A 56,957-nucleotide genomic window follows, 5' to 3' on the forward strand; every position below is an offset into this window, starting at 1 on the left:
GGCCTGAGACGGCACCCCGGAACGACCGCGGCATCATGCGGTAGGTCGAGCGTAACCGGCACCGGCCGCGCGCGGGAGGTTTTGCGAGGCGGATTGTCGTCCGTCCGCGCGGAATTCGAGGGGTTTCCGGGAACAATTCCTTGCCCCGCTGTGTTGTGAGTGGTACAAGAAAGGTGTAGCGGCCAGCATAGATCGACCGCTCTCCTCAACCGGCACGAAGAGAGTCTGTGGAGGTGGAAACGATGTTGATGCGCACCGATCCGTTCCGCGAGCTCGACCGCTTCGCGCAGCAGGTTCTCGGCACGGCGGCCCGTCCCGCGGTGATGCCCATGGACGCCTGGCGTGAGGGCGACAAGTTCGTCGTCGAGTTCGATCTGCCCGGCGTCGCCGAGGATTCGCTCGACCTCGACGTCGAACGGAACGTGCTGACGGTGCACGCAGAGCGGCCGGCACGCGACCAGAGTCAGGAGATGGTGGCTGCCGAGCGCCCGCGCGGAGTGTTCAGCCGGCAGCTGTTCCTCGGCGAGAACCTCGACACCGACAACATCGAGGCGACGTACGACGCCGGCGTGCTGAGGCTGACGATCCCGGTCGCGGAGAAGGCCAAGCCGCGCAAGATCGAGATCGCGGTAGGCGACAAGAAGGCGATCGACGGCTGATCCGTCCGAGGCGTGTCCCCGGGAGACGACCATGGACGAACTCGACCTGATTGCCGAACCGCCCGTCGGGCAGCCGCCCACCGTCGACGGCGTGGACCTCGAGCTGCTCCTGCTCGATCTCGAGCTGGAGATGCTCGAGTGGCCCCGGCCGCGACGACCGGTGGCGGACCCGAGGTGCCGGACCGCCGCGGTCCGTCGTCCGCGGGGCGCGGCGCGCACCGCGGGACCGCCGGGTCGAGCCGGGACGCGGGCTCCGGGGGAAGTGGTTGCCACGCAGCGCTCTCCTCCGGTCCGTACCGGATCGGCCCGCCGAAGCCACGTAGTAGCGAAAGGACGGTGATACGACATCGCAGCAGAGTCGCCAGGCGTTGACGTGCGTGCCGCCCGCCCGGACGGCAGCCACGAGGCGCTGGGCGGGGCACCGGCCCGGAGCCGGTGACCGGGCAGCGCACCGCCGGTATTCGGCACACACAGTGCGGGCCACACCCGATCATCGCCGACGCCCGGCCACCCGCCGTTCGTACCCATCCACGAGGCGGGTGGCCGGGCGTTCGCTCCTGTCACGCGCCGTCACGCCGTTCGGCGTCGACAACGGAAGAGAAGGGCGGGGCCGTGTCCGGCAGGGAACCCGATCTCTACGCCGTGCTGGGCGTGCCCGGGTCTGCCGGGCAGGCGGAGATCACCGCGGCCTTCCGCCGCAAGCTCCGCGAGCACCACCCCGACCTCCGCAGCCCGGATGTCCCTTTCGGCCCGGATCCGGACGAGCAGCTGCGCAGGATCGTCGCGGCCTACGCCGTCCTGCGCGATCCGCACCGCCGCGCGGAGTACGACCGCCGCCGTGCCGACACGGTCACCCGGCCCTCCGCGCGGACCGTCCGGGTGACCGTGCGTCGCTCGGACCCGCCCCCCGCGGCGGATCCGCCCATCCGGGCCGGACCCGTCCGTCGCCACCGGTGACGGCGCCGCGCGGGCGCTTCCCCGAGCGAATGTATCGCTCACTCGATCAGTCCGACAGCATGGTTCATTCGCTCGGGTCCGGCGTACGAGGTTCGTACTTGCCTCCGTAGGCGAGGGCCAGCAGGGTGCGCGCCCCGTACACCAGGGCTCGTTCGTCCAGTTCGAAGTCGGGCTTGTGGAGATCGTGTCGCGGACTCGTCCCGTCCCAGACTCCCAATCGCGCCATGGCCCCCGGGACGTGCTCGAGATACCACGCGAAGTCCTCGCCGCCGCTGGACTGCCCCGCCTCGGCCAGATTCTCCAGGCCCACCACGGATTCGATCGCGGCGAGCATCTCGGCGGTTGCCTCGGCGTCGTTGACCACCGGCGGCACGCCCTGCACGTAGTCCAGTTCGTGGTCCACCGCGTAGGGTGCGAGCAGTTCCGCGACGCTGCGCCGCACCAGCGGCTCGACCGTCGCCCACGTCCGATGCGACGCGCTGCGCAGCGTGCCCACCAGTTCACCGGACTCGGGGATGGCGTTGCCGACGTGGCCGGCGTGGATCCGGCCCCATGTCAGCACGGTGGCGGTGCGGGCGTCGAGGCGCCGATCGAGCACCGACGCCAGCCCGGTCACCAGCACGCCCGCCGCGTGGATCAGGTCGCCGGTCAGGTGCGGGCGGGCCGAGTGGCCGCCGGGCGAGGACAACCGCACCGTGAGAACGGCCCCGGACGAGGTGATCGGCCCGGCGCGGGTGGCGAGCTTGCCCGCCTCGAGCTGGGGGGCGCAGTGCAGGGCGAAGATCCGGGACACCCCGGCGAGGCCACCCGCGGCGACGACCTCGAGCGCACCACCGGGGGTGGTCTCCTCGCCGGGCTGGAAGATCAACCGCACCCGCTGCGGGGGCGGATCCGCCGCGAGCACGGTGGCCGCCTCCAGCAGCATCGCGGTGTGGGCGTCGTGCCCGCACGCGTGGCACACGCCCTCCACGGTCGACGCGTACGGCAACCCGGTGGTCTCGGTCAGCGGCAACGCGTCGAGGTCGGCCCGCAACCCGATGCATCCGGTGGTGTCCGGGCCGACGTCGCACCACAGGCCGGTGCCGCCGGGCAGCGTCACCGGGTCCAGCCCGAGCGAGACGAGCTGATCGCGCACCAGCGCGGTGGTGCGGAACTCCGCGAACGACAGCTCCGGGTGGGCATGCAGGTCCCGTCGCCAGGCGACGAGGCGGTCGTGGTCGATCCTCATCCGTCGAGAACTCCGTCGGTTCGGTGACATCTACGGGCCGGCCGTACCGAGCCGGCTCGTCAGCCAGTTCACCATGGCCTCGGCGAGCACGTCCCTGTTCTCGCGTTTGACGATGTCGTGGCCCTCGTCGTCGAACAGGAGGAACTCGGCGATCCCACCCCGGTCGCGTACCGCGGCGACGATCTGCTCCGACTCGCTGACCGGCACGTTGGTGTCGTGCGCCCCGTGCACCACGAGCAGGGGTGCCCGCAGTTCCGCGATCCGATGGATGGGGGAGAGCTCGCGCAGCAGTTCCCGGTCGTGCACCGGATGCCCGTACTTGGGGTAGGCCGCCGCCGCGATCCACGGCTCGGTGTTGGCGTAGAAACTCTCGAGGTCGCTCATCCCGCAGATCGCTATCCCGGCGGCGAACAACTCGGCGTGGAAGGTCAGCGATGCCAGCGTCAGGTAGCCGCCGTACGATCTGCCCGCGCACGCCACCCGGGCGGGATCGGCGATGCCGTGGTCGACGAGGTACTGCACGCAGTCGGCCACGTCGTCGATCCCGGCGAACCGCCCGTAGCGGTCGTCGGCGTGCATGAACGTCCGCCCGAAACCGCCGGACCCGCGCACGTTCGTCCCGAAGACCGTGAATCCCGCCGCCACGATCGCCGGGTAGTAGTCGCTGTATCCGGGCCGTTCCTGGGCTTCCGGTCCGCCGTGGAAGTACAGCAGCACCGGGCCCGGGCCGCTGCCCTGCGCCCGATACAGCCAACCCGAGAGCGGCGTCCCGTCCCGTGCCGGGAACTCGAGCAACGTCGGCAGATCGTCGTCGTCCATCCGGGTCCGCGCGGCCTCCGCGGGGCCCCACTCCCCGGTCCGCGGATCGACGATCTCCACCGAAGGCGGCATTCCGGGACCCTGCACGGTCACCGCCAGCAGCGAGCCGTCCGCGCTGATGCTCAGTTCGGACGCCACCAGTCCGGGCAACCCGAGGGGGTCGTCGAGCGAGCCGTCCGCCAGGTGCAGGATCTGCAACTGGCTCAGACCCTTGTGGTTCCACAGCAGGGCTACCGTGCTGTGGTCGTCGCTCACGGCGAACTCGTCGAGATCGCCGTCCTCCCGCTCGGCCAGCACCCGGTACGACACGCCCTCCGACGACACCGCCACGCCCAGCAGCCGCGCGAACTCCGCGCCGTTGTCGCTGCGCACCAGCGACCGCAGATATCTCTCCGGTTCGCCGTCGCTGGACGCCCACGGCGAACGAAGCTGGTCCACCACGCCGAGCAGCCGATGGTCGTCGAGAATGACCCCGGCGTCCGTGGTGGAACCGACGTCGTTGGGCAGCAGCGCAATCCGCGTGCCGTCCTCGTGCAGCAGCAGCAACTCCCGGTGGCCGCGTGGACCGACCCGCAGCAGCGCCGACCCCGACCACGCGTCGACGAGGTGACCGCCGACGCGGCGATCGAGCACCACGGTGTCCTGGGTGTGCGGGTCCACCAGCCGGGATTCCGCCACCCCCTCCTCGTCGGTGGCGACCGTCGCCACCCGGTTCCCGTCCCACCCGACGAGTTCCGTCGACGAGTCCCCGGCCGACCCGAGGCGGCGGGCGCCGCGGTCGTCGGGGTCGGTGCTCACCACCCATACCTGGGTGCGCGTACCGGCGTCGGGCGCCACCTCGCACGCCAGCCAACGGCCGTCCGCCGAGTGCATGATCCGGGTGACCGGCCCGTCCACCGGCAACTCGACCCACCGCGCCGCGCTCGTGGCGCGGCCGGACAGGAACCGCTGCACCGCACGGGGATAGCCGCCGTCGTCGACGAGATGAGCGATCGCCGTGCCGTCCGGCGCGACCGACGCACCCGACGTGAAGCGGATGTGGCGCGGCTGTGCCGCCGCGGCGGTCGTCGCGGCATCCGGTGTTCGCGCCACCGAGGTCGTCTCCGTCTCGCCGCTCACAGCTGTTCCATTTCCTGGAGCCACATTTCCAGCAGGGCCACCTGCCACAGGGCGTTCGCCCCGAGGGTGGTGCGATGCCGGTTCGGGTCGGCGAGCAGTGCGTCGAGTGCTTCGGGCCGGTACAGCCCGCGGTCGCGGGCGCTCCGGCTGTGCAACGCATCGCGCACCAGGGTCAGTACGTCCCCGTCGAGGTGCCGGATGCCCGGCACCGGGAAGTAGCCCTTGGTCCGGTCGATGATCTCCGCCGGCAGGTGCTTGCGGCTCGCCTCCTTGAGGACGCCCTTGCCGCCGGAGGCCAGCTTCAGTTCGGGCGGGCAGGTCGCGGCCAGTTCGACGAAGTCGTGGTCGAGGAACGGCACCCGCCCCTCGAGGCCCCACGCCATCGTCATCGTGTCGACCCGCTTGACCGGGTCTTCGATCAGCATGACCGTCGTGTCGAGACGCAGCGCCGCATCGACCGCCGTCGCCGCCCCCGCCGCGGCGTGCTGCTCGGCCAGGAACTCGCCACTCGCGTCGTGATCGAGGGAGTACCGAGGGTCGAGCAGCGCGACGATGTCGGCGTGGGTACGGTCGGCGAACACCTTCGCGTACGCCTCGGCGGACCGTTCCCGGGCCACCTCCGTCAGCGGCGGATACCAGTCGTAGCCGGCGAGGATCTCGTCGGCGCCCTGCCCGGACTGCACCACCTTCACCGACTTGCTCACCTCCTCCGACAGCAGGTAGAACGCCACGCAGTCGTGGCTGACCATCGGCTCGCTCATCGCCGCCACGGTCTTCGGCACCGCCGGCAACAGCCGGGACGAGTCGATGTGGATCTTGTGATGGACGGTGCCGAACCTCCGCGCCACGAGATCGGAGTAGACATACTCGTCCCCGGATTCGCCACCGGCCGGATCGAATCCGATGCTGAACGTGGCCAGGTCTCGCTGGCCCTGCTCCGCGAGCAACGCCACGACCAGGCTCGAGTCGATGCCTCCCGAGAGCAGCACCCCCACCGGCACGTCGGCGACCATTCGCCGGCTCACCGCGGTCCGCAGCGAATCCAGCAGTGCCTCCTGCCAATCCACGGCCGTCCACGTCGTCCGCGCGGGGTCCCGCGTGAATGCGGGCTCCCAATAGCGGTGCTCGGTGCTGCCACCGTCGGGCTCGATCACCCGCACGGTCGCCGGCGGCAGCTTCCGGATCCCCCGCAGCATCGTGTGCGGTGCGGGCACCACCGAGTGGAAGCTCAGGTAGTGGTGCAGCGCGACGCGATCGACGGTGGTGTCGACCTCGCCGGCGCGGAGCAACGCCGGCACGGTGGAGGCGAAGCGCAACCGTCCCGGGCCCTCCGCCAGATAGAGCGGCTTGATGCCGAGCCGGTCGCGGGCCATGGTCACCGCGCCGGTGTCGGTGTTGTGCACGGCGAATGCGAACATGCCCTTGAAGTGCTGCACGCATTCCGCGCCCCAACGGTGGAAGCTCTTGAGCACCACCTCGCTGTCCGCCGTCGAGAAGAACCGGTAGCCGGCCCCCTCCAGTTCCGAGCGCAGCTCCCGGTAGTTGTAGATGCACCCGTTGAAGACCAGTGCCAACCCGAGCTCACTGTCGATCATCGGCTGGCTGCCGCGCGCCGACAGGTCGATGATCGTCAGCCGCCGATGCCCGAACGCCACCGATCCGCGCGCGTGGAGGCCGGCCGCATCGGGGCCCCGGGCGCTCATGGCGTCGGTCATCCGCCCGACCGCGGCCACGTCCGGGGGAGCCCCGTCGAAGCGCATCTCCCCACACACACCGCACATCGTGCTCTCCTTCCGGCTCACGCCCTCCGGTTATTCGTCGCTGCCCGCGCCGCGTGGGGGACCGAGCACCCAGGTGTCCTTCCCCCCGCCGCCCCGGGACGAATTGACGACCATGCTCCCGATGGGGGCCACCCGGGTCAGCGCCGCCGGAGCGACGTGGGCACGCACCGACGGCCCCTCGGCCCGAAGATGAACGAATGCGCGCAGGTCGATGTGGTGCGGAAACAGGCCGCTCCCGTCGAACGTCGGATGCGTCGACAACGGCACGACCTCCTGCGCGACGTATCGCTCCGGGTGGGTGAGCAGGTCCCGACGCCGCTCCAGCAGTTCGTGTCGCGACGCTTCCGGGCCGATGGTGATTCCGGCGCCGCCGAACCCGTCGATCGGCTTGACCACCAGCTCCGCCAACCGGTCGAGGACGTAGTCGCGTTGCTCACGCTCGGCGCACACCCACGTGGGTACCTGCTCGAGGATCGGCTTCTCGCCGAGGTAGTACTCGATCATTGCCGGCACATACGAATAGACGGCCTTGTCGTCCCCGACCCCGTTCCCCAGGGCATTGGCGATCGTCACGTTGCCGGCCTGCAGCGCGGCCCGAAGCCCCCTGCGCAGCGGGTGCCCGTCGTGCCCGATCGAGGACAGCAGCATGTCCTCGTCGAGGCGGACGTACAGCACGTCCACTCGCGTGGCCTCGCGGCCCCGGTGTCGGTACACGACGTCGTCGCGTACCGACAGTTCCCCGGTCAGCACGAGGGGCAGTCCGGACTTCTCGGCGAGCAACCGGTGCTCGAACCATGCCGAGTCCTTCCACCCGGCGCTGAGCAGCGCCACGGAGACGTCCGGTCCCGCGGCCGCGGCGGGCGCCGCCGCCTGCAGCGTCTGCCGCGTCATCTCCGGCATCGAGTCCACGGACATCACGTCGGCCGGCATGCCGAGGGCCCCGAGGAACCGGGTCGTCATCGCGCGATGCGCCATCGCATACCCCACGCCCGACGGCACCCGCAGGTTGTCCTCGAGCACCACGAAGTCGCCCGGGCCCGTGCTGACGAGGTCGATCCCGCAGATGTGGGCGCGCACCGGGGGATTTGCTGCGGCGGCCCCGGTGGCCCGATAGCCCGGGGCACGGTCGAGCAACTCGGAGGGAATCACCCCGTCCCGCACCGCGGCCTGCTCGCCGTAGATGTCGCCGAGGAAGGCGTTGAGGGCCAGGGCGCGTTGCTGCAAACCCGGGACCAGGTGCGACCATTCGGTGTGCGGGACGATGCGCGGGACGATGTCCATGGGAAAGACCTGGGCACGATCCTCGCCGCTCACCCGGAACGTCACGCCGTCGACGCTCTGTTCCCGGTCGATGGACTCCTGGATGCGGCGCAGTTCGGCCGCACCGACCCGCGCCACCGCGGCCAGGACCGCCTCGTACTCGCGACGGGGACGCCCGCCGACCTCGACGGCCTCGTCGTACCGGTCGTCCACGTCGCCCGCTCGCAGCGGAACGTAGCCGTGGAGCAGGGTTGCACCGGGATCGGCGATCTCCGGCACCGCGCGCACGCGCCCCGCGGTTTCGTCGAGAAGCAGATCCACCACGTCGGTCAGGCGGCCCCGTCGGCGCAGCACCCGCCGCTGGCGGGCGGCCGAACTGCCGACCTGCAGGGCGGTCTCCGCGAGCTCCGACACCAGGGCCCAGTCGTCGTTCCCCTCGAGCTGGGGCCGGAGCGACCGGATCAGTCCGTCGACGATCTCCCGTGCCGGCCGCGGGGTGGCCGACTGCACGTCGACCAGAGGACCCTCGAGGCCGGAGCGCGAGGCGCGCCACATGGCGGCGCGCACCAGGGTCGGCGAGACGTCGAGCCCCGGGACACCGGCCCGAAGGTCGGTCACCTCCCGATCGACCAGGGCGCGGAACAGCCCGGCTATCAGCGTGATCGTGTCCACCGACGGGCAGCTGTCGCACACGCGCAGCTCGAGGGTCGGATACCGGTCCGACGGGCGGAGATCGAAGTACACCATGCCCGGGTCGGTGATCACGCCGGTCGAGACCAGGTCCGCGATGAGCTTGTCGTACTCGGCGGCCGACGACACCGGCGCGGCCGGCCCGGTACTCGGCCACCGGATCCACACCAGGTTGCGGACGCTGGCATATCCGGTGTCCGTGCCGTCGGCCCAGAACGGCGAGCTCGCGCTCAGGGCGAGGAAGATCGGCAGGAACGGGGCGACCCGATTGGCGACCTGCACCGCCTCGTCCCGGTCGGGAATGTCCACGTGCACCTGGGTGCCGCAGATCAGCTGCTCGCGGGCCAGGAGCTGGTAGTCGGCCAGCATGCGGCGATACCGCGGCGTCTCGGTGACCTGCATCTCCGCGGGCACGGCCAGTGGGACCGCGCCCGCGGCGGCGATGCCGAGGCCGAGCTCGGCGGCGGTGTCGACGAGAACGGACCGGCGGTGCACCAGATCTGCGCGGAGACCCGCGAGATCCGGAAACACGCCGCTGTTGACCTCGACGACGCAGCGCTGCAGTTCCTCGACGTAGACGTCGCCGGGCAGGCGCGCGAGCAGTTCCGGGGCGCGCGGCGTGAGACGGCGGGTCTTCGCGTCGATGAGGTGGAATTCCTCCTCGACACCAAGCTTGCGGGCACCGCCACCGAACATGCGTTTACACGCTACGCGGCCCGGATCGTCCTCGCAGAAGGAAACCGCGGGTCACGGACACCAGCGTGGCCGTCGACCGTGTCCCCGCCCCGCGCGCCGGGGCGGGGGACTCGGAATCACCAGTCGTCGCCGGCCCCGATCACCGGGGCGGTCGCCGGCGGCACCTCGCCGATCACGGCGGTGGTGTTCGCCGCGGTCACCAGGATCGTCGGACGCGCCCGTCGCGGAGCGTCCTCGTCGGCGCGTCCGGTGCCCGGGACGGCGGCGGGGAGCGGATGACGTGCGGCCGCAGCTGCGGCCGTCACCGGAGCGGACGTGGGCGGTCGCGGGCCCGACGGCGTGCCGGCGAGACCCCCGCCCGCGGTCCCCAGCGCCACGGCGCCTCCGGCGCCCGGTGCAACGGCGCTTCCGGCGCCCGGTGCCACGGCGCTTCCGGCGCCCGGTGCCACGGCGCCGGTGCTCACCGGTGCGGTCGCGGCGGTCATCGTGGGGCCGGCGGTGACGGTGCCACCCCCGAACGCCGCGGCGTGCGTCTGCGCGGGAAGGCCGTCGGACACACCGACCGCGCCGGCGACGGTGTCCACGGCTCCCGTGGCCGCCGCTGCGACGTCGGCCGGAGCCGGCAGGCAGGGCGCGGCGACGGGGGCGGGCACGGCGATGGGTGCGGCGAGGGCGTTCATCGCCGTGGTGTAGCCGAGAAGCTCACCGCGGGTACGCGCGACCACCGCCAGTGCCGCGGATACATGCTCGGCGGCGGCGGTGAGCAGCGCGATCTGACCCGGCGGCGTCAGCGCGACGGGCGCGGTCGCGGTGGCGAAGGCCAGGAAGGACTGGGCGATCCCGCCGAGTTCGACGTTGCCCCGCTCGACACTCGCGGTGGCGGCGCGCGTGACGGCCCCGATTTCGTCGCCCCGTTCGCTCAGCTCGACCGCGGTGACCTGGGCCTGGCGACCCTTGTCGAGCGCCGCCTCGGCGGGTGCGCCCGCCCACGAGTCCGGCAGCGCGTGCAGTGCCGTGCGGGCCAGCGACGCCGCGCCGTCGAGCATCCGCGACGACTGCTGCAGGACCGCCGACGGATCGAGCGCGTCGACGATGCCGGTACCGAACAGGTCGCCGAGGTCGCGCAGTGGACGCAGCATTTCGTCGATTCCCGGCACTGCCGGAATCGGAAGAGACTGCAGCACTTCGGTTATCGCGTCGAGCTCGGGTTCGGGCGACCACGACGGCGGGGCCGGCGGCGCGGGCAGCGGCAGGTCGAGGGCCGGGCCGGCGGGGGACGCGCGCAGTGCGTCGAGGACGGTGGGCGAAGCGACCGGCGTCTCCTGTGCGATCACCGCGCGCCCCCGAGTCCCGCGGCGACCGCGGCGTCGAGCGCCTCGTACCGGGTGGCGGCGTCGTGCGCGGCGGCACCGCCGGACGCGTAGACGTATGCCAGCTGCGCGACGGTGCGGGTGTGCGCACCCTGCGTGACGGCGAACGCCGCGACGAAGTCCGCGCCGATCAGGCCCATGGCGGGGCTCAGCGACGAGACGTTGGCCTGCAGATCTATTGCGCCCGCGCGGGCGACCTCCTCCGCGGCGCGCAGGGATGTGCTGCCGAAGGCCCGGACCCCGTCGGGTACGACACGGACGCCGCCTCCCGTCGAGAACGAGCCGACAGCGTCGAGTAAACCGCTCATGATGACCCCCCAATCAGATTCGCGTGGGCAGCACTCTAACTCGAGTCGGCGACACGGGCGACGAGCGTGCGGGCGACGTCGCGCACGGGCTCTGCGGGCGCGGTGAATCCGAGCACGCGCAGCGCCGCCTCCGCCAGCACGTCGGGCAGGTCGGCGACGGCGTCCGTGCCCCGGTCCGCGCGGATGTTGATGGCGGATTCGACCAGCCGGAACGGCAGATCGGCGCGCGGGTCGTCGGCGTCCGCGCCGGCGCCGAGGCGGTCGAGGACGGCGACCGTGAGCCGCCGGTAGCACTCGCGCAGACCGGTCCGGGCGGTGTGGAACTGTGCGAAGCGCTCGGTGCGCACCTCCGGAAGCAGGTACAGCGCACCGAGATTCCAGCGTCCCGCGACGAGCTGCGCGGTGTCGAACAGCGCCAGGGCGTACAGCCGCGCCTCGGCGGGCGCGTCGTCGCCGAGGTGCTCGCAGAACGACAGGGTGGGGGCGACGGTCTGCTCGAGCAGCGCCGCGAGGATGTCGTCCTTGGTGGCGAAGTGGTTGTACAGGGAGGCCTGCCGGACGCCGACCGCCTCGGCCACGAGCCGCGTCGAGGTCGACGCGAATCCACGGGTGGTGAACAGTTCTGCTGCGGCGTCGAGAATTTCGGCGCGCGCGGTGGAACCGGGCCGGCGTGGCCGGTGCAGTCGGGGGCGTCCGGGACGGGCGTGGGTCACGTCCTCGACGATGGCACAGATCGGACGGTGACAGCGCCCCGGGCGGGCGGTGAGCAGACCGTCACACGGAGGAAACGTCGGTCACGAACTCGTTACGCCGCGGTCATTCGGACAAGACGTGACCTCGCGAAAACTGTCACTCGACAGTTTTTCGACGGTCACCCGGCCGCCGCCACCGCGCACAGAAACGGACACCGCCATGAGCCTGACGCTCACCCGGCCGGCTGCCGCTGCACCGACCGCCTCGCACCAGGACGCGGGCGACTTGGGCGAATTCGGCTACCAGCAGCAGCTGCACCGCAACCTCGGCAAGTTCGCCTCCTTCGCCGCCGGCTTCTCGTTCGTCTCCATCCTGACGACCATCTTCCAGCTGTTCGGCCTCGGCTTCGGCTTCGGCGGCCCCGCCTTCTTCTGGACGTGGGTGGTGGTCTTCGCCGGTCAGTTCATGGTCGCCCTGAACTTCGCCGAACTCGCGGCGCGCTATCCGATCTCCGGGGCGATCTATCAATGGGCCCGCCGGATGGGCGGCGAGGTGGTCGGCTGGTTCGCCGGCTGGTTCATGATCCTCGCCCAGATGGTCACCGCCTCGGCCGCCGCGATCGCCCTGCAGGTGGTCCTGCCGAACATCTGGAGCGGATTCCAGATCATCGGCGACGACCCGTCGCTGACCTCCTCCTCCGGCGCCGCCAATGCCGTCCTGCTCGGCTCGGTGCTGCTCGTGCTCACCACGATCATCAACAGCATCGGCGTGAACTGGATGTCGCGGATCAACAGCATCGGCGTCACCTGCGAGATCGTCGGTGTCGTCGCCGTGATCGGCATGTTCTTCACCCACGCCGTCCGCGGCCCGCAGGTCGTCCTCGACACCGGCGTCACCGGGGAGGCCCCCGGCTACGGCTGGGCGTGGATCGTCTCGGGCCTCATGGCCGCGTACGTCATGGTCGGCTTCGGCTCGGCCGGCGAACTCGCCGAGGAGACCCGCAACCCGCGGCGCGTCGCACCCCGCACCATCCGCCTCGCCCTGTCGGTCTCCGCCCTCGGCGGCGGCCTGATGATCCTCGGCGCCCTCATGGCCGCCCCCAGCCTCACCGACGGCCGCCTCGCCGCCGAGGGCCTGCCCTACGTGCTCGGCGCCATCCTGTCCTCACCGTGGGGCACGCTGCTCCTCGTCGACGTCGCCATCGCCGTGTTCATCTGCACCCTCGCCATCCAGACCGCCGCGTCGCGCCTGATCTTCTCGATGGCCCGCGACGAGCGCCTGCCCGCGTCGAAGATCCTCTCGCACGTCAACGCCCGCACCGGCACTCCCATCGCGCCGGCCGTGCTGATCGGCGTGGTGTGCATCGGCATCCTCGCGGTCAACATGGGCAACAGCGCGATCTTCGCGACCCTGTCGAGCGTGTGCATCGTGCTCATCTACCTCGCGTACCTGATGGTCACCGTGCCGCTGCTGCTGCGCCGGCTGCGCGGTTGGCCGCACGACGGCACGGCGACCGACGCCGACGGCGACCCGCTGTTCTCCCTCGGCCGATGGGGTCTGCCCGTCAACGCCCTCGCCGTCGCGTACGGCCTGCTGATGGTGATCAACCTGTCCTGGCCGCGCGCCGAGATCTTCAACCCGGACGGCACCATGCCGCTGCTGCAGTGGGCCGCACCGCTCACCGTCGCCGCCGTCGTCGCTCTGGGCGCCCTGTGCTTCCCGCGCCGCGCCGCGCACCCGAACCCCGTCACGATCGGAGCCTGAGATGACCGGCGTCCTCGACACCGCCACCACCCACGCCGCCAAGGCGCACGCCCGCGCGCAGGCCGGCACCGTCACCGACGGCATGCCCACCGTGCCCGCCACCGCGTACCCCACCCCGCCCGGCGGCCGCACCGCCGCCATGACCTGGGCGGAGACCGTGCCCGGCGGCCGTTACACCGGCAAGGTCCTCGCCCGCGGCACCCGGCTGCGGCTGCGTGACATCGACGGCGCCGCCTGCGCCCACCTGCTGCTCTTCCGCGCCGACGCCCCGCACGAGCGGCTCAACGTCGCCGACACCGTCAAGGTGCCGTGGCAGGCCTACCTCGGCGTCGGGCACCCGCTGCTGTCGGACCAGGGCCGGGTGCTCGCCACCGTCGTCGCCGACACCTCCGGCCGCCACGACGCCCTGTGCGGCACCACGAACCTCGCCGGGAACACGGCGAAATACGGGGCGGGCAGCCTGCATTCGCACGCCCCCGCCGGGCGGGAGCTGTTCACCGTCGCCGCCGCGAAGCACGGCCTCGCCCCGCGCGACCTGCCGCCGTCCCTGTCGTTCTTCCACGGCGTGCGCGTCGCGGCCGACGGGGCCCTGACCAGCACCGGCACCGCCGGCGCCGGAGCCTGCGTCGAGCTGCTGATCCACCTGCCGGTGATCGCACTCATCGCCAACACCGCCCACCCCCTCGACCCGGCACCCGGGTTCCCCACCACCACCCTCGAGGTGCTCGCCTGGCGCGCCCCGCGTGACCTCGACACCCTGCCGAACACGGACCCCGAATACCGGCGCGCCGTCCTCAACACCGAGGACGCCTGGACTGCCGCCACCGGAACGGAGCACTGATCATGACCTCGACCCTCGACCTGCCGGCGCTCGTCCCCGGGACCGTGATCCGCGACGAGATCGCCGGCGCCCGCGGACCGTGGTCGGCCGTCGTCGCCGCCGGCGACGTGCTCACCATCGTCGATCTGCACGGCAACCAGGCCGTCGACACCCTGATCTACGACGCCCACGACACCACCGTCCGCTACAGCGCCGCCGCCACCGTCGCCGCGCAGGGCAACCTGTTCCTCACCGCCGGCTCGGTGCTGCGCGCCGCCGACGGCGAGGAACTGATGACCCTCGTCGCCGACGAGGTCGGCAACCACGACACCGTCGGCGGCGCCTGCTCGCAGGAGTCGAACACCTTGCGCTACGGCCACCACACCAAGCACCAGCACGCCTGCGTCGAGAACTTCCTCGTCGAGGGTGCCCGGTGGGGCCTGGGCAAACGCGACCTGGTGTCCAACATCAACTTCTTCATGAACGTGCCCGTCGACCCCGACGGCACCCTCGGCATCGTCGACGGACTCTCCGCGCCCGGCAAGCGCCTCGCACTGCGCGCCGACCGCGACGTGCTCGTCCTCGTCTCCAACTGCCCGCAGATCAACAATCCGTGCAACGGTTTCGACCCCACCACGGTGCGGATGATCGTCACCCGACCGGAGGCCCGACCGTCATGACCACCAAGATCACCGTCGACCGTCCCGGCATGCTCACCACGGTGCAGGACTATCCGGGCCGCACCGGGTACTGGCAGATCGGGGTCCCGCCCTCCGGCCCGATGGACGACCTGTCGTTCCGACTCGGCAACGCCGCACTCGGCAACCCCGAGGGCGCGGCCGGCCTCGAATCCACCATGGCCGGGCCGGCCCTGCGCTTCACCGATGCCACCGAGGTGTGCGTCACCGGCGCCCCGGCGACCGTGACGGTGAACGGCACGGTGGTCCCGCAGTGGCGTCCCGTCACCGTCCCCGCCGGCGGCGTGCTCGACGTCGGCGCCGTCGCCGGCCCCGGCCTGCGCGTGTACGTACTCGTCGGCGGCGGACTCGACGTCCCCGAATTCCTCGGCAGCGCAGCCACCTTCACCCTCGGAAGGTTCGGCGGCCACGAGGGCCGCACCCTCACCGAGGGCGACGTGCTCGTCGTCGGGGAGGTCGCGACCGGCGCGGCCATCCCGGTGCCGGCCGAACACGTGCCGGCCATGACCGCCCGCTGGGAGATCGCCGTCACCGAGGGCCCGCACGGCGCTCCGGAGTTCTTCACCCGCAGCGACATCGACACGCTCTACGCCACCGACTACGAGGTGCACTTCAACTCCGACCGCACCGGCGTGCGCCTGACCGGGCCGAAGCCGCAGTGGGCACGCACCGACGGCGGGGAGGCCGGCCTGCACCCGTCCAACATCCACGACAACGCGTACTCCGTCGGTGCGCTCGACTTCACCGGTGACACCCCCATCCTCCTCGGGCCGGACGGCCCGAGCCTGGGCGGATTCGTCTGTCCCGTCACCGTCGTCGCCGCGGACCGGTGGAAGCTCGGCCAGCTCGCGCCCGGGCACACGGTGCGGTTCGTGCCCGTCCGCGCCGAGCACGCCGCGTCGCGCCGCGCACTCGGCGTCGCCCGTCGCGCCGGGCTGTCGCTGGTGGTCTCGCCCGGCGGCGACGGCGACGACGGCGTCCTCGCCCGCCGCGACGGCGACACCGCCGTCACCTACCGGCGCAGCGGCGACGACAACGTCCTGGTCGAATACGGTGACATGACGCTCGATCTCGCGCTGCGGGCCCGCGTGCACGCGCTGCACCGGCGGCTCGACACCGAACGCCCCGCGGGCCTGCTCGAACTCACCCCCGGCATCCGGTCGCTCCAGGTCAAGGTCGACCCCGACGTGCTGCCGGTGCCGACGCTGCTCGATCTGCTCGCCGAGGCCGAGGAGCAGCTCCCGGCGAGCGACGAGCTCGTGGTGCCGAGCCGGCGGGTGCGCCTGCCCCTGTCGTGGGACGACCCGGCCACCCGCGAGGCGATCCAGCGGTACATGCACGGGGTGCGGGCGGATGCGCCGTGGTGCCCGTGGAACATCGAGTTCATCCGCCGGATGAACGGCCTCGATTCGGTGAACGACGTGTTCGACACCGTCTTCGCCGCCGACTACATGGTGCTCGGTCTCGGCGACGTGTACCTCGGGGCGCCGGTCGCGACCCCGCTCGACCCGCGGCACCGGCTCGTGACGACCAAGTACAACCCGGCCCGCACGTGGACGCCGGAGAACGCCGTCGGCATCGGCGGGGCGTACCTGTGCATCTACGGCATGGAGGGCCCGGGTGGCTACCAGTTCGTCGGCCGCACGACCCAGGTGTGGAACCACCGCCACCCGCAGGCCGCGGGCCCGTTCGAGGCCGGCACACCGTGGCTGCTGCGCTTCTTCGACCGGATCTCCTGGTATCCCGTCGAACCGGAGGAGCTGATGGACCTGCGCGCCGACCTCGCGGCGGGCCGCGGCGGGGGAGTGGACATCACCGACGGCACGTTCTCCCTGGCCGAGCACCAGCGGTTCCTGGCCGGCAACGCCGCGTCGATCGACGCCTTCCAGCAGGTGCAGTCGGTGGCGTTCGCCGCCGAGCGCGCCCGCTGGGAGGCCGCGGGCGCGTAGCACCGGTGTGTCCTTCGGGCTGTTCCTGCCGCCCGAAGGACACACCGGCGGCGCAGCCGCCTACACGACGGCGTCGGCCTCGATCTCGATGAACAGGCCCTTGTCGATGAGGCTCGAGACCTCGAGGATGGTGGAGGCCGGGCGGATCTCGCCGAACACCTCGCCGTGCACGAGCGCGGCCTCCTCCCATGTCGACATGTCGGTGAGGTACATGCGCGTGCGGATCACGTCCGTCAGCGAGGCGCCGGCCTCGCCGAGCGCGGCCTCGATGGTCTTCAGTGCGGCGCGCGTCTGATCGGCGAGCGTGTCGCCGGCGCCGGTGGTGCCGGACACGGCGATCTGGTTGCCGATGCGCACGGCGCGGGAGTAGCCGATCCTGGGCTCCCATTCGGAGCCGGACGAGATGTTCACACGGGTCATGGCCCGGAATTCTGTCAGGCCGCCCCCGCCGCCCCGCGCTTGACTGTCCTTAGCACGTATGTTCGACTGGCTGCATGCGGTGGGCGGCACAGACTCTCGACGTCGACGACGGCGCGCTCCCCGGCCTCGAACGGGCCGGGCTCGTCCGCAGCGTCCAGACCCCCGAGTTCGAGGGCATCACCTTCCACGAGGTGCTGTGCAAGAGCGCGCTCAACAAGACCCCCGAGGCGTCGAACCTGCCGTTCCGCTTCACCGTCAACACTTTTCGCGGCTGCTCGCACGCGTGCCGATACTGCTTCGCCCGACCGACCCACGAGTATCTCGACCTCGACGCGGGCCGCGACTTCGACAGCCGGATCGTGGTCAAGACCAACGTCGCGGCCGTGCTGCGCCGCGAACTCGCGCGACGGTCGTGGAAGCGCGAGCACGTCGCCCTGGGCACCAATACCGACCCGTACCAGCGGGCCGAGGGCCGCTACCGGCTGATGCCCGGCGTCATCCGGGCCCTCGCCGAATCCGGCACCCCGTTCTCGATCCTGACCAAGGGCACGCTGCTGCGCCGCGACCTGCCGTTGCTCACCCTCGCCGCCGGGCAGGTCGACATCGGCGTCGCCGTCTCCCTCGCGATCGGCGAGCCCGACCTGCAGAAGCAGATCGAACCCGGCACCCCGTCGCCCAAGGCACGTCTGGACCTGATCCGGGCCGTCAGCGACGCCGGGCTGCCCTGCCACGTCATGGTCGCCCCGGTCATCCCGTGCCTCACCGACTCCACCCGGCACCTCGACGATCTGCTCGGTGCGATCTCGGCGGCGGGGGCGACCGGCGTGACGGTGCTGCCGATGCATCTGCGCGGCGCCACCCGCGGCTGGTTCCTGTCGTGGCTGGGTCAGGAGCACCCCGCCCTGATCCGGCGGTACCGGCAGATCTACGGCCGCGGCGCGTACGTCTCACCGGAGTACAAGACGTGGTTGAAGGACCGCGTCGATCCGCTGGTGTCCCGCTACGGGCTCGGCGCGCGCGTGGCCGAGCACCGGCGCCCGGTCGCAGCGCCGCCGCGGCCGGCAGCCGAGTCGGCGGACCCCACCCTGTTCTGAGCGGCGCTGCGGAACTCGGGACACGACGTCGCCCCCCGGGGTGAGGCAGGTACCCGCGAGGGCGACACCGGCCGGTCGGTCAGGTGGTTTCCGGGACCACGTCGGCGACGCCGGCGTTCGCGTCCACCGGCGCAGCCGGAGCGGCACTGCGGCGCTGCCGGTAGACGCCGACTCCGACGACGACGGCGGCGAGGGCCGCGGACGTCAGCATCTGGCTGCGCGTGCTCTCCAGGGCGATCATGCCGGCGCACAGCGCGACGATCGCCGCAATGGTGAACCAGGTGAGGTACGGGAAGAGCCACATCCTCGGCGACAGCTCCCGGCCCTGGGCCTCGAGCGAGCGGCGCATGCGCAGCTGGGACGCGGCAATGACGAGCCACACGAACAGGGCGATCGCTCCGGAGGAATTGACCAGGAACAGGAACACCGTCTCGGGGTAGAGGTAGTTCAGGCCCACGGTGAGGAAGCCGACCACGGTGGAGACGAGAACCGCGTTGCGGGGCACACCGGACCGCCCGATGGTGGCCAGCGACGGCGGGGCGTCACCGCGGCGCGACAGGGAGAAGATCATGCGGCTGGCGGTGTACAGGCCCGAGTTCAGGCACGAGAGCACCGACGTCAGCACGATGACGTCCATGATGGTGGCGGCCGCCGGGATGCCGAAGGAGTCGATGACCGCCACGTACGGGCTCAACGCCACCGAGGCGTCGTCCCACGGCAGCAGGGTGACGACGACGGCGATCGAGCCGATGTAGAAGATCAGGATCCGCCACACGACCGACCGCACCGCCTTGCGCACCGCCTCGGCCGGGTTGGCGGACTCGCCGGCGGCGATGGTCGCGATCTCGGCTCCGAAGAAGGAGAACACCACGACGAGGACCCCGGCGAGTACGGCGCCTGTCCCGTTGGGGAAGAAGCCGCCGTGACCGGTGAGGTTGCTCAGTCCCGGCGCCTCGACGCCGGGCAGAAAGCCGCAGATCGCGAGGACGCCGAGCACGAGGAACGCCACGATCGCCGTGACCTTGATGGCGGCGAACCAGAACTCGAACTCGCCGAACGACTTCACCGACGCGATGTTGGTCAGCGTCAGCACGACCATGAGCACCAGCGCCCACGTCCACTGGGGCACGCCGGGAATCCAGCGGTTCATGATCACCGCGCCGGCCGTCGCTTCGATGCCCAGGACGATGATCCAGAACCAGGCGTAGAGCCATCCGATGGAGAACCCGGCCCATCGGCCGATGGCCCGGTCGGCGTACGCCGAGAACGACCCCGTCTGCGGATTCGCCGCCGCCATCTCGCCGAGCATGCGCATGACGAGCACGACGACCACCCCGGCGAGTGCGTAGGCGACCAGCACCCCGGGACCGGTCTCCCGGATCGCAGCGCCCGAGCCGACGAACAAGCCTGCGCCGATGACACCCGCGATCGCGATCATCGACAGGTGCCGCTTCTCGAGCGTGTGCCTCAGCTCGGGCTGATCGCTGTTCGACATGGGAACCCCTTCACAACCAGGTTTGGTATCGAGTGTGATGTACCTCTCGACCGCCTGAGTCTGAGGTTCCCGCTCCGCCGCTGTAATAGACACATCGGCGAGCCGTCGATCCCGACGTTCGACGAAACGGCAGATGCGCGGCGCCGGCCTGGGCTTTTCCGGCGGTCCGAGCGGTCGCGTGGGAGTCGACTTAACGGGAAGTTAACGGGGGTGGTCCGGACAAAGTCGGCATCTCGGTCGCCGCGGCGAGGGCGGACGCCGGGCCGGTCGCGTGGCCGGCCCCGGGCGGACCGGTGCGCGGTTATGCCGGGTCGGTCCGTTCCCGCACGAGGATCCACCGGTTGCTGCCGCCCCGCCTGCGGTAGGACAACTCGTCCAGCGCCGCCAGGGCGATCGCCAGGCCCCGGCCCCGCTCGGCCATGTCCCCGGGCATCCGGACCGTCTCGAGGTCGACGCGCGCGGGCCGGCCGTCGTCGTGGAAGCAGGCCTCGATCCGGTCCGGGGACAGGCGCAGCTCCAGCCGCATCGTGACCGGAGCGCCGTCGCCTGCGTGCTCGACGATGTTGGCGGCGATCTCGGCCACCGCGATCTCGAACGGGAAGCGATCCTCGTCCTCCACCTGCCCCGCGCACATCATCTTCTCGATCAGCGCGTGCACGTCGGTGAGCGTGTCGGCGCCCGTGACGGTCGTCAGGGCCCAAGATCCCGCGCCGGGGTCAGTCGCCATCGAACGCGGCGTCCGCGGAGTCGTACGTGCGCAGCACGCGGTCGAGGCTCGTCAGCGACAGCACGCTGCGCACCTGCGCCGTGGGCGCCGCCAGCCGCAGGTCCCCGCCGGCCTGCCGGGCGGCCTTGAGCCCCGACACCAGCGCCCCGAGCCCCGACGAGTCGATGAACTCGGTGGCGCCGAGGTCGACGACGACGCGGGCGGACCCGCCCTCGACGAGGCCGCGCAGCTGTTCCCGCAGCCGCGGTGCGGCGACCATGTTCAGCCGGCCCTCGGGCCGGACCACCACCACGTCCGAGCCGGTGGTGCGGGTTGCGAAGTGCGTCATCGTCTTCCTTCCATGTCGGGCCCGCGGTAGCGGACCGCCGGTATCACCACACTCAGGATCGCCAGGTCGAACAGCACCCAGAACAGGTTGACGCCGACGCCCAGCACCGAGCTCGCGCCCAGATACAAGCGCACCACGCCCACCACCGACGCGATCACCAGCAGCGCCATGGCCGCGATCTGGTACCGCACCTTGCCCCACGGGAGCGTGGCGCGGCCCTGCCGCGTCTTCGGGGTCACCGCGAAGTCGAGGGGCTTGTGCAGGTACACGTTGCGAAACGCCGTCCAGCACGCCTTGATCCACACCGGGAACAGCGCCAGGCTGTACTGCTGCCCCCGCCAGGTCGGGGTGCCCCGACCGACCACGAAGAACAGCAGCTGGTTCAACAGCAGGAACGGGATGAGCCGGCCGAAGAAGTCCCAGCTGTAGGCCTGCACGGGCAGCACTCCGAAGATCAGGTAGATCACCGGCGCGGCGATGTAGGCGACGGCCGCGAAACCCGCGAGGTAGCTCCACATCGTCGCCCAGTACATCAGCCGCTGCGGGATCGTCAATCCTCGCTGCACGAGCGGATTCTCCCGCAGCATCACCTGGATCGTGCCCTGCGCCCAGCGCAGCCGCTGGGTGAGCATCGTGCCCACGTCCTCCGGCGCGAGACCGTGCGCGAGCACCTCGTGGTGGTAGACCGACTTCCAGCCCACCCCGTGCAGGCGCATCGACGTGGCCATGTCCTCGGTCACCGAGATCGTTGCCAGCGCCAGCGTCGGTTCGGCCTCGTCGTCGCGGCTGACGTCGACGGCGCGGATCATCGTGCGGATCGACTCGAGTGCCCCGAGCGGCGACCACTCGCGGTCTGCGAGGCGCGACAATGTCGTCTCGTCGAGCAGAACTCCGTCGGCGTCGGACCCGGGGGTGGCGGTCAGGGCGGCGATCGCCTCCAGGTCTGCGCGGATCGATCCGGCGTCCGCGTCGACCACGGCCCGCGCGGCCTCGTCCACGCTCTGCTGGAACCGGTAGGTCACCTCGGCGAGCGGCTGTCCCTGCCGGACGGCCGCGCGGGCCGTGCGCACGGCCACCCGCACCGAATCGAGGGCGGCGAGAACCTCCGGCTGGTTCGCACCGACCTCGGATCGCGCCCGGTCGAGCACCTTGCCGGCCGTGCGCAGCGCCCGCACCACGCCCTCCTCGACGGCACGGACGTAGCCGGTGATGCCCAGCTGCATCAGCGCCTCGCGGCGCAGGATCGCGTTCGAGCCGCAGAAGAAGGCGGCGTTCCAGCCGTCCTTGCCCTGCTGGATCGGGCCGTAGAACAGCGGGGCCTGGCTGCCCAGCGGATCGGAGTCCGGCACGTTGACGAAGTACTGCGGTGTCTGCACCAGGGCCGTCCGCTCATCCTCGAAGTAGCCGAGGGTGCGGTGCAGGATCTCCGGGTCGGGCACCTGGTCGGCATCGAGGACGAGGATGAACTCGCCGTGCGTGTGCAGCAGGGCGTTGTTGAGGTTGCCCGCCTTGGCGTGCCGGGGCTTGTTCGTCCAGCTGGCCGCCCGCGTCATGTACCGGACCCCGAGTTCGGCTGCGGCGCGCTCCAATTCGGGCCGCTCCCCGTCGTCGAGGATCCATGTCTCGTGCGGATACCGGATGCGTGCCGCCGCCTCGGCGGTCCCGATCACCAGGTCGACCGGCTCGTTGTAGGTGGTGATGAAGACGTCGACGGTCAGCCCGTCCGGCGGGACCGGCGGCGCGGCCCGCCGGCGCCACCGCCACATCGTGAGCCCGAACAGCATCGAGTCGATCAGGCTGTACGTCTCGGCGACGACGAGTGGCACCGCGATCCACCACGCGGACCAGTTGACGGAGAACAGCCAGCGCCACACCACGTAGTTCACGCCGAGCAGCACCGTCGCGGTGATCAGGATCCGCAGGCCCGGCGACGGGTAGCGGTCCGCACCGGCCGCATTCATGCGTCCTCGCAGCGACGGACGGCGACGACGGTGACGTCGTCCATCGGTGGGTTGCCTTCGGCCAGCGCCCGCGCCGCCTCGGTCAGGTCGTGCGGCGTCGCATGGTCGGCCACGAACCGGTACAGGGCCTCCCGGTCGCTGTGCTCGTCGAGCAGGTCGAGCAGCCCGTCGGAGCAGATCACCAGCGTGTCACCGGGTTCGAGGCGCGTGCACTGCGCCTGCCACGACGTCTCGCGGAGCACGCCGACGGGTAGCCCGGTGCCGGCCAGCGGCACCACGGAGCCGTCGCGACGGCGGATCGCGGCCAGGCCGTGCCCGGCGTCGACGTAGTCCACCGACCCGGTGGCGAACTCGACGGCGGCATGGAACACGGTGACGAAGGTGCCGGTGTGTTCGCAGTCGTCCGTGAGGTTCTCGGCGGCGGCGCCGAGCGCGGCGCCCGTGTCCAGGACGCTGCACGCCTCGGCGTGGCTGAACCGCTCCATCACCCGGGACGCGCCGCGGAACGTGGAGCGCACCGCCGAGGACAGGATCGCCGCGCCGAGGCCCTTGCCCATCACGTCGGCGACGGTGACGACCAGCCCGCCGCGCAACCGGTAGTGGTCGTAGAAGTCGCCGCCGACCACGAACGCCGGAATGCACACGGCCTGCACCTCGAATCCGGGCAGCCCGGTCAACGGGCGCGGCAGCAGCTGGGCCTGCATCGCGGCGGCGCGATCGAGTTCGTCGGCGCGTTGCAGTTCCCGCTGCGCCCATTCGGCGAGTTCGGCGAACGCGTCGAGCTGGTCGGGGTCGAGTGTCCGCGGCTCGGTGTCGTAGATGCAGAACGTGCCGACGGGATGACCCGCGGGACCGTACAACGGGTAGCCCGCGTAGAAGCGGACGCCGTCGGCGCCGCCGACACCGGGAATGCCGGCGAACCGGGGGTCGGCGGAGGCGTCCTCCACGATCAGCGTCGGATCGCCGGGATGGTGGTAGGTGCGAGCAATCGTGGTCTTGCACATGCTCTCCTCGCGCGGCACCTGTACGAGGTCGAGCCCCTGGAGGGACTTGAACCAGAGCCGGTCCCGGTCGAGCAGTGCCACACTCGCCATGGGCACCCCGAACACGTGTCGGGCCATGCGGGTGATCTGCTCGAACCGGTCTTCTCGGGGCGTGTCGAGGATCTCCAGCCGTTCGAGGTCGCGGACCCGCTGGTCCTCGAGGTCGTCGGGGAGGTGCGAGGCGTCGGTCGTCATGTCAGCGCTGCCCCCTCTGCAGGGCTTCCGCCAGCGCGGCAGCCGCTTCCGGGGTGCTCGCCAGCCGCCAGTCGGTTTCCTTGTCGTGATCGAACCAGACGAACGCCGCCACATCCGTCCGGTCGTCGAGGAAGGAGATCAGGTCGCCGACCCAGTCCGGCTTCGACCCGCCGACGTCGGTGCTGCCCACCTCGGTGACCACGATCGGCTTGCCCGGCGCGATCCGGCCGAGCTCGTCGAGGGTCTCCTCGAACAGCTCCCGCGGCGACGTCCAGCGGCTCCACGGCTGCGTGGCGCCCCAGTTGTATCCGTCGGCCCCGACCACGTCGACATACTCCGCCCCCGGGTACAGGTCCGCGATCATGCTGCTGCCCTCGAACGAGACGTTCGGAGCCCACACCCATTTCACGTTGGCCACCCCTTTCGACGCGAACAACTCGTGCACGTGACGCCACGCGGCGACGTAGACGTGCGGCGGTGTCCCCCCGGCCGGACTCCAGGGGTACCAGGTCCCGTTCGGCTCGTGCGCGAAACGCAGGTAGACGGTCGAACCCCACGCGGCGAGCTCGTCGGCCCAGCGGTAGAGGTAGTCGTCGTGCACGCCCGCGGCGATCGACGCCATCGTGAACTCGCCGCGCTCGTACCGCCCGTCGCCGAGCCAGCGCCACGGCTCCCACGTGACGATCGGGTCGGCGCCCAGCCGCCGCACGGCGGCGAGCCCCGCGACGGGCGGCGGCGAGGCGAAGTCGGAGAACGACAGCACCACGGTCGGGGGAGTGCCCGCGATCTCGGCGACCCGTTCGAACTCGTCGACGGCGGTCGGGCCGCCGGGCGTGCTCACGCCGAATCGCAGGCACGCGCCGACCGGCTCGTGCAGCGGCGTGATCGCGGCGCCGCAGTCGATCGTCGGCGCGCATCCCACGGCGGTCGACACCGCGACGGCGAGGCCCGCCGCGACCGCCGCCGGGCGAGGATGTCCGTTTCTCACCGCTCCACCCTCGCATCCCGGACGAACCGTCGCCGGGTTTGTGACGGTTCGTCCGGGATGCGAGCGGGGTCTATGCCGGACGTCCGGGTCCGTGCAGCGGTGTGCCGCAGGGTGCAACACGATGCAACGCTGGCCGCACCCACCTGCAGTGCGGTGTGCTCTGTATCACAACAGTTCAGGACGAGGAGCACGCAATGACCGACACACTGACCCCACCCGACGCCGCGATCACCGGACCGCAGGAGAGGGTCGACGCGTGGCTGGCCGACTTCGAGGCCGCCCTCGCCGCGCGCGACGTCGAGGCCGCCGCGGGCATGTTCGCCACCGACAGCTTCTGGCGCGACCTGGTCGCCTTCACCTGGAACCTCAAGACCGTCGAGGGCCGGGAAGGTGTCGCCGACATGCTCCGTGCGCGGCTGCACGACGCCGACCCCAGCGGGTTCCGCACCACCGAGCCCCCCACCGAGGACGGCGGCGTCGTCAGCGCCTGGATCGCGTTCGAGACCGCTGTGGGCCGCGGCGTCGGGCACCTGCGGCTGAAGGACGAGGGTGCCTGGACCCTGCTCACCACGATGCAGGAGCTGAAGGGGCACGAGGAGAGCAAGGGTGTCCGCCGGCCCAAGGGCGTGCAGCACGGCGCCGACCGCAACCGCGTCACCTGGTCCGAGAAGCGCGAGGCCGAGGAGCGCGAACTCGGCTACACCACCCAGCCGTACGTCGTGATCGTCGGCGGCGGCCAGGGCGGCATCGCCCTGGGCGCCCGCCTGCGCCAGCTCGGCGTGCCCGCGCTCGTGCTCGACAAGCACGACCGGCCCGGCGACCAGTGGCGCGGCCGCTACAAGTCGCTGTGCCTGCACGATCCCGTCTGGTACGACCACCTGCCGTACATGCCGTTCCCCGAGAACTGGCCGGTGTTCGCGCCCAAGGACAAGATCGGTGACTGGCTCGAGATGTACACCAAGGTCATGGAGGTGCCCTACTGGTCCAAGACCACGTGCACCTCGGCGTCGTACGACGAGGCGACCGGCGAGTGGACCGTGAACGTGGTCCGCGACGGCGAACCCGTCGTGCTGAGGCCGAAGCAGCTGGTGCTCGCCACCGGCATGTCCGGCAAGCCCAACATCCCGACCTTCCCCGGCATGGACCGGTTCCGCGGGGACCAGCACCACTCCAGTCAGCATCCCGGGCCGGACGCGTATGCGGGCAAGAAGGCCGTGGTGATCGGCGCGAACAACTCGGCGCACGACATCTGCGCCGCGCTGTGGGAGGTCGGCGCCGACGTGACGATGGTGCAGCGCTCGTCCACGCACATCGTCAAATCCGACTCATTGATGGACCTCGGCCTCGGCGACCTGTACTCCGAGCGGGCCCTGGCCGCGGGGATGACGACGGCCAAGGCCGACCTGACGTTCGCGTCGCTGCCGTACCGGATCATGCACGAGTTCCAGATTCCCGTCTACAACGCGATCCGGGAGCGCGACGCCGACTTCTACGCCCGGCTCGAGAAGGCCGGGTTCATGCTCGACTTCGGGGACGACGGCTCCGGGTTGTTCATGAAGTACCTGCGCCGCGGGTCCGGCTACTACATCGACGTCGGTGCCGCCGAACTCGTCGCCGACGGCGAGATCAAGCTGGCCCACGGCGGCGTCCGCGAACTCACCGAGAACAGCGTGATCCTCGAGGACGGCACCGAGCTCGAGGCCGACCTGGTGGTCTACGCGACCGGCTACGGCTCGATGAACGGGTGGGCGGCGGACCTGATCGGCCAGGACGTCGCCGACAAGGTCGGCAAGTGCTGGGGCCTGGGGTCGGACACCACCAAGGACCCCGGCCCGTGGGAGGGCGAGCAGCGCAACATGTGGAAGCCCACCCGGCAGGAGGGCCTGTGGTTCCACGGCGGCAACCTGCACCAGTCGCGGCACTACTCGCTGTACCTGGCGTTGCAGCTCAAGGCCCGGCACGAGGGGATCCCGACGCCGGTGTACGGGCTTCAGGAGGTCCACCACCTGAGCTGATCCGGGAAAGCGACGAGCCGCCGGCGCGCACGACGCGCCGGCGGCTCGGCGTGCCGAGACTGTGGGCGGGTGGCGTGCCGGACCTGGTGCCGGGTCAGGCTGCCGGGTCAGGCGTAGTGCCGCAGGACGAACTCGGTCAGACCCTTGCGGATCGTCTTCACCGCGTGCTTCTGGCCCTGCTTGAGCATGAAGCCCGGCACCGGGATCTTCGGGTCGGTGGACATCGTCACCCGCACGCGCGTCCCGCGCTCGGTGCGGGTCAGGCGGTACTCGCCGTCCTGGGAGTGCTGCATCTCGCTCTCGATCAGCGTCCACGAGGTGGACTCCTCGGTCCACTCGTGCTCGATCACCTGCGTGTCCGAGATGCCGAACAGTGCGAGCGTCATGCGCACGACGCGGGGCCGGCCGTCGTCGTGCCGCGATTCGACCTGCACGTCCTTGTGGGAGGACGACCACTCCGGGATGCGCTCGATGTCGGTCAACGCGCGCATCACCTGCTCGGGCGTCGCCTCGATCTCGAACTCGTCTGACACCGATGCGGCCATATGTGTTCCCACTCCCTGGTCGATTCCCATCTCGGTGGTCCGGGTACCCGCCTCGCGGACCCCCGGCACGTGTTCCGACGAACGAGGCCCCCGGATCGCTCCCGATAGTGACATAGATCACAAAGCCGCCGTACTCTGGTCCAATGAGGCACGTGACGACCGGACCCCGGGACCTGCAGGTCGCCGTGGGCGACACCATCGAACTGCACCTGCCGGAGAACACCTCCCGCGACTACACCTGGTGCCCGACCCACATCGGCAAGGGTCTCCTGCTCAGCGACGTGCGATTCGTACCGTCCCGGAATCCGCTCCCCGGCGCCGGCAGCGAACGCATCCTCTACCTGCGCGCCAAGCGGCCCGGCACCTGGCCGGTGTCGCTCCAGTTGCAGCGGGCCGAGCACATGTCGGCGGACGAGCGGAGCATGACCGTCACCGTGACCTGACGGACCACTGCTCGTCGCCCCCGGCCGGTTGCGGTTCGCCCAGGCTCCGGCAGTGCGCCAGGTAGCGCCGTGCCCAGTAGTGCACCGGCCGATGGTCGCCGGCCGCGGTGAGTCGAGCCAGCGCCCGGGTGCGGTCCACCAGCTGCTCGTGCAGGACCCGTTCCAGCACCGCCACCCGGCGCCCGTCGCCGGACGTCGCAATCTGCTCCACGCAGCGACTCAGGCGCGCGGCCCGCGCCGACGGGCGCTCGGCCGGCGCGCCGCCATCCTGGAGGGCCTGCTCCAGAGCGTCCCGGTAGCCGAGCGCGTGCTCCAGATCGTCCGCGATCTCCCGCAGGCGCACCGGGTCGGCCGTGCGCTCCCGGCGCGCCGCCAAGATCTGGATCTGCGTCTGCGTCAACTGCAGCACCGCCCGGAGGTGGACGGTCAACGTGCTCTCGTGCATGGTTCTTCCTCGCTCGACCGGGCTGTCACGGTCGAGTACACCCGCATCCTCTTAGCGATGGCTTAGCGCCGATCGACCTCGATCGGGCGGGTCCACCAGTTCGCGGAGGCTACGCTGAAACCCGGTCGTTCCGGTCGCACAGGAGGCGAACGTCATGGCAGGACGCATCGTGCACTTCGAGCTCCCCTACGACGACGGTGACCGCGCCCGGTCCTTCTATCGCGACGCATTCGGATGGTCGCTCGCGGACGTCCCCGGCATGGACTACACCCTCGTCACCACCGGTCCCGTCGACGAGACCGGCACCTCCACCGAACCCGGGTACATCAACGGGGGCATGTTCCGACGCGACGAGTTGAAGAGTCCCGTCGTGACCGTCGACGTCGAGGACATCGACGCCGCGCTGCAGAGGATCGAATCCCTCGGCGGGAAGACGGTGACGGGGCGAATGCCCGTCGGCGACATGGGATTCGCAGCGTACTTCGCCGACACCGAGGGCAACGTGATCGGGCTGTGGGAGTCCAGGCGCGACTCGTAACGACACTCGGAGGTCGTCGCTTTCGAGGACTTCCCATAACTCGAGTCACTTTCCATGACTCGGGAGAAATAGACTTGCTGCTCAGTGTGCAGGGCGCCGGCAGTTTCGCCGAAGGCAGCCCGCTGCAGCTGAAGTTGCGCGATCTCGAGACCGGCTCGCGTCACGCAGTGGTCAACCCGTCCATCAGTGCGGAGGCGTACGGACGAGCGCTGCTCGACATCGATGAGCAGGTCACCCCGCTGATCTGACGAAACGCTCCATGGCCCGCCCGAGATCGACGAACTCCGTCCTCAATCGATGGACAGGACCAGCTTGCCGAAGTGGGCACGGCTTTCGATGCGTTCGTGGGCAGCCCGGACATCGGTCAGAGGACGTAAGGAGTCGATCACCGGGCGGAGGCGATGGGCATCGAACAGCGAGAGCATCCGGCCGAACTCGTCTCGGGTGCCGAGAGTCGATCCGAGGATGGTGTGCTGCCCGAAGTAGAGGGAAGGGATGTCGATGTTCCCGACTGTGCCTGCGGTGGCCCCGAAGACGACGACACGGCCGCCGGGTTTGAGGCAGGAAAGGGACTGGTCGAGGTTGGCGCCGACACCGTCGACGACGACATCGACGCCACCTGTCGCGTCGATGATCTGCCGGGGCCAGTTCGGGTCGGTGTAGAGCACTCCGTCGGTGGCACCGAGCTCGCGAACCCGCTCGATCTTGTCCGTACTCGAGGAGGTGACCAGCACGGTGGCGCCGAGGGTGGCGGCGATCATGATCGAGAAGGTGGACACGCCGCTGCCGGCGCCGAGGACGAGAACGGTGTCGCCGGGGCGCAGGCCGGCCCGGGTAACGATCGCGCGATATGCGGTCAGCGCACCGACCGGCAGCGCCGCGGCTTCCTCCCAGCCGAGGTGGCGAGGTTTGGGGAAGAGGTTGGCGGCAGGTACGCAGACGAGTTCGGCGTAGGTGCCGTCGGTGTCGTCACCGAGGATCGAGAACTGTGCCGATGGGGCAGCGGGGTTGTCGCCCCAGTTCAAGCCGGGATAGATGAGCACTTCTTCACCGGTGTCGCGCCGGATTCCGGCACCGTCGATGCCGAGGATGCGAGGAAGCGGGAATCCGCGGCCGGAGCGGCGGACAAGGATGTCGTGCCAATTGACGGCACTGGCTTTGAGCTCGACGACGGTATGGTCCGGGCTGGGGGTGGGATCGGCCACGGTTTCGAGGACGAGTTGCTCGGGACCGCCCCACTGATGGACAACTGCTGCCTGCACGTAATGGCTCCTTCTGGAGGGCTGGATGGAGTCAGCGCTGATTGTGGACAGCGATAAGTTCCTGGGCGCGCGAAAGGTCTTTGCCTGCAAGAGCTTCGACGATATCGGAATGTAGCACCAAGCGTTCGGCGAGCACCTCGGCCAGGGTCCGACCGTCGACAGGGTCGGCTGAAACAGTATGCGAGGCAAGCACGTCGAGCAGGCTGAGATAGACCGATCGAAGTACCCGGCTGGGGCTGGTGCGTGCGATGGCGGCGTGCAGATCCCAATTCGCGCGCAGGAAGGTCAGCACGTCCTCGGTCTCGACCGATCGGCTCATTTCGTCGAGTGCTTGACGCATCCGGGCGATGTCGGCGCGGCCGGCGAACTGGATGGCGTCGTCGATCAACAGTGGATCCAGTGCGCTGCGGATCCGTACCGCGTCGTCGACGGAGGTTTCCGTTCGATCGAGGGCCAGAATGGCGTTGCCGATCCGTACGGCAGGTGTGGGCTCTGCGGCAAACAGGCCTCCGCCCGGACCTGATCGGACGGTGATCAGGCCCCGGGCCTGCAGCAAACGCAGGGCCTCGTTGAAGGTTCCTTTCGAAACCCCGCAGCGCTCTTGTAGTTCCTGCTTGGTGCCGAGGCGCGCGCCGGGCTCGGCGCTCTCGGCGAGACGGCCTATCGCGAGGGCGGCCTGCTCCGGCCGGGTCAGTGACCCTCGTACCTGCAGGTCCGGCTGTGGAGTGGTCATGCCCTCTACCTGCTCTTTCGTACTCGATCGCAATTCATCATGCCCGATTCTCTCAGACCTCTTGACATGAGACTCAGATCACGTCACAGTATTAAGCATATTCAACATGCTCAATTGGTGCGAGGGTGATCCGCACCATTCCCCTTCCAAACGAGAGGACCTCGGCAATGCAGCCTGAACTGCACGATGTGGTCGTGGTCGGAGCCGGTCCGGTGGGCTTGGCCGTCGGACGGCTGCTGGGCCTGCAAGGTCACGACGTGGTGATCCTCGAGCGCTGGCCCGAGCCCTACGGTTTGCCCCGGGCCGTGGTCTTCGACGACGAGATCGGACGCGCCTTCCAGTCCATGGGACTGAGCGACGAGGTCAAGGCCATCTCCGAGCCGGTGCACGACTCGTACGAGTGGCGCAACGCCCAAGGCCGGACACTGGTGAAGATCCCGTGGGAGCTCGACCGCCCGTGCGGCTGGGGTACGTCCTTCTTCTCCCAGCCCGAGCTCGAACAGGTGCTCGCCGACGCGGTGACCGCCATGCCCAATGTGCGGCTGCGGCGCGGCGCCGAGGTGGTACAGATCCACGAAACCGACGACGACGTGCTGGTGACCTACACCAGCGCGGTGACCAAGCAACGCCGGATCCGTGCCCGATACGTGGTGGGATGCGACGGGGCGAACAGCTTCGTCCGCCAGCGCATGGGTGTCTCCATGGTCGATCGGGGATTCTTCTTCGACTGGCTGGTCGTGGACACGAAGCCTCACGACGAAGCCGACTGGGCACCGCCGGGCTGGGACGACGTAGACCCGGTGCCGCAGAACTGGCAGATGTGCGATCCGGCGCGACCCACCACCGTGGTGTCCGGCGGACCGGGACGGCGACGCTGGGAGTTCATGCGACTGCCGGGGGAAACACGCGACTCCCTCAACGACCCCGCCAAGGCGTGGGAGTTGCTCGCAGCCTGGGGGCGAACCCCGGAGAACACCGATCTCGAGCGGCACGCGGTCTACACCTTCGGTGCCCGGTGGGCCGACGCATGGAACAAGGGCCGACTGATCCTGGCCGGCGATGCCGCCCACCAGATGCCTCCGTTCGCCGGCCAGGGCATGTGCTCCGGCATGCGCGATGCGGCGAACCTGTCGTGGAAGCTCGACCGTGTTCTGAGCGGCCGGTCCGGCCCGGCGCTGCTCGACAGCTACACCTCCGAACGGACGCGACACCTGCAGTACGCAATCGCGATGTCGGTGGCCCTCGGCAACGTCATCTGCGTCCTGGACCCGGAGCTGGCTGCCGAACGTGACGCCCGCATGCTCGCCGGGGGAGCAGATCCGGCCAAGGTTCTGCCCATCACCGAGCAGCCGGTCCTGGGGTCCGGGATCGTGGCCACGGCCGAGGGCCTCGCCGGACTCGCGGGAACCCATGCTCCGCAGTTCCCGGTGGAGACTGCCGAGGGGTACACCGCCCTGCTCGACGACGTCGTCGGCTACGGCGCGGTTCTGCTGACGTCCGACGCCGCGGCTGCTGCCCGGATCGGCGAAACGCATCGGTCCCTACTCGATGCGGCGCACGTGCGAGTGTTCACGATCGGGTCGGAAGGCTGCGATCTCGAGGATTCCACTCACGCATGGTCGCGATGGTTCACCGACCAGCAGATCGCCTGCGTACTCCTCCGGCCCGACCACTACGTCTTCGGCACCGCTGCCACCCCGGAGCGGCTCACCGACCTTGTCCACGGGTACCACGCTGCCCTCGCTCCGATCTCTGTCGCCACCCCTGTTCCGACAGCCTGACCCCGCACCGCCCCGGGTTCCTCACACAATTTCAGGAGATGCCTCTCATGCGTATTGCCAACCTTGCCGGTCGCGCCGCTCTGATCGTCGGAGAGCGCGGTGCCGAGCACGCCATCGATATCGCCACTGCGAGCGATGGCCGGTTCGGTCCGGACCTGCCGTCGATCTACAACACCTGGGACGAGTTCCGCTCCTGGGCTTCGGATGTGGATTCGACGGAGCAGACCACCCCGGTGCAGCGGGCAACGCTCGAGGCGCCGTCCCCGGCCCCGCGCCAGGTTTTCGCGGTCGGCCTGAACTATTCCGCTCACGCCACCGAATCGGGTTTCGAGGCGCCGAGCCAGCTCCCGCCGGTCTTCACCAAGTACGTCTCGAGCTTCTCCGGCCCGGACACCGAGGTCACCATTCCCGCCGGCGGTAACGTCGACTGGGAAATCGAACTCGTGGCGATCATCGGCCGCGAAGGTTTCCAGATCGCCGAGCAGGATGCGTGGGACCACGTAGCCGGATTGACCGTCGGGCAGGACATCTCCGAACGAGTCACCCAGTTGCGCGGACCCGCACCGCAATTCGGACTCGGAAAGTCGTTCCCCGGATTCTCCCCGCAGGGTCCGTGGCTGGTCACCCCGGACGAGTTCGCCGATCCGAGCGATCTGGAGCTGGGCTGCAGCATCGACGGCGAGGAGATGCAGAAGGGCCGCACCCGCGAGTTGATCTTCCCGGTCGGCAAGCTGATCGCCGCCCTATCGCAAACCGTCACCTTGTACCCGGGCGACGTCATCTTCACCGGAACCCCTGCCGGCGTCGGCGGTGGCCGCACCCCGAAGCGTTTCCTGCAGCCCGGCGAAACCCTCGACAGCTGGATCGAAGGCATCGGTGAACTGCACCAGCGGTTCGTCGCCGGTCCCGCCGCGAAGTAACAGGAGAACTGTCATGGCCTTGCACGGACTGGGCAAAGTCACCATCGGTGTGCCCAATGTGGACGAAAACATCTCCTACTACACCGAATTCGGGCTAGACCACCGCGGTGGCGGCATCTTCGCCACCCAGAACGGTGGCGAGCAACTCGAGATCGTTCATGCACCGATCCGTCGGCTGGTCGAACTCGAGATTGCTGCGGACGATCCCGACGACATCGCTTCCATCGCCCGGCGACTGGCCGAGCTCGGTGTGCCGGTGGTGCACGAAGAGTCTTCTCTGGTGGCCGTGGAACCGGCCACCGGCACCCGAGTGCGTGTCTCGGTGCGTTCGCGCATCGTCGTGCCCCCGGTACCGGCCACCCCGTACAACGGGCCCGGACGGATCGACCGCACCGGTCGCGCGCCCTTCTCCTCGCGCACCGGGCCGGTCCGTCCCCGCAAGCTCGGTCACGCCGTGCTGGGCAGTGTCGACTACGAGACGACGCGGAGGTTCTTCACCGAAGGCCTCGGGTTCAAGGTCAGCGATTATGTCGGGGACACGGCCGCCTTCATGCGTTGCTCCACCGATCACCACAACGTGCTCGTCCAGGCCTCGCCGGTGAACTTCCTGCACCACACCAGCTGGCAGGTCGACGACATCGACGAAGTCGGACGCGGCGGTTACGGAATGCTCGAAGGACATCCGGAACGGCACGCCTGGGGACTGGGACGGCATTACGCCGGCTCGAACTTCTTCTGGTACCTGCGCGATCCCGCCGGCAACTACTCCGAGTACTACTCCGACATGGACTGCATCCCCGAAGACGAGGTGTGGACCCCGGAGGTGCTCCACGGCCTGGCAGCACTGTACTCGTGGGGACCCCCGCTGCCGCCGTCGTTCCTCGAACCCGAAGATCTTGCCGCCCTGATGACCGGCGCGCACTCGAGCAAAGGCTGATCCAAGATGACCGATCGCGTCGAATTATTGTGCGCGGGCAAGGTGTTCGCCTCCGCAGCCGAAGCGGTGGCAGACATTCCCTCGTCGGCCGCGCTGGCGGTGGGAGGATTCGGAGTCTCCGGTGTTCCAGATGTCCTGATCGGTGCTCTTGCCGATCGCGACGTGGACGACTTCGAGGTCTTCTCCAACAACTGCGGCGCGACCGGCCACGGACTGGACCTGCTCCTCACTCGCGGAAAAGTACGCCGGATGGTCTCGTCCTATGTGGGGGAGAACAAGGAATTCGCGCGGCAGTACCTGTCGGGTGAACTCGAGGTGGAGTTGACGCCCCAGGGGACCCTCGCGGAGAAGCTGCGGGCCGGCGGCGCGGGCATTCCCGCCTTCTTCACCCCCGCCGGGGTGGGGACACCGGTTTCGCAGGGCGGTCTGCCGTGGCGCTACAACGCCGACGGATCGGTCGCGGTGGCGTCCCCGCCGAAGGAGATCCGCGAGTTCCGCGGCAAGCGGTACGTGCTCGAGGAGTCGATCACGGCGGACTTCTCGCTGGTGCACGCGCTCGAGGGCGACACCGAGGGCAACCTGGTGTTCAACAAGGCCGCGATGAACTTCAACCCGCTCGCCGCGATGGCCGGCCGGATCTGTATCGCGCAGGTCGAGGAGCTGGTGGAGCCGGGCGAGATCGATCCGGGCGAAGTGCACCTGCCGGGGATTTTCGTCAACCGGATCGTGCACACCGGGGTGCAGGACAAGCAGATCGAGAAGCGGACCGTGTCGGCCGGAAAGGGTGCTTGAGATGACCGTGAGTGTGGACACACAGTCCGTCGGCTGGTCGCGCACGCAGATGGCGGCCCGGGCCGCTCAGGAGCTGTCGCCGGGGGAGTACGTCAACCTCGGTATCGGCCTGCCGACGCTGATCCCCAACTACCTGCGCGAGGGCGTGAAGGTCACCCTGCACAGTGAGAACGGGATCCTGGGAACGGGACCGTACCCGACCGAGGATGCGGTCGATCCGGACTTGATCAACGCCGGTAAGGAAACGGTCACCGTCAACCCGGGCGCGGCGTTCTTCGACTCGGCGCTGAGCTTCGGCATGATCCGCGGCGGGCACATCGACACCGCGGTGCTCGGTGGCATGGAGGTCTCCGCTACGGGCGATCTGGCGAACTGGATGGTGCCGGGCAAGATGGTCAAGGGCATGGGCGGGGCGATGGACCTCGTCCACGGTGCCCGCAAGGTCATCGTGCTCATGGAACACACCGACAAGCAGGGCAACCCCAAGATCGTCTCGGAGTGCTCGCTGCCGCTCACGGGAGAGGGCGTGGTGCAGCGGATCATCACCGACCTCGCCGTGATCGACGTGACCGACGACGGCCTGGTCCTGCGCGAGTGCGCACCCGGTGTCGCCGAGGAGTGGGTGCGCGGAGCCACCGGCGCACCGCTGCACCAACTCGAAGCTCAACCCGCCTGAGGACCTCAACCCGCCTGAGGACACTGTCGCGCCCGGGCCGCACTGCCGAACCCGCCCACTCCCGGAAAGAACCACCGGCCATGCCTATCGCCCACGTAGTGACCTTCACCTTCACCCCGAGCACCACATCGGAGACCATCGACGCGCTCGCCCACGCGCTCGAGACCGTCTCCCACTCCTGCGCGGGTATCGAGTCCTACCACCACGGTGCCGACCTGCGCCTGCGGCCGGGAACTGCGGACTACGCCGTCGCCGCGGTCTTCCGTGACCAACAGGCACTCACCGACTACATGACCGATCCGCAGCACCAACGCGTCAACACCGAGTTCGCGACTTTCGTCGCCGCCAAGTCATCGGTGCAGTTCCCGGTGCCCTGACCCGTCAAGACACCAATGCATCGATCCTCTCCCCAGAGCACCTCGGCATTGCGGGCGCACCGAGACCGGTGCTGCGGACGGTCAGTGAGTCGACGGCAGCCACGTCCGGGCAGCGGTCACCAACGCGGCGACCCCGATCGGCAGCGTCGGTTCGATGACAGGGGCGTAATGGGGTGAATGGTTGGACGGGACGGTGAGCAGCGCGGGATCGGTCATGTCACCGGTGGTGAAGAGCGACGGATCGGCGCCGCCGAGAAGCCAGTAGGAGAGCGGCGCCCCGGCGCTGGTCGCGAGAATGCCGACGTCCTCGCTTCCGGCGCCGGCTCCCGGATCGAGAATGTTGTCCTGCCCCAGCCAGGTCGCGAAGGCCTCGAGGCTCGTGCGCAACGCGTCCGCGTCGTTGGTGACGACCGGAAAGCGCTCGATCTCGGTGATGGTCGGGTCCTCCGGCGCGCCGGCCGTGGCAGCTTCGCCGCGCACGATGCGTTCGACACTGTCGAGGATGCGGCGGCGCACGGCGGTGTCGTAACTGCGGATGTTCAACTGGATCTCGGCGTGCCCGGGAATCACGTTCGCGGCGTCACCGGCATGGATCGACCCGACGGTGAGCACCGCGGTCGCGGTACTCGGAATCTCCCGGGAGACGACGGTCTGCAGACGCAACACCGTGGCGGCGGCCAACACGATGGGATCGACCGACGCCTCCGGCATCGATCCGTGCGCACCCCTTCCGACGAGCCGCACCCGCAGAGAATCCGAGCCCGCGTACGACGGGCCGGGATGTCCGGCGATCTTGCCGGCCGGCAGGGGCGCCACGTGCTGACCGAGCACGACGTCCGGCTTCGGGAATCTGTCGAACAGCCCGTCGTCCACCATGGCCTGCGCACCCGCGCCCAGCTCCTCGGCGGGCTGGAACACCAGCAGTAGGGTGCCGGTCCAGCCGGACCGGTCGGCAGCGAGAATTCGGGCCGCGCCCAGCAGACAGGTGGTGTGCAGGTCGTGGCCGCACGCATGAGCGACCGGCACCGTGCCGCCGTGCTCGTCGGTGGCCGTGGCGGTGCTGGCGTAGTCGAGCCCGGTGTCCTCCCGGACGGGAAGGGCGTCCATGTCCGCCCGCAGCAGCGCGGTCGGCCCCGGCCCGTTCTTCAGGACGCCGACTACGCCGGTCTTCCCTACGCCGGTGGTGACCTCGAATCCCGATGCCCTCAGCCGGTCGGCCACGATCGCGGCGGTGCGGTGTTCTCGGAATCCGAGCTCGGGATGCCGGTGCAGGTCCTTGTACAGATCGACGAGTGCCGGATCGATCGTGATACCGCCGGGTGTGGTCATGGTTTTCCTTCGATTACGTCTTCTGCTGGGCAGACGACTCGACCTTCGGGTCCCATGGGGCTGGCTGTGCACACGGAGCGCGGTTGTGCGTGAGGCCATCCTTCCACGCCCTTACTCGGCGCGGGGTGACTTCATGCGACCCGGCTCGAACGGGTTGCGCACGAATACGTTCGGCCACCGTCTCGCCCGAAGCGCTATCGGCCACAGCCGGCGCGGGTCGAGGGCTGCCCTGGCGAAGCCTGGGGTGCTGGACCGGTGGTCGACGAGGTGTGCAAGCTCGGCGAAGCCGGTGTGGTGATACGGAGACTGGTGTAATGGTGTGCGGCGAGGGGGGTTCCATCGATACTGTCGACGAGGTGGCGTTGCGGGACGCGGGTGCGGGTTGACAGGCCCTGAGCGTCACGGCGAGCAGCGGGAACGCGCAGTCGCGATGGTGGTCGGGCCCGAACTGTGACGGAGGTGCGTATGACGGTCGCTGACACGGTGGCGCCGCTGGTTCGTGCGGTGCTGGGCGCGCAGGCTCCGGTCGGGATCAGGTGTTGGGACGGCAGCCGGAGTGGGCCTGCGGACGCGCCCTGGCGGGTGCACCTGGTCAATAGGCGTGGTCTACGGCGATTGCTGTGGGCGCCCAACGACCTCGGTTTCGCTCGGGCCTACGTCTCCGGTGACATCGACATCGAGGGAGACCTGCTCGCCGGTCTGGACGTGTTGGAGCAGGTGTCGGACCCGAGCCGCGGCCCGGGTGTCCGGATCGACGGGCACACGAAGACGGCGGTGGTGAAAGCGGCGCTGCGCCTGGGGATCCTCGGCCCGCCCCCGCGGCCGCCGGCGGAGGAGATGAAACCGGTGCGCGGGCGCCGGCACGACAAGGGGCGTGACGCCGCCGCGATCAGCCACCACTACGACGTCGGCAACGACTTCTATCGACTCGTGCTCGGAGAGTCGATGACCTACTCGTGCGCATACTGGGCGGCGCAGAGCGAGGATCTGGACGCCGCCCAGTACGCCAAATGCGATCTGGTGGCCCGCAAACTCGGCCTGACCGCGGGGATGCGGGTACTCGACGTCGGCTGCGGGTGGGGGACCTTCGCGCTGCACGCGGCACGTCACTACGGCGCGCACGTCGTCGGTGTCACCCTGTCCCACGAACAGGCGGACTACGCCGGCAAACGGATGGTCGACGCGGGCGTGGGCGAGTTGGTGCAGATCCGGGTCCAGGACTACCGCGACGTCACCGACGGCCCCTACGACGCGATCTCGAGCATCGGCATGGCCGAGCACGTCGGCGCTGCGATGCTGGCGACCTATGCCGCGGACCTGTTCGCGCTGCTACGCCCGCAGGGACGATTGCTCAACCACGCGATCTCGCGGCGACCGGGCAAATCCCTCGCCGAGTTCTCGAAAACGTCGTTCATCGATCGCTATGTGTTCCCCGATGGCGAGATCTTGCCGCTCGCGACGATGATCGAGGCGCTCGAAGGGGCCGGTTTCGAGGTGCGAGACGTCGAGTCGCTGCGCGAGCACTACGCGACGACCCTGCGGGCCTGGGTGGCGAACCTGGAGTCGAACTGGGACGAGGCGGTGGCTCACAGCAGCGCCGGGCGGGCACGAGTATGGCGGCTGTACATGGCCGGCTCGGCGTTGGCATTTGCGGCGAACCGGCTCGGGGTCAATCAGGTCCTGGCGGTCAAATGCACCGAACGGGGTCACAGCGGCATGCCCGGCACCCGCGCCGAACTCCTGCGGCCACCCGCACCGAACCCCTCTCCGCCGGGCCACAGTCACACGCAGTGATGTCGGTCCTCTGCCGGCACACGGACACGATGCGGAGTTCTACCGGCTTCTGACGAGGTAGCCGGAGTTTGCTCGGCTCGACCGAGCTGGACCATTCCGCGACCTTGCCACGGGCCTCGACTGGGATGATCCGAACTGACACCATTCGTACCCGTCGCGGCGACCGCCGTCGCACCCGAGAGTCCGAGGAGCCCCATGCCGAGTCGCACAGCCGGTGTCACCCTTGTGTCGGCCCTTGCGATGGCGATCCTGGCCGGGTGCGCGCAGCCGCAGGACGGGCAGCCGGTGGCCGAACCGACCACCGCGACGTCCTCCCGTCAGGCACCCATCGGCGGGGCCGCCGTGTCCACGACGGTGGACGAACAGCCGTGCGACCCGGACGTCGACCTCGGCGCACCCGAGGTGTTCGCGGTGATCGAGCAGCTACCCCCGCCGCAGCAGATCCCCGATGCCACGTGGCTGCAGGCGTACAACGGCAACTACAACCGCTGCAGCGACCTCAGTTACGCGCAGGTCGGCATTGTGGGGGCGACGGGGTCGTCGCCGACGCACCTGCTGTTGTTCCACCGCGGCGACTACGTCGGCACCGCCACGCCATGCGCGCTGAACCCGGCGGTGGTCGCAACGGCGTTCGACTCCATCGACGTCGAATACAACTACCCGCGCGAGGGCGAGCCGAACGCGGCCGCCACCGGTTTCGCGGAGCTGACGTTCACGTGGTCCGACGGCGGGGTCGTCACCGACGGGCGACTGCCGGACGAGTACCTGGAGTTGACGGGATGCGACGAAATGCGGTGACATCGCCGGGCACTTCGATTGCCGCGGCATCGACGCGAACGTCGGTACGATCGCGGCAAGTTCGGGAAGCCACCCTCAGGACTGCCCGACGGAACAGACAAGGCAGAAACGATGGCAGTCGCCCCCATTCCGGTGGACCAGCGTGTGATCGGGATCGATTCGCGGCGCTTCGCCTCGATCGAGAAGGCGCTCGTCGAACTGATCACCAACAGTGACGACAGCTACTCCCGGCTGGACAATGGCCGCGCACAGGCGAACGGCCGCATCGACATCACCTACGAGCGCCACCAGTCGGGCGCGGTCCTGCAGGTCACAGACCATGCCGAAGGGATGCCGTTCGATCAGGCCGCCCGCATCCTGGCGTACGGGGCAGCCCACAGCCCGCTGTCGCGGGGCGAGGGCCATGGGCGGGGCTACTTCGGGCGCGGCCTCAAGCAGGCCGTGTTCGGTGTCGGCGCCGGAACGGTCGAGACCGTCAAGGACGGCCGGCTTACCCGCATCGACCTCTTCCGCGGCGAGAACGGCGGCTACCTCTACGACGACCACGGCGGCGACCGGCCGGTCTCCGACGACGACCGCGAACGCCTCGGCATCCCCGGGAACGGTACCCGGGTGACGTTGGTCGTGGAGAACCCGCACGTGGTCATCTCCCGGTACCAGACCGTGGTGCAGGCGCTGTCCGACAACGTCTACCTGCGTGAGGTGCTGTCGCGGCGGAGCGTGGAGGTGGTGCACGTCGCCGGTCGGCACGAGATCCAGCGCAGCGGCCGGGTGCTCTTCGACGAACCCCCGGCACTCGTGCTGATAGGTCCGGACGCGCCCGGCAGCTTCGACTTCGACGGCGACGAGTACACCTTCACCCTCACCCTGAAGCGCGCCGAAGGTGCCGAGCTGACCATGTCGGGGGACGAGCGCACGAACGGTCTCGTCGTCGTCTCGGGCCTCGCCGTGCTCGACTGTCAGATGTTCGAGTACGAGAACCAGGTGGGCGCCGAGTACCTGTTCGGCGCCGTGCACTGCGCGGCCCTGATCGAGCGGCTCGGGCAGGGTGAGCCGATCATCAGCGACGAGCGTGAGGGTCTGAACCACAAGGACCGGTTCGTCGCCGCATTCTCGCATGCGGTCAGCGTTCGGCTCGCCGAATATGTGCTGGCCGAACGCGATCAGCTCAGACACCTCGAGCACGCGATAACCTCCGAGCACACCGCGCACATGATCGACCGGCTGCTGCACCGGATGAGCGAGTCGGCGATCCGGGATCTCGGGATCGGGCCGGCGCCGGCATCGGCACCGCTGACGACCGCGACCGGCACGGGGAAGTCGGTCGTCCTTGAATTCACGACGCCCTTCTACTACCGCAGGCCCGGCCATCGGTTCCACGTCACTCTGGAAGTCGACACCGAGCGCCTGCCCGGCGACGACCGGCTGACGATCACGTACACGCTGCCCGACTCGATGCGGATCGACCCCCGGCCCGCCGAGATTGCCGTGGAGCAGAAGGCCGGTGTGCAGCGGCTGGAATGGACGGTCGTCGGCGAGGCGGCCGGGGAGCGCGGCGAGATCATGGTGCGGTCCGGGGCGTTCTGGGCGTGGTGCGAGATCGTCATCGCCGAGAACGCGCCGTCGCCGCACCATGTGCCACGCCCGCACACCCCGCCCCATCCGGAGGAACACCGACGGCCGCCACGCGACCACGGCGAGGACATGTTCGTCGGCTACGACCTGCGCTATCTCGGGGACGACGGTGGACGCGCCGTGTACGACCCCGAGCAGCGAACGATCCTCATCAACACCGGCGACCCCACCGTGCAGCTGTATCTGGACGGCCGGGGCCGGTTCCGGGACGCGGCACGACTGCTGCTGGCCGAGTTGTTCCTCGACGTGATCGCCGGCGAGTTGGCGCGCCGATCGCTCGAGAACAAGGGCTTGCAGGACGACGTCCACGCCTACACCGCCGCCAAGCAGAAGATCATCCGCCGCTACGGCGCGCAGATCCACAAGTCGTTCGCCTGAACGGGATTCGAGGTGGCGTCATGACGGAGCCGCGCAGGCCGCTCGACATCCCCACCACCGCTGCCATGCTCGAGGTCGCGCTCGCGGAGGCCCGGCTCGGCCTCGCCGAGGGCGGCATCCCGATCGGCGCGGCCCTGTTCGCCGCCGACGGGACGCTGCTCGGCCGCGGCCACAACCGGCGGGTGCAGGAGGGGGACCCGTCGCTGCACGCCGAGACCGCCGCCTTCCGGGCCGCGGGCCGCCGGCGCGACTACCGCTCGACGATCATGGTGACGACGTTGTCGCCCTGCTGGTACTGCAGCGGCCTGATCCGGCAGTTCGGTATCGGCGCCGTGGTGATCGGGGAGAGCGTCACGTTCACCGGCGGCCACGACTGGCTCGCCGAGCACGGGGTCGAGGTGACGGTGCTGAACGATCGACGCTGCATCGACATGATGGCGACGTTCGTCGCCGAGCACCCGGACCTGTGGCACGAGGACATCGGCGTCACACCCCCCGAGTAGGGGCGATCACCGAGTAGGAGTGATCACCGGGCCGTCGGTGGGGGAGCGGCCGGCTCGCACCCCTCGACGGTGATGCGGGCCAGTTCCGCGACGAAGTCCGCCGTGCTCCGGGACGCCGCGAGCGCTCGCCGCTGACGGCGCGCGCCGTTGCCCCGGCGCAGGATCCGCCGCACCGACGCGCGCGCGGACGGGAAGTCGCCGGCCTCCTCGAGGCCGGGCCGCACGTGCTCGAGCAGCGAGCCCAGCAGCCGGGCGGCGGGGACGGGCCGTTGCGTCAGCGGGTCCATCCCGTAGCCGTCGATGCCCTCCCGCGCGGCGCGCCAGCACGCGGCCTTCAGCCGGTCGGCCTCGAGCCGGGGCGCCGGGTCACCGCGGTGGACGGCGGTGAGCGCGGTGGACACGAGTCCGCGGACGAGGGTGGCGGCGGTGACGGTCTCCTCGATCGTGGCGGGCACGTCGCAGACCCGGATCTCGAGGGTGGGCAGGTGCGGCGAGAGCCGGATGTCCCAGTAGACCATCGCGGGGTCGAGGACGGTGCCGGCGTCGAGCATCATGGCGACGACGTCGTCGTAGTGCCGGGCGGACCGGAAGAAGGGCGGCGGCCCCCCGCTGGCCCAGCGCCCCCACTGGATGTGACGCCAGCTGGCGTAACCGGTGTCGGCGCCGGCGGTGACGGACGAGTTCGCCGTGAGCGCGAGCAGGGCGGGCAGCCAGGGCCGCAGGTGATTGCAGACCTGCACCGCGACGTCGCGATCGGGCACCCCGACGTGGACGTGACAGCCGCAGATCACCTGATCGGTCACCACCCCGAAGTGCTCGGCCATCCGCCGGTACCGGGCGGCGTCCGTGAGCGCCCCGGGCGGGGTGGTGTCGAACGGGGGCACTGCCGCCGCGAGCAGGCGGGCCCCGGCGCGTGCGGCGGCCGCCGCCGCCACCGTGCGCGAGACGCGCAGTTCCTGCCGCAGGTCGTCGATCCGGGTGCAGACCGGTGTGGCGGTCTCGACCTGGCAGCGCGACAGCTCGAGCTGGAGGTCGAGCCCGGCCTCGCGGGCATCGGCCACGACGGCGGCGTTGCTCAGCCGGGGCCGGCCGGAGTCGGCGTCGACGAGCAGCAACTCCTCCTCGACGCCCATGGTCAGCAGCCGGCCCGGGACATCGCCACGGTCGGATCCGGCACGGCGCGGCAGCGTGGACGTCATCGTCTCCTCCAACCGGAACGGCCGAAACAGCTCGGCAGGACCGTGGCTCCAGCCTGGCACGCGTCCCGGGCAGGTGGGAAGAGAACGGGAGGGAAATCAGGCGGCGCCGACGGCGTGGATACCGCGTGCCCACTGCTGCAGCGGCCGGTCTCCGAGCGCGATCGCGAGGGACTCGAGGGTGCGGACGCGGTCGGCCAGCTGGTCCGCGAGGACGTGTTCGAGGGCGGCGACGCTGCGCCTGTCCGCCGAGCCGGCGATGGTGGCGATGCAGTCGCTCAGCCGCGCCGCCCGAGACGACGACTTCGCGGATGTCGTGTGCGAATGCAGAATTCGTTCGAGGGTGTCGCATCGTTCCGACAAATAGCGAATGTCCGCCGCAATTTGCTGCTTCGCCATCGGATGCGAGCTGCGCTCGTGGCGAATTTCGAGTATCTGCAGTTGCGTCCGCACCAATTGGTGTACGGCCCGAATCTGGTCGCTCAGTGCGCTCGTGTTCGTGTTCATCGGGTTCCCTCTGCCGAATTCGATGATAGCCCCCGCGCCGGGCGATCCGGCGCATACCGGAGAATCTCGACTTCCGGCCGAGAAAGGACAGAAACGACGTTTCGGAATTCGGATCGGCACGGCCGCGAAGGGAAACGGCGACGAGGAGCGCCGCAGCAATTGTTGCCGCCTCCCACACCGGGCCGGTCACCGCGTCGGTGCGACCCGCTGCCGCGCCCGCGGCGAGATGCCCGGGCCGGGAGCCGTCCGCCGCGGGCGGTGCGAGCTCAGTCCTCGGGCAGCGGCGCCGACCAGAGCAGGCGGGTGCCGCCGGTGTCGACCGCGGTAGCGGTGAAGGTGCCCGCGACCTCCTCGGCGCGGGAGGCGAGGTTGTGCAGTCCGCTGCGCGCGACGGTGGCGGGAATGCCGACGCCGTTGTCGGTGACGTCGATGGTGAGGTAGTCGTCGACCGACACGGTGACAGTGACGTTGTTCGCGCCGGAGTGGTGCACCACATTGCTCATCGCCTCCCGCAGCACCGCCTCGGCGTGATCGGCGAGGGGCCCGGTGACCACGTTGAGCGGCCCGGACATGCGCACGACGGTGCGCAAGCCGACGTCGGCGGTGTGTTCGGCGACGATGTCGTGCAGGGCCTGCCGCAGTTGCCGGGTGCCCTCCATCCCGCCGTGCAGGTCGAAGATCGCGGTGCGCACGTCGGTGATGATGCTCTGCACGTCGTCGATCATGTCCGCCAGGCGCCCGCGGATCTCCGGCGCCCGGGTGCGGGCGTGGGTGCTCTGCAGGTTCAGGCCGTGGGCGAACAGCCGCTGAATGACGTGATCGTGCAGGTCCCGCGCGATGCGGTCCCGGTCGGCGAGCACGGTCAGAGAGTTGAGCCGTCGCTGGTCGTCGGCCAGCTTCAGCGCGAGCGCCGCCTGATCGGTGAAGGAGGTGGCGAGGAAGAGCTGACGGTCGTCGAACGGCTCCCGCCCCGGATCGCGAATGACCGACAGCACCCCCGAAATGGTGTCGGTCGACGCGCGCAGCGGCAGCAGCAGCGCCGGCCCGTGCCGGTCGCCGTCACCGTCGAACTCCGTGACCTGCAGAGGCTCACCGCACCGGTACACGGTTCCGGTCGCGGTCCCTTCGACCCGGATCCGCTTGCCCCCGAACCCGGACGGGTCCGAACCGGCGTATGCGGTGACGATCAGGGCCGCGACCTCCTCCGGCGGCACGTCGGGATCCTCGGGTTGGGCGATCTGCACGTGGTCCGCCTCCGACAGGGCCAGCGCGCGTCGGGCGATCAGGCCGAGCACCTCCTCCGGGTCGGTGTCGGCGAGCAGCTCGGCGCGGATCTCGCTCGTGGCCTCCTGCCAGCGCTGCCGCAGCCGGGCCTCCTCGAACAGGCGCGCATTGTCCACCGCGATGCCCGCCGCGGCCGCGAGGGCCTGCACGATCACCTCGTCGTCCTCGGTGAACGACTGACCATTGGCCTTCTCGGTGAGGTAGAGGTTGCCGAACGCCTCACCGTGCACCCGGACCGGGACACCCAGGAAGGTCCGCATGGGCGGGTGGTGGGCCGGGAAGCCGGACGAGGCCACGTGCTGGGCCAGATTGTCGAGGCGGATCGGTTTCGGCTGTTCGATCAGCAGTCCGAGCAGTCCGTGGCCGGTGGGGAGGTCGCCGATCAGCGCGCGGGTGTCTGCGTCTATGCCCTCGTACACGAAGTTCTGCAATCCGTCCCCGCGGCGGTTGAGGACGCCCAGGGCGCCGTAGCGGCAGTCCACGAGCTCGATCGCGGCGTGCACGATGCGCTCGAGCGTCGCCTCGAGCTCGAGCCCGGACGCGACCGTGAGCACGGCCTCGAGCAGACCGTCGATCTGATCGCGCGCGACGATCACCTGGTCGATGCGGTCCTGGACCTCCGCGAGCAGTTCCCTCAGTCGCAGCTGCGAGAGCGTCCCCGCGAGCAACGTTTCCTCGTCGGCGGCCATCGCTCACCCCTTCGGTGGATTACGTCCCGTACGCCGCGTGCCGGGCCGCTTCGAAAGGCCCGGTTTTTCCCATTGTGCCGAGGGTAATCCGTGGGTCACCCCCGGCGCGGTGACTTGCGCCCCGGTGGTGACGACTTTGGACCCTGCCGCGGGCCGCCTCGACGGGCGAGGGTGGAGTGCGGAGATGTCTTTGCAGGAGGGAAAGCCCAGGATGACGACGGGTCCGGAAGCTCCGCTCGCGCCGGGTCGGTGCATGGCGTTGCTGCGGTCGGTGCCGACCGGCCGTCTGGTCTACACCGACGGGGCGTTGCCCGCGGTGCACCCGGTGGCCTTCGCGGCGCCGAACGGCGAGATCGTCGTTCCCACCGGCGACGACGGGTGGTTCGAGCGTTTCGACGGCAGTCTGCTCGCCTTCCATGCCGAACAACTCGAGGCGCCGACCCGGTCGGGGTGGAGCGTGGTCGCGATCGGCCGCGCCCGGCTCGCGCGCGGGACGGACGGTCTCCGCGGATTCGACGGCGCCGGCGGCCTGCCGTGGGGCATCGGCACGGAGGATCCCCTCCTCGTCATCGACGTCGAGCACATCAGCGGGCGTCGTGCCACGCTGCCGTGGTGGCCCGGCGAGCGCGGTTGACAATCCAGTCCCCGAGCCGACCGTGAGCCGGCACACCGTGCGGTACCGTGCTGACCGGGGATTGGAGGCTGGCGCATGGTCAAGGTCTTTCTCGTCGACGACCACGAGGTCGTCCGCCGTGGCATCGCGGACCTGCTCACCACGGATCCCGAACTGACGATCGCGGGGGAGGCGTCGTCGTACGGCGAGGCTCTCGTGCGGGTACCTGCCGTAGAACCCGACGTCGCCGTGCTCGACGTCCGGCTCCCCGACGGCAACGGCATCGAGCTGTGCCGGGAACTGCTCTCGCAGATGCCGCGACTGCGCTGCCTGATGCTGACCTCGTTCACCGACGAGCAGGCGATGCTCGACGCGATACTCGCCGGCGCGAGCGGCTACGCGCTCAAGGACATCCGCGGCACCGAGCTGATCCAGGCCGTGCGGGACGTCGGGGCAGGCAAGTCCCTGCTCGACAGCCGCGCCGCGACCACGCTGATGGCGAAGCTGCGCGCCGACACCAGTAACGACGGCGGACCGTATGCGAACCTGACCGATCAGGAACGGACCCTGCTCGCGCTGCTCGGGGAGGGGCTGACCAACCGTCAGATCGCCGAACGGATGTTCCTGGCCGAGAAAACGGTGAAGAATTACGTGTCGCGGCTCCTGGCCAAGCTCGGGGTCGAACGCCGCACCCAGGCCGCGGTACTGGCGACGAAGGTGCCGCCGAGACGCCCCGGCGGGCGCTGAACGTTCCGTCGCCGCGCCGCCCGGGCGTTGCCGACGGCAGGACGGGCACCATGACGGACGACCGGCCCCGATTCGAGCGGCTGAGCCCGCTCGACGTAGGGAACCTGCGCGTCGAGGACCGCGGGGTGCCCATGCACGTGGCCGCGCTCGCCGTCCTGGACGGAGCGCCGCTGCGCGATGCGGCCGGACGCCTCCGGCTGGCGGCGATCCGCGAGCACGTCGCGCGGCGCACCCGCCGCGCGCCCCGACTGCGCCAGCGGCTGCACCGCCCGCCGCCGGGTGCCGGACCGCCCGTGTGGGTCGACGACCCGCACTTCGACATCTCGTGCCACGTGCGGACCCGCGCCCTGCCCGCTCCCGGCGACGAGGCCACCCTGTTGCGCACCTGCGCGGAACTCGACGAACCACGCCTCGACCGGTCCCGGCCGCTGTGGGAGATGTGGCTGCTCACGCACCGGGACGACGGGACGATCGCGCTGCTGCTGCGGCTCCACCACGTGGTCGCCGACGGCATCGCCGCCCTCGAACTGTTCGGCGCCCTGCTCGACACTGCCGCGACCACGCCCGACGAGGACCCCCGTCCCGTGCCCACCCCGGTTCCGCCACCCTCCGTGCGTGCGCTCGTCCGCGACAACCTGCACCGCCGGCCCGGGGCTGCGTGGCGGTGGCTCCGGGCAGTGCGGCCGACGGTGGCGGCGCGACGTGCCGCCCTGCGGGTGCGGCAGCTGCGCTCGCTCGCCCGGCAGGGCCGGGCCCTGCGGGTGTCGTTCGACGGTCCCGTCGGGCCGCACCGCCGGCTGAGCCTGGTGCGCTGCGACCTCGCCGAGGTCAGGCGCGTCGCACACGCGCACGGTGCGACGGTCAACGACGTCGTGCTCGCCGCCGTGGCCGCCGGCGCGCGGCGGCTCCTCGCGGCGCGCGGCGAACTCGACCCGGACCTGATCCTGAAGGCGTCGGTGGCGGCGTCGCTGCGCACCGCCGACGACCGGAGCCCGGGGAACCGGGTCGGGATCCTGCTCGTGCCCCTGCCGGTGGGGCCCGGGTCGGTGGCCGCCCGGGTCGCGGCCGTCGCCCGCGAGACCGCGCGGCTCAAGCGGGAGCCGCCGCTGCAGCCCGGGGGACGGCTGCTCCAGCGGTGGACGGTGCAGGTGATGCGGCGCCAACGGCTGGTCAATCTGTTCGTCAGCAATCTGGTCGGCCCGCCCGTGCCGCTGTACTTCGCGGGTGCCCGCGTGCGCGAGCTGTTCCAGGTCGGCGTGGTGCAGGGCAACGTCGGTGTCGCCGTCGGCGTGCTGTCCTACGCGGGCCGGCTGAACGTCGACGTCGTCGCCGATGCCGATCTCGTCCCGGACGTCGACGAGTTCGCCGGGGGGATCGTCGACGGCCTCGCGGAGCTGGGCGTCGCGGCGGTCGGCGGCCCGCCGCGTCGCTGACCCGGCCCTTCAGGCGCGATCGCGCCGACCGTGCGCGCCAGCGAATTGCATGCGCGGAGTGCTGAGAATTTCGCGAACCCGATTTCCCCTACCGCGTGCGGCAGCCGGGTCCGCGCTCGAATTGCGGGACCCGGCGCGTTTGGTAACAATTGGGTTCGGTGCACGGCACCGGTACGGTATGTACAAGATCAGAAATGGAGCTCCAGCATGGACTTTGGAACGTTGGCCGACTTCTTCGGAGCAATCGCCGACCTCTTCGGCGCGTTCGACTTCTTCTCCGGTTCCGCCGAGGACATGAACCTCAGCTGATCCGGGGGAAATAGAGGGGGCCTGCGGGTTGAGGACGCAGGCCCCCTTTTCCTGTCCGGGTCCCGGATACCGGTCGCCCGGTCGATCTCATTCTTTACCCGACGTTGATGTTCGATAAAGGTGAGATAACGCGAGATTGAATTTTCGAAAGCGCCGCCCGCTCCGGGGACCTCATTCGGCGTCGCGTTCGGCCAGGGCCACCGGCCGCATGTAGTCGGTGATGTACTCGCGCACCCACCACGCGCCGGTCTCGCGGCGCTCGCGCCACGTGGTGTACCGGTAGCTGAAGTACCGCGCCCGCACCCAGCGGGGCGGCGCGTCGGGGAACGGGTTACGCCGCAGCAGTGCCGTCACGTGCTCGTCGTTGGTCAGCAGCTTTTCGAGCAGTCGCCCGAACCAGGAGCGCGCGTAGTCGGGGGACAGCGCGGCGAACCACATCAGCCAGTCCAGCCGCAGGTGATACGGCGCGTACTGGCGGGGCCGGCGGCGCACGTCGCCGGGCTTGCCCTTGAACTCGTACTCGCGCCACACGGTGCCGGGGCCCACCTCCCGATCGGAGGTGCCCTCGACGATCACCTCGTGCCGGTGCCGGGTGATGCTGCCGAACGCGCCGTAGGTGTTGACGAAGTGCCACCGGTTGAACGAGGCGTTCATCGCCTGCCGGTGGGAGAGCATGTTCCGCACCGGCAGGTAGCTGAGCACCGCGACCGTCCCGGTCAGCGCCACGACCACCGCCACGAACACCGTCGGCGTCGTCCCGTACCCCGGACCGGGTTCGAGCGGCAGCAGACGCTCCCACCAGCTGTCCGGGATCACCGACAGGCCCAGCACGATCGCCAGCCAGTTCAGCCAGGAGAAGTTGCCGCTGACCACCAGCCACAACTGGGTGACGATCATGATCGACGCCGCGATCCCCGCGATCGGCTGCGGCGCGAACAGGAAGAAGGGCACCACGAGCTGGGTGACGTGGTTCCCGGCCACCTCGACCCGGTGCAGGGGCCTGGGCAGGTGGTGGAAGTACCAGCTCAGCGGGCCCGGCATCGGCTGGGTCTCGTGGTGGTAGTACAGGCACGTCAGATCCCGCCAGCACCGGTCGCCGCGCATCTTGATCAGGCCCGCCCCGAACTCGAGCCGGAACAGCAGCCAGCGCAGCAGGATCAGGACGAGCAGTGGCGGGGCGGTGTCCGCGTTGCCGAGGAAGATCGCCAGGAAGCCGGTTTCGAGCAGCAACGATTCCCAGCCGAACGAGTACCAGACCTGTCCGACGTTGACGATCGACAAGTACAGCAGCCACAGCAGGAACCAGACGAGCATCGACGCGATCAGCGGCAGCCGGTCCGTCACCCCGAGCGCGGTGGCGGCGGCCAGGACCGCGCCGAGACCGGCGACCGCCGCGAAGAGACGGTCCGAGTAGCGCAGGTGGAACACGCTCGGGGCCCGGCCGAACGACGTCGCCTTCAGGAAGCGGGGGATCGGCGTCAGGCCGGTGCTCCCGAGCAGCGCCCGGAACTGGTTGAGCGCCACCAGGAACGCGACGAGGTACACCAGGGCCAGCGCGCGCGTGCACAGCAGCCGTCCCAGCGAATACCCGTCGGCGTCGTACCATTCCACGGCAGGTCACCTCGTACCGGTGCGGACCCCTCGAGCATGGCACGCGCACCGCGTTTCGGGAGTGGATTCCCCGTGGTGGGCGGCGGGGTCAGCGCAGCGCCGGCGGGTTGTCCAGATCTCGCGCCGTGTACGTGTCGCACGCCGCGATCTGCCCGGTGGTGTACCCGGCGAGGAACCACTTCTGCCGCTGGTCGGACGACCCGTGCGTCCAGCCCTCGGGGTTCACCCGCCCGCCGGCGGAAGCCTGGATCCGGTCGTCGCCGACGGCGGACGCCGCCGACAGCGCGTCGCGGATGTCCTGCTGGGTGAGGGGCTGCAGGAACGGCTCCCCGGTGTTCGGATCCGGCTGCTTGTCGGCGTGGTACGCCCACGCCCCGGCATAGCAGTCGGCCTGCAGCTCGGTGCGGACGGCCCCGGAGTCGGCACCGCGCGGATCGGCCTGCGCGCGGCCGAGGTCCCCGAGCTGGTTCTGCAGGTGGTGACCCACCTCGTGCGCGACGACGTACTCCTGCGCGAGCGGGCCGGCGTTGGCGCCGAACCGGGTGACCAGGTCCTGGAAGAAGCTGGTGTCGAAGTACGCGGTCCGGTCGGCCGGGCAGTAGAACGGTCCGACGTCGCTCGTGGCGTTGCCGCAGCCCGTCGCGACCGCACCGGAGAACAGCACGACCGCGGGCCGGACGTACTCGACGCCGGTCTGCGGCCCGAGCTGCTGTTCCCACACCGCGTCGAGGCTGCCGACGGTGAACTGGACGCGGCAGTCGACGCTCGCGTTGGCGTCCGCCCCGGTCTCACAGCCCTCCAGGGTGCCCGAGCCGTACTGCCCGGACTGCTCCGGGGCGCCGCTGCCGAGGAGCGAGCCGGGATCACCTCCGAGCAGCAGTGCCAGGATCAGCACCAGCAGGCCGCCGGCGCCACCGCCGATCGCGATCTTCCCGCCCGGTCCGCCTCCGCCGCCGACCTGGATGCGGCCGCCCTCCATCCGAGCACCCTCGTTGAACGTCATCGCCGCCTTCACTTCCTCGTCGCAGGGGGACCGATCGGTTCAGCTTGGCACGGCCGATCGGGTACGGGTGTCCTCGGCGGATGTGTGTCTTTCGTAGGATTGCAACGACGACGTCCCTCGTTAGGTTGTTTCGAAAGGAATTCCGTGCTGCGCACCCATCTCGCCGGCTCGTTGCGAGCCGAGCACGCCGAGCAGACCGTCACCCTCACCGGCTGGGTGGCCCGGCGCCGCGACCACGGCGGGGTGATCTTCATCGACCTGCGCGACGCGTCGGGTGTGTCGCAGGTCGTCTTCCGTGAGGGCGCGGTCCTCGAGCAGGCACACCGTCTGCGCGCCGAGTACTGCATCAAGGTCGTCGGAGTGGTCGAGGTCCGGCCGGAGGGCAACCAGAACTTCGACATCCCCACCGGCGCCGTCGAGGTCAACGCCTCGACGCTCGAGGTTCTCAACGAGGCCGCGCCGCTGCCGTTCCAGCTCGACGACCAGGTCGGCGAGGAAGCCCGCCTGAAGTACCGCTACCTGGACCTGCGCCGCGAGGGCCCGGGCAAGGCGATCCGGCTGCGCAGCAAGGTCAACGCCGCCGCCCGCGGCGTGCTCGCCCACCACAGCTTCGTGGAGGTCGAGACCCCGACGCTGACCCGCTCCACCCCGGAGGGCGCCCGCGACTTCGTGGTGCCGGCGCGGCTGCAGCCCGGCAGCTTCTACGCACTGCCGCAGTCGCCGCAGCTGTTCAAGCAGTTGCTGATGGCCGGCGGCATCGAGCGGTACTACCAGATCGCCCGCTGCTACCGCGACGAGGACTTCCGCGCCGACCGGCAGCCGGAGTTCACCCAGCTCGACATCGAGATGGCGTTCGTGAGCCAGGACGACGTGATCCTGCTCGCCGAGGAGATCCTGCACGCGCTGTGGCGCCTGGTCGGGCACGAGCTGACCACCCCGATCCCGCGCATGACCTACGCCGACGCGATGCGCCGCTACGGCTCCGACAAGCCCGACCTGCGTTTCGGCCTCGAGCTCGTCGAGTGCCGGGAGTTCTTCAAGGACACCACCTTCCGGGTGTTCCAGGCCGAGTACGTCGGCGCGGTCGTCATGCCCGGCGGCGCGAGCCAGCCGCGGCGCCAGCTCGACGCCTGGCAGGAGTGGGCCAAGCAGCGCGGCGCGAAGGGCTTGGCGTACGTGCTGGTCGGCGAGGACGGGGAGCTGTCCGGACCGGTCGCGAAGAACCTCACCGACGCCGAGCGCGAGGGCCTGGCCAAGCACGTCGGCGCCCAGCCCGGGGACTGCATCTTCTTCGCCGCCGGCGCCACCAAGCCCATGCGCGCGCTGCTCGGTGCCGCTCGCGGCGAGATCGCCCGCAAGCTCGATCTCATCGATCCCGACGACTGGAAGTTCGTGTGGGTCGTCGACGCCCCGCTGTTCGAGCCGGCCGCCGACGCCACCGCCTCCGGCGACGTCGCGCTCGGCAGCTCCGCATGGACGGCGGTGCACCACGCCTTCACCTCGCCGATGCCCGAGCACCTCGACACGTTCGACACCGATCCCGGCTCGGCCCTCGCCTACGCCTACGACATCGTGTGCAACGGTCACGAGATCGGCGGCGGCTCGATCCGAATCCACCGCACCGACATCCAGCAGCGCGTGTTCAAGGTGATGGGCATCTCCGAGGAGGAGGCGAACGAGAAGTTCGGCTTCCTGCTCGAGGCATTCAAGTACGGCGCTCCGCCGCACGGCGGCATCGCCTTCGGGTGGGACCGCATCACCGCCCTGCTCGCCGGCGCGGACTCGATCCGCGAGGTCATCGCGTTCCCGAAGTCCGGCGGCGGTGTCGACCCGCTGACCGACGCTCCGGCGCCGATCACCCCCGAGCAGCGCAAGGAGTCCGGGATCGACTTCAAGCCGGAGCCGAAGAAGGCCGAGAAGTAGGGCACCGACAGGACCTCGTCGGCGGCGCCTGCCCACGGGCCGGCGCCGCCGCGGTGTCACGGGCCGGCGCCGCCGCGGTGTCACGGGCCGGCGCCGCCGCGGTGTCAGAGGGCAGCGCGCACGGCGGGGGCGCACGGCGGGGCACGGCCTGGCACAGTGACAGCAGGCGCCGGACGGACGGAGAGGGCGGCAACGGCATGACCGACATGGTCGCCACACAGTCGCTGCGGGCGCGGTACGCCCACCGCGGACCGGAATTCGACGAACTCTTCGACCCCGCGGGCGACGTCCGCGAGCACTGGGCCGAACTGGCGGAGGGCCTGCAGGCACGTGGCCCCCAGGCGCTGGCCCGCTACCGGCAGCGGCTGCGCCGGCTCGTCGACAACCACGGCATCACCTACACCCCCGTCGACGCCCGCACCGAGGAGACCGGTCCGGCCGCGCCGCACCGGTGGGAACTCGACGGGGTGCCGTTCGTCCTCTCCGCCGACGATTGGAGCACCCTCGAGCAGGGTCTGCTGCAGCGCTCACGGCTGCTCGACACGCTGCTCGCCGACCTGTACGGGCCGATGCGCACGCTCCGGGAGGGACTGCTGCCCCCGCAACTGGTGTTCGGCCATCGCGGCTACGTGCGGGCCGCGCACGGGCTCTCGCTCCCCGGGCCGCACCAGCTGTTCGTCCACGCAATCGACGTCGCCCGTGCCCGCGACGGCCGGTTCCGGGTGGTGCGGGACCACACCCAGGCCCCGTCCGGCGCCGGGTACGCCCTCGCAGACCGGCGGGTGACGGCACGCGCCATGCCCGACCTGTACCAGGCGACGAACCCACGGCCGCTGTCGCCGTTCGTCGAGGCGATGCGCCTCGCGCTGCGCGAGGCCGCACCCGCCGGCGCGGAGGACCCGGTGGTGGTCGTCCTCGGCCCGGGCGCACACTCGGAGACCGCCTTCGATCAGGCCCACATCGCGGGCGTCCTCGGGTTCCCGCTGGTCGAGGCCGCCGACCTGGTGGTGCGCGAGGGCCGGTTGTGGATGCGCTCGCTCGGCTCGCTCACCCGCGTCGACGTCGTGCTACGCCGCGTCGACGCCGCCTACGCGGACCCGCTCGACCTGCGGCCGGACTCGCGGCTCGGCGTGGTCGGGCTCGTGGAGGTGGTGCGGCGCGGCGCCGTCACCGTCGTCAACACCCTCGGCAGCGGGGTGCTCGAGAATCCGGCCCTGGCGGAGTTCCTGCCGTCGCTGTGCCGGGCCCTGCTCGACGAGGACCTGCTGCTCGAGCCGGTCCCCGCATACTGGGGCGGCACCCCGGCCGGGGTCGCGGCGCTGACGGAGAGGTTCGAGCAGCTGGTGCTGCGGTCGGCGGTCACCGCCCGGTCGGTGATGGTCGGCAGCCTAGACGCGCAGCAGCGCGAGGGTCTGCTCGCCCAGGTGCGAGCGCAGCCGGGGCGGTGGGTCGGCCAGGAGATTCCCGACCACTCGTACGTCCCGTCGCTGTCCGGAATCTCCGGCGGGCTCGGTGCCGCGCCGGTCGGCGTCCGACTGTTCACCGTCGCCCAGCGGGTCGGATTCACCCCCATGCCCGGTGGGCTCGGCGAGATCGTCGTCCCGGGCGCGACGCCGCGCACGCGGCCGCCGATGCGCGTCGTCGCCAAGGACGTGTGGGTGCGCACCGCCGCGCCCACGGCCACCACCGGCGCGACAGGCGTTCCGGCCGGGGACGAGGTGTCCACCTTCGCCGTGCCCCCCGTCGACGTCGTCGCCTCGCCTCGGGTGCTCAACGACCTGTTCTGGCTGGGCCGCTACGGCGAGCGTGCCGAGGACACCGCCCGCCTGCTCGTCGCGGTCCGCGAGCGCTACCAGGACTACCGCTTCCGGCCCTGGCTGCCGGGCAGCGAGTGCCTGCCCGTGCTGCTGTCGGCGCTCACCGCCGCGGCCCCCGGACCGGCGATCGCGGCGCAGCACACCGGTGCCGACGTCATGGACGACTACCACTCCGCCACAGCGGAATTCCGCTCCATGACCGTCGATCCGGAACGGCTCGGCTCGCTCGCCCAATCGTTCGCCGGACTCGACCAGGCGGCCCGGGCCGTGCGCGACCAGCTCTCCAACGACACGTGGGCCGTGCTCGCCGACGTCCAGCGCGCCCTCGACGCGCTCACCGAGGACCCCGACGACGACGGCTCCCTGCTCGGCGCCACCCAGTCCGCCGTCCTCGCCGGGATGCTCGCCCTGTCCGGGCTCGGGGCCGAATCGATGGTCCGTGACCTGGGCTGGCACGTGATGGACCTCGGCAAGCGGATCGAGCGGGCGCTGTCGCTGACCACCCTGCTGGCGACCACCCTCACCGTCGCCCGCGACGCCGCCACCGACCGGGCGCTGATGGAGACGGTGCTCGGCGCCGCGGAGAGCTCGGTGACCTACCGCCGCCGCAACCACCGGGTGCGCCCGGCCGCCGTCGCGCAGCTGTTGCTGCTCGACACCACCAACCCCCGCTCGCTGGCGTGGGTGCTCGAACGCCTGCGCGAGAACTTGCGGGCGCTGCCCGACGCCTCCGGCTCGACCCGGCCCGAACGCCTCGCCGACGAGCTGCTGACCCGGCTGCGCCGGGTGGACCCGGTCGACCTCGAGACCGCCACCGACGGCGTCCGCCGCGAGCTCGCCGATCTCCTCGCGGCCGTCCACA

Annotated in this window: 50 protein-coding genes (1 of these 50 running past the window's edge); 26 read left to right on the forward strand and 24 right to left on the reverse strand. The window is 70.3% G+C overall.

All coding sequences use genetic code 11. The features are described 5' to 3' along the window. Positions 1–242 precede the first annotated feature (242 nt). Both KZJ41_RS13805 and KZJ41_RS13810 read left to right on the forward strand, forming a co-directional pair. On the forward strand, positions 243–659 hold the full coding sequence (locus KZJ41_RS13805) for an Hsp20/alpha crystallin family protein (RefSeq protein WP_029543498.1): 417 nt from the start codon (positions 243–245) through the stop codon (positions 657–659). A 612-nt stretch (positions 660–1,271) separates the two neighbouring features. Beyond that, entirely contained in the window at positions 1,272–1,616 is a 345-nt protein-coding gene (locus KZJ41_RS13810) for a J domain-containing protein (protein WP_043798127.1), read from the forward strand. A 64-nt stretch (positions 1,617–1,680) separates the two neighbouring features. Here the strand turns inward: KZJ41_RS13810 and KZJ41_RS13815 are convergent, their stop codons facing one another. The 7 genes from KZJ41_RS13815 to KZJ41_RS13845 all read right to left on the reverse strand — a co-directional run bounded on the left by KZJ41_RS13815 (position 1,681) and on the right by KZJ41_RS13845 (position 11,600). Beyond that, positions 1,681–2,844, reverse strand: coding sequence for an amidohydrolase (locus tag KZJ41_RS13815; protein ID WP_029543502.1), 1,164 nt, complete (start codon positions 2,842–2,844; stop codon positions 1,681–1,683). Positions 2,845–2,874: 30 nt separating this feature from the next. Continuing rightward, a complete protein-coding gene (locus tag KZJ41_RS13820; protein ID WP_006930612.1) occupies positions 2,875–4,782 on the reverse strand; it encodes a S9 family peptidase in 1,908 nt (635 codons plus the stop codon). Next, entirely contained in the window at positions 4,779–6,563 is a 1,785-nt protein-coding gene (locus KZJ41_RS13825) for an N-acetylglutaminylglutamine amidotransferase (RefSeq protein WP_251550911.1), read from the reverse strand. Before KZJ41_RS13825 ends, KZJ41_RS13820 begins: the two co-directional genes overlap by 4 nt. A gap of 30 nt (positions 6,564–6,593) precedes the next feature. Further along, positions 6,594–9,209 carry a carboxylate--amine ligase/circularly permuted type 2 ATP-grasp protein gene (locus tag KZJ41_RS13830; protein WP_102800603.1) on the reverse strand — a complete coding sequence of 872 codons (2,616 nt, stop codon included), beginning with the start codon at positions 9,207–9,209 and terminating at the stop codon, positions 6,594–6,596. Positions 9,210–9,325: 116 nt separating this feature from the next. Further along, positions 9,326–10,543 carry a hypothetical protein gene (locus KZJ41_RS13835; protein ID WP_251550913.1) on the reverse strand — a complete coding sequence of 406 codons (1,218 nt, stop codon included), beginning with the start codon at positions 10,541–10,543 and terminating at the stop codon, positions 9,326–9,328. Continuing rightward, a complete protein-coding gene (locus tag KZJ41_RS13840; protein WP_065922602.1) occupies positions 10,540–10,887 on the reverse strand; it encodes a type VII secretion target in 348 nt (115 codons plus the stop codon). Before KZJ41_RS13840 ends, KZJ41_RS13835 begins: the two co-directional genes overlap by 4 nt. 35 nt (positions 10,888–10,922) lie before the next feature. Beyond that, positions 10,923–11,600, reverse strand: a complete 678-nt coding sequence (locus KZJ41_RS13845) for a TetR/AcrR family transcriptional regulator (protein ID WP_065922601.1) — start codon at positions 11,598–11,600, stop codon at positions 10,923–10,925. A 199-nt stretch (positions 11,601–11,799) separates the two neighbouring features. Between KZJ41_RS13845 and KZJ41_RS13850 the strand changes: the two genes are divergently transcribed. From KZJ41_RS13850 to KZJ41_RS13865, 4 genes are read left to right on the forward strand one after another with little or no spacing between them, the layout of a single operon-like run. Continuing rightward, entirely contained in the window at positions 11,800–13,344 is a 1,545-nt protein-coding gene (locus KZJ41_RS13850) for an amino acid permease (protein ID WP_037200858.1), read from the forward strand. Between the two features lies 1 nt (position 13,345). After that, positions 13,346–14,185, forward strand: coding sequence for an urea amidolyase associated protein UAAP1 (locus tag KZJ41_RS13855; protein ID WP_251550915.1), 840 nt, complete (start codon positions 13,346–13,348; stop codon positions 14,183–14,185). A gap of 2 nt (positions 14,186–14,187) precedes the next feature. Continuing rightward, positions 14,188–14,844 carry an urea amidolyase associated protein UAAP2 gene (locus tag KZJ41_RS13860; RefSeq protein WP_006930633.1) on the forward strand — a complete coding sequence of 219 codons (657 nt, stop codon included), beginning with the start codon at positions 14,188–14,190 and terminating at the stop codon, positions 14,842–14,844. Continuing rightward, positions 14,841–16,811 (forward strand): 5-oxoprolinase/urea amidolyase family protein, encoded by a 1,971-nt coding sequence (locus KZJ41_RS13865; RefSeq protein ID WP_251550917.1) that lies wholly within the window; start codon positions 14,841–14,843, stop codon positions 16,809–16,811. The genes KZJ41_RS13860 and KZJ41_RS13865 overlap by 4 nt, the downstream gene beginning before the upstream one ends. Before the next feature lie 60 nt (positions 16,812–16,871). Here the strand turns inward: KZJ41_RS13865 and KZJ41_RS13870 are convergent, their stop codons facing one another. After that, positions 16,872–17,231 (reverse strand): RidA family protein, encoded by a 360-nt coding sequence (locus tag KZJ41_RS13870; RefSeq protein ID WP_029543516.1) that lies wholly within the window; start codon positions 17,229–17,231, stop codon positions 16,872–16,874. A 74-nt stretch (positions 17,232–17,305) separates the two neighbouring features. Here KZJ41_RS13870 and KZJ41_RS13875 point away from each other — a divergent pair, with 74 nt between their 5' ends. After that, positions 17,306–18,325 carry an Rv2578c family radical SAM protein gene (locus KZJ41_RS13875; protein WP_006930639.1) on the forward strand — a complete coding sequence of 340 codons (1,020 nt, stop codon included), beginning with the start codon at positions 17,306–17,308 and terminating at the stop codon, positions 18,323–18,325. Positions 18,326–18,404: 79 nt separating this feature from the next. On the opposite strand, the gene KZJ41_RS13880 is transcribed toward KZJ41_RS13875, so the two are convergent. From KZJ41_RS13880 to KZJ41_RS13905, 6 genes are all read right to left on the reverse strand, one after another. Beyond that, a complete protein-coding gene (locus KZJ41_RS13880) occupies positions 18,405–19,820 on the reverse strand; it encodes an amino acid permease (protein ID WP_006930641.1) in 1,416 nt (471 codons plus the stop codon). Positions 19,821–20,121: 301 nt separating this feature from the next. Further along, the gene (locus KZJ41_RS13885) at positions 20,122–20,547 is read right to left on the reverse strand and encodes an ATP-binding protein (protein ID WP_006930643.1); all 426 of its coding nucleotides are present in this window, start codon (positions 20,545–20,547) and stop codon (positions 20,122–20,124) included. Beyond that, positions 20,537–20,875: an STAS domain-containing protein gene (locus KZJ41_RS13890; RefSeq protein ID WP_006930645.1), complete on the reverse strand. Its 339-nt coding sequence runs from the start codon at positions 20,873–20,875 to the stop codon at positions 20,537–20,539. Before KZJ41_RS13890 ends, KZJ41_RS13885 begins: the two co-directional genes overlap by 11 nt. After that, positions 20,872–22,836: a glycosyltransferase gene (locus KZJ41_RS13895; RefSeq protein ID WP_102800290.1), complete on the reverse strand. Its 1,965-nt coding sequence runs from the start codon at positions 22,834–22,836 to the stop codon at positions 20,872–20,874. The genes KZJ41_RS13890 and KZJ41_RS13895 overlap by 4 nt, the downstream gene beginning before the upstream one ends. Continuing rightward, positions 22,833–24,074 (reverse strand): PP2C family protein-serine/threonine phosphatase, encoded by a 1,242-nt coding sequence (locus KZJ41_RS13900; RefSeq protein ID WP_006930649.1) that lies wholly within the window; start codon positions 24,072–24,074, stop codon positions 22,833–22,835. Before KZJ41_RS13900 ends, KZJ41_RS13895 begins: the two co-directional genes overlap by 4 nt. Position 24,075: 1 nt before the next feature. Next, a complete protein-coding gene (locus KZJ41_RS13905; RefSeq protein WP_251550919.1) occupies positions 24,076–25,062 on the reverse strand; it encodes a glycoside hydrolase family 26 protein in 987 nt (328 codons plus the stop codon). 194 nt (positions 25,063–25,256) lie between these two features. Between KZJ41_RS13905 and KZJ41_RS13910 the strand changes: the two genes are divergently transcribed. Then, positions 25,257–27,077: an NAD(P)/FAD-dependent oxidoreductase gene (locus KZJ41_RS13910; protein WP_168579606.1), complete on the forward strand. Its 1,821-nt coding sequence runs from the start codon at positions 25,257–25,259 to the stop codon at positions 27,075–27,077. A gap of 107 nt (positions 27,078–27,184) precedes the next feature. Here the strand turns inward: KZJ41_RS13910 and KZJ41_RS13915 are convergent, their stop codons facing one another. Next, on the reverse strand, positions 27,185–27,622 hold the full coding sequence (locus KZJ41_RS13915) for an SRPBCC family protein (RefSeq protein WP_006930655.1): 438 nt from the start codon (positions 27,620–27,622) through the stop codon (positions 27,185–27,187). A gap of 143 nt (positions 27,623–27,765) precedes the next feature. On the opposite strand from KZJ41_RS13915, the gene KZJ41_RS13920 reads away from it, so the two are divergent. Then, positions 27,766–28,065, forward strand: a complete 300-nt coding sequence (locus KZJ41_RS13920) for a protease inhibitor I42 family protein (RefSeq protein ID WP_040271220.1) — start codon at positions 27,766–27,768, stop codon at positions 28,063–28,065. Here the strand turns inward: KZJ41_RS13920 and KZJ41_RS13925 are convergent. Next, positions 28,052–28,510 (reverse strand): hypothetical protein, encoded by a 459-nt coding sequence (locus KZJ41_RS13925; RefSeq protein WP_006930659.1) that lies wholly within the window; start codon positions 28,508–28,510, stop codon positions 28,052–28,054. The two genes, KZJ41_RS13920 and KZJ41_RS13925, sit on opposite strands and share 14 nt — an antisense overlap. Positions 28,511–28,664: 154 nt before the next feature. Here KZJ41_RS13925 and KZJ41_RS13930 point away from each other — a divergent pair, with 154 nt between their 5' ends. Together KZJ41_RS13930 and KZJ41_RS13935 are read left to right on the forward strand one after the other, a co-directional pair. Next, positions 28,665–29,048 (forward strand): VOC family protein, encoded by a 384-nt coding sequence (locus KZJ41_RS13930; protein WP_006930662.1) that lies wholly within the window; start codon positions 28,665–28,667, stop codon positions 29,046–29,048. A gap of 74 nt (positions 29,049–29,122) precedes the next feature. Next, the gene (locus KZJ41_RS13935; RefSeq protein ID WP_006930663.1) at positions 29,123–29,296 is read left to right on the forward strand and encodes a hypothetical protein; all 174 of its coding nucleotides are present in this window, start codon (positions 29,123–29,125) and stop codon (positions 29,294–29,296) included. Positions 29,297–29,338: 42 nt separating this feature from the next. Here KZJ41_RS13935 and KZJ41_RS13940 read toward each other — a convergent pair whose 3' ends face one another. Then, positions 29,339–30,400, reverse strand: coding sequence for a zinc-binding dehydrogenase (locus KZJ41_RS13940; protein WP_306430617.1), 1,062 nt, complete (start codon positions 30,398–30,400; stop codon positions 29,339–29,341). Then, positions 30,342–31,043: a FadR/GntR family transcriptional regulator gene (locus tag KZJ41_RS13945; protein WP_006930667.1), complete on the reverse strand. Its 702-nt coding sequence runs from the start codon at positions 31,041–31,043 to the stop codon at positions 30,342–30,344. Before KZJ41_RS13945 ends, KZJ41_RS13940 begins: the two co-directional genes overlap by 59 nt. Before the next feature lie 167 nt (positions 31,044–31,210). Between KZJ41_RS13945 and KZJ41_RS13950 the strand changes: the two genes are divergently transcribed. The 6 genes from KZJ41_RS13950 (at position 31,211) to KZJ41_RS13975 (ending at position 36,526) form a co-directional block, all read left to right on the forward strand. Beyond that, positions 31,211–32,824 carry a bifunctional 3-(3-hydroxy-phenyl)propionate/3-hydroxycinnamic acid hydroxylase gene (locus KZJ41_RS13950; RefSeq protein WP_006930673.1) on the forward strand — a complete coding sequence of 538 codons (1,614 nt, stop codon included), beginning with the start codon at positions 31,211–31,213 and terminating at the stop codon, positions 32,822–32,824. 47 nt (positions 32,825–32,871) lie between these two features. Next, positions 32,872–33,744, forward strand: coding sequence for a fumarylacetoacetate hydrolase family protein (locus tag KZJ41_RS13955; RefSeq protein WP_006930679.1), 873 nt, complete (start codon positions 32,872–32,874; stop codon positions 33,742–33,744). Positions 33,745–33,757: 13 nt separating this feature from the next. Further along, positions 33,758–34,681 (forward strand): VOC family protein, encoded by a 924-nt coding sequence (locus KZJ41_RS13960; protein ID WP_006930681.1) that lies wholly within the window; start codon positions 33,758–33,760, stop codon positions 34,679–34,681. Positions 34,682–34,687: 6 nt separating this feature from the next. Continuing rightward, the gene (locus KZJ41_RS13965) at positions 34,688–35,473 is read left to right on the forward strand and encodes a CoA transferase subunit A (protein ID WP_006930683.1); all 786 of its coding nucleotides are present in this window, start codon (positions 34,688–34,690) and stop codon (positions 35,471–35,473) included. Between the two features lies 1 nt (position 35,474). Further along, positions 35,475–36,149: a CoA transferase subunit B gene (locus KZJ41_RS13970; RefSeq protein ID WP_006930685.1), complete on the forward strand. Its 675-nt coding sequence runs from the start codon at positions 35,475–35,477 to the stop codon at positions 36,147–36,149. Positions 36,150–36,229: 80 nt separating this feature from the next. Next, on the forward strand, positions 36,230–36,526 hold the full coding sequence (locus KZJ41_RS13975) for a Dabb family protein (RefSeq protein WP_037200865.1): 297 nt from the start codon (positions 36,230–36,232) through the stop codon (positions 36,524–36,526). Between the two features lie 81 nt (positions 36,527–36,607). Here the strand turns inward: KZJ41_RS13975 and KZJ41_RS13980 are convergent, their stop codons facing one another. Next, entirely contained in the window at positions 36,608–37,855 is a 1,248-nt protein-coding gene (locus tag KZJ41_RS13980) for an amidohydrolase (RefSeq protein WP_006930687.1), read from the reverse strand. A gap of 465 nt (positions 37,856–38,320) precedes the next feature. Between KZJ41_RS13980 and KZJ41_RS13985 the strand changes: the two genes are divergently transcribed. From KZJ41_RS13985 to KZJ41_RS14000, 4 genes are all read left to right on the forward strand, one after another. After that, on the forward strand, positions 38,321–39,649 hold the full coding sequence (locus KZJ41_RS13985; protein ID WP_006930689.1) for a cyclopropane-fatty-acyl-phospholipid synthase family protein: 1,329 nt from the start codon (positions 38,321–38,323) through the stop codon (positions 39,647–39,649). A gap of 195 nt (positions 39,650–39,844) precedes the next feature. Continuing rightward, positions 39,845–40,447: an LppP/LprE family lipoprotein gene (locus KZJ41_RS13990; protein ID WP_006930691.1), complete on the forward strand. Its 603-nt coding sequence runs from the start codon at positions 39,845–39,847 to the stop codon at positions 40,445–40,447. Between the two features lie 111 nt (positions 40,448–40,558). Continuing rightward, complete coding sequence (locus KZJ41_RS13995) at positions 40,559–42,460, forward strand: ATP-binding protein (protein ID WP_251550921.1); 1,902 nt, start codon at positions 40,559–40,561, stop codon at positions 42,458–42,460. Between the two features lie 65 nt (positions 42,461–42,525). Then, complete coding sequence (locus KZJ41_RS14000) at positions 42,526–42,963, forward strand: nucleoside deaminase (RefSeq protein ID WP_029543547.1); 438 nt, start codon at positions 42,526–42,528, stop codon at positions 42,961–42,963. Positions 42,964–42,986: 23 nt separating this feature from the next. Here the strand turns inward: KZJ41_RS14000 and KZJ41_RS14005 are convergent, their stop codons facing one another. The 3 genes from KZJ41_RS14005 to KZJ41_RS14015 form a co-directional block, all read right to left on the reverse strand. Then, entirely contained in the window at positions 42,987–44,162 is a 1,176-nt protein-coding gene (locus tag KZJ41_RS14005) for a glutamate--cysteine ligase (RefSeq protein WP_006930696.1), read from the reverse strand. A 96-nt stretch (positions 44,163–44,258) separates the two neighbouring features. Next, entirely contained in the window at positions 44,259–44,825 is a 567-nt protein-coding gene (locus KZJ41_RS14010; RefSeq protein WP_235431208.1) for a hypothetical protein, read from the reverse strand. A gap of 107 nt (positions 44,826–44,932) precedes the next feature. Further along, entirely contained in the window at positions 44,933–46,639 is a 1,707-nt protein-coding gene (locus tag KZJ41_RS14015; RefSeq protein WP_006930700.1) for a GAF domain-containing sensor histidine kinase, read from the reverse strand. Between the two features lie 211 nt (positions 46,640–46,850). Between KZJ41_RS14015 and KZJ41_RS14020 the strand changes: the two genes are divergently transcribed. The 3 genes from KZJ41_RS14020 (at position 46,851) to KZJ41_RS14030 (ending at position 49,432) form a co-directional block, all read left to right on the forward strand. Further along, on the forward strand, positions 46,851–47,273 hold the full coding sequence (locus KZJ41_RS14020) for a pyridoxamine 5'-phosphate oxidase family protein (protein WP_044475568.1): 423 nt from the start codon (positions 46,851–46,853) through the stop codon (positions 47,271–47,273). Between the two features lie 75 nt (positions 47,274–47,348). Beyond that, the gene (locus KZJ41_RS14025) at positions 47,349–47,999 is read left to right on the forward strand and encodes a response regulator transcription factor (protein ID WP_029543555.1); all 651 of its coding nucleotides are present in this window, start codon (positions 47,349–47,351) and stop codon (positions 47,997–47,999) included. 50 nt (positions 48,000–48,049) lie between these two features. Further along, complete coding sequence (locus KZJ41_RS14030; protein ID WP_251550923.1) at positions 48,050–49,432, forward strand: wax ester/triacylglycerol synthase family O-acyltransferase; 1,383 nt, start codon at positions 48,050–48,052, stop codon at positions 49,430–49,432. Positions 49,433–49,912: 480 nt separating this feature from the next. Here the strand turns inward: KZJ41_RS14030 and KZJ41_RS14035 are convergent, their stop codons facing one another. After that, on the reverse strand, positions 49,913–51,352 hold the full coding sequence (locus tag KZJ41_RS14035) for a lipase maturation factor family protein (RefSeq protein ID WP_065922588.1): 1,440 nt from the start codon (positions 51,350–51,352) through the stop codon (positions 49,913–49,915). Positions 51,353–51,440: 88 nt separating this feature from the next. Then, entirely contained in the window at positions 51,441–52,355 is a 915-nt protein-coding gene (locus KZJ41_RS14040; RefSeq protein ID WP_006930708.1) for a neutral zinc metallopeptidase, read from the reverse strand. 144 nt (positions 52,356–52,499) lie between these two features. Between KZJ41_RS14040 and aspS the strand changes: the two genes are divergently transcribed. Continuing rightward, positions 52,500–54,278: an aspartate--tRNA ligase gene (gene aspS, locus KZJ41_RS14045; RefSeq protein WP_006930709.1), complete on the forward strand. Its 1,779-nt coding sequence runs from the start codon at positions 52,500–52,502 to the stop codon at positions 54,276–54,278. Between the two features lie 197 nt (positions 54,279–54,475). Beyond that, on the forward strand, positions 54,476–56,957 hold the 5' portion of the coding sequence (locus tag KZJ41_RS14050) for a circularly permuted type 2 ATP-grasp protein (protein ID WP_065922587.1). Its footprint extends 104 nt past the window's final position; 2,482 of the gene's 2,586 nt are visible here — the first part of the coding sequence; its start codon is at positions 54,476–54,478; its stop codon lies beyond the right edge, outside the window.

It is taken from the genome of Rhodococcus sp. 11-3 (assembly GCF_023704055.1).
GTDB classification, from domain to species: Bacteria; Actinomycetota; Actinomycetes; order Mycobacteriales; family Mycobacteriaceae; genus Rhodococcus; species Rhodococcus aetherivorans.

Excerpts from the sequence above, each read along its gene's own strand:
- KZJ41_RS13805 (WP_029543498.1), top strand. The coding sequence starts at position 243 with ATGTTGATGCGCACCGATCCGTTCCGCGAGCTCGACCGCTTCGCGCAG.
- KZJ41_RS13815 (WP_029543502.1), bottom strand. The coding sequence starts at position 2,844 with ATGAGGATCGACCACGACCGCCTCGTCGCCTGGCGACGGGACCTGCAT.
- KZJ41_RS13825 (WP_251550911.1), bottom strand. The coding sequence starts at position 6,563 with ATGTGCGGTGTGTGTGGGGAGATGCGCTTCGACGGGGCTCCCCCGGAC.
- KZJ41_RS13830 (WP_102800603.1), bottom strand. The coding sequence starts at position 9,209 with ATGTTCGGTGGCGGTGCCCGCAAGCTTGGTGTCGAGGAGGAATTCCAC.
- KZJ41_RS13840 (WP_065922602.1), bottom strand. The coding sequence starts at position 10,887 with ATGAGCGGTTTACTCGACGCTGTCGGCTCGTTCTCGACGGGAGGCGGC.
- KZJ41_RS13850 (WP_037200858.1), top strand. The coding sequence starts at position 11,800 with ATGAGCCTGACGCTCACCCGGCCGGCTGCCGCTGCACCGACCGCCTCG.
- KZJ41_RS13855 (WP_251550915.1), top strand. The coding sequence starts at position 13,346 with ATGACCGGCGTCCTCGACACCGCCACCACCCACGCCGCCAAGGCGCAC.
- KZJ41_RS13860 (WP_006930633.1), top strand. The coding sequence starts at position 14,188 with ATGACCTCGACCCTCGACCTGCCGGCGCTCGTCCCCGGGACCGTGATC.
- KZJ41_RS13865 (WP_251550917.1), top strand. The coding sequence starts at position 14,841 with ATGACCACCAAGATCACCGTCGACCGTCCCGGCATGCTCACCACGGTG.
- KZJ41_RS13870 (WP_029543516.1), bottom strand. The coding sequence starts at position 17,231 with ATGACCCGTGTGAACATCTCGTCCGGCTCCGAATGGGAGCCCAGGATC.
- KZJ41_RS13875 (WP_006930639.1), top strand. The coding sequence starts at position 17,306 with ATGCGGTGGGCGGCACAGACTCTCGACGTCGACGACGGCGCGCTCCCC.
- KZJ41_RS13880 (WP_006930641.1), bottom strand. The coding sequence starts at position 19,820 with ATGTCGAACAGCGATCAGCCCGAGCTGAGGCACACGCTCGAGAAGCGG.
- KZJ41_RS13885 (WP_006930643.1), bottom strand. The coding sequence starts at position 20,547 with ATGGCGACTGACCCCGGCGCGGGATCTTGGGCCCTGACGACCGTCACG.
- KZJ41_RS13890 (WP_006930645.1), bottom strand. The coding sequence starts at position 20,875 with ATGACGCACTTCGCAACCCGCACCACCGGCTCGGACGTGGTGGTGGTC.
- KZJ41_RS13895 (WP_102800290.1), bottom strand. The coding sequence starts at position 22,836 with ATGAATGCGGCCGGTGCGGACCGCTACCCGTCGCCGGGCCTGCGGATC.
- KZJ41_RS13900 (WP_006930649.1), bottom strand. The coding sequence starts at position 24,074 with ATGACGACCGACGCCTCGCACCTCCCCGACGACCTCGAGGACCAGCGG.
- KZJ41_RS13910 (WP_168579606.1), top strand. The coding sequence starts at position 25,257 with ATGACCGACACACTGACCCCACCCGACGCCGCGATCACCGGACCGCAG.
- KZJ41_RS13915 (WP_006930655.1), bottom strand. The coding sequence starts at position 27,622 with ATGGCCGCATCGGTGTCAGACGAGTTCGAGATCGAGGCGACGCCCGAG.
- KZJ41_RS13920 (WP_040271220.1), top strand. The coding sequence starts at position 27,766 with ATGAGGCACGTGACGACCGGACCCCGGGACCTGCAGGTCGCCGTGGGC.
- KZJ41_RS13925 (WP_006930659.1), bottom strand. The coding sequence starts at position 28,510 with ATGCACGAGAGCACGTTGACCGTCCACCTCCGGGCGGTGCTGCAGTTG.
- KZJ41_RS13930 (WP_006930662.1), top strand. The coding sequence starts at position 28,665 with ATGGCAGGACGCATCGTGCACTTCGAGCTCCCCTACGACGACGGTGAC.
- KZJ41_RS13945 (WP_006930667.1), bottom strand. The coding sequence starts at position 31,043 with ATGACCACTCCACAGCCGGACCTGCAGGTACGAGGGTCACTGACCCGG.
- KZJ41_RS13950 (WP_006930673.1), top strand. The coding sequence starts at position 31,211 with ATGCAGCCTGAACTGCACGATGTGGTCGTGGTCGGAGCCGGTCCGGTG.
- KZJ41_RS13955 (WP_006930679.1), top strand. The coding sequence starts at position 32,872 with ATGCGTATTGCCAACCTTGCCGGTCGCGCCGCTCTGATCGTCGGAGAG.
- KZJ41_RS13960 (WP_006930681.1), top strand. The coding sequence starts at position 33,758 with ATGGCCTTGCACGGACTGGGCAAAGTCACCATCGGTGTGCCCAATGTG.
- KZJ41_RS13965 (WP_006930683.1), top strand. The coding sequence starts at position 34,688 with ATGACCGATCGCGTCGAATTATTGTGCGCGGGCAAGGTGTTCGCCTCC.
- KZJ41_RS13970 (WP_006930685.1), top strand. The coding sequence starts at position 35,475 with ATGACCGTGAGTGTGGACACACAGTCCGTCGGCTGGTCGCGCACGCAG.
- KZJ41_RS13975 (WP_037200865.1), top strand. The coding sequence starts at position 36,230 with ATGCCTATCGCCCACGTAGTGACCTTCACCTTCACCCCGAGCACCACA.
- KZJ41_RS13980 (WP_006930687.1), bottom strand. The coding sequence starts at position 37,855 with ATGACCACACCCGGCGGTATCACGATCGATCCGGCACTCGTCGATCTG.
- KZJ41_RS13985 (WP_006930689.1), top strand. The coding sequence starts at position 38,321 with ATGACGGTCGCTGACACGGTGGCGCCGCTGGTTCGTGCGGTGCTGGGC.
- KZJ41_RS13990 (WP_006930691.1), top strand. The coding sequence starts at position 39,845 with ATGCCGAGTCGCACAGCCGGTGTCACCCTTGTGTCGGCCCTTGCGATG.
- KZJ41_RS13995 (WP_251550921.1), top strand. The coding sequence starts at position 40,559 with ATGGCAGTCGCCCCCATTCCGGTGGACCAGCGTGTGATCGGGATCGAT.
- KZJ41_RS14000 (WP_029543547.1), top strand. The coding sequence starts at position 42,526 with ATGCTCGAGGTCGCGCTCGCGGAGGCCCGGCTCGGCCTCGCCGAGGGC.
- KZJ41_RS14005 (WP_006930696.1), bottom strand. The coding sequence starts at position 44,162 with ATGACGTCCACGCTGCCGCGCCGTGCCGGATCCGACCGTGGCGATGTC.
- KZJ41_RS14015 (WP_006930700.1), bottom strand. The coding sequence starts at position 46,639 with ATGGCCGCCGACGAGGAAACGTTGCTCGCGGGGACGCTCTCGCAGCTG.
- KZJ41_RS14020 (WP_044475568.1), top strand. The coding sequence starts at position 46,851 with ATGACGACGGGTCCGGAAGCTCCGCTCGCGCCGGGTCGGTGCATGGCG.
- KZJ41_RS14025 (WP_029543555.1), top strand. The coding sequence starts at position 47,349 with ATGGTCAAGGTCTTTCTCGTCGACGACCACGAGGTCGTCCGCCGTGGC.
- KZJ41_RS14030 (WP_251550923.1), top strand. The coding sequence starts at position 48,050 with ATGACGGACGACCGGCCCCGATTCGAGCGGCTGAGCCCGCTCGACGTA.
- KZJ41_RS14040 (WP_006930708.1), bottom strand. The coding sequence starts at position 52,355 with ATGACGTTCAACGAGGGTGCTCGGATGGAGGGCGGCCGCATCCAGGTC.